Origin of the sequence: Pseudomonas sp. HS-18 (assembly GCF_020401845.1) — a bacterium.
GTDB lineage: Bacteria > Pseudomonadota > Gammaproteobacteria > Pseudomonadales > Pseudomonadaceae > Pseudomonas > Pseudomonas nitroreducens.
This window is the reverse complement of sequence record NZ_CP084413.1, coordinates 1130882-1188343: the sequence shown is the minus strand read 5'-3', so window position 1 is coordinate 1188343 and position 57462 is coordinate 1130882. Positions and strand designations below refer to the sequence as shown.

Here is a 57462-nt window from a genome sequence, read left to right as displayed (position 1 = left end):
TGTACAGGGCGATGCTCTCGGCATTCTCGCGCACCCGGACCAGGCCGAAACGCAGATCCGCCTCGAAGCGCTGTTGCTGGTTGTTCAGGGTGATCAGGCGGCGCGCGATCAGGTGCGTCAGCCAGCTGCCAACCGCCGCGTAGAGCAGCGCTGCCCAGAACATGTAGCCGGGAATGGTGATGCCGAGGATTTCGATGCTGCCGGAAACGCCCCAGAGGATGACCGAGAAGGACACCAGGCTGACGACGTTGCGGATCAGGCCAAGACCCAGGGTCAGGGTGGTATCGGTGAAGTTGTTGAGGTCTTCGGTCAGGCGCTGGTCGGGGTTGTCGGTATGGCCGCGCTGCTCGAGGCGGTAATAGTTCTTGTCGCCCAGCCAGGCGGCGAAGTGCTTCTCCGTCAGCCAGCGGCGCCAGCGGATGGTCAGCATCTGGGTCAGGTAGAGGCGGTAGACGGCGATCAGGATCGCGGCGGCGGCAATGCCGCAGAAGTACAGGACCAGCCGGATGAAGGAGTCGACATCCTTGTTCTGCAGGGCGTTGTAGAAGTCACGGTACCAGCTGTTGAGCCAGACCGAGACGGCCACACCCACCAGCGAGAGGGCGATGACCACGATCAGCAGCAACCAGGCCATGCCCTTCTCTTCGCTGCGCCAGTAAGGCGCGGTGAGGTGCCAGACTCGGTGGAAGAAGCGGCTGCGAACGGCATCGTTCGCGGCGCGGTACTCGGCGCTGTCGGTCATGGAATGGGCTCGCACGGCTGTACATACAAAAAAGGAGCGCTCATTGGCGCTCCTTTGTGTTATCGATCGCTTAACGCCTCACCGGGCGCTTCTGCAGCTTACGTTGCAATGTGCGCCGGTGCATACCCAGCGCTCGGGCGGTCGCGGAGATGTTGCCGTCATGTTCGGCAAGCACGCGCTGGATATGTTCCCACTGCAGGCGGTCGACCGACATGGGGTTTTCCGGCACCAGGGTCTCCAGGTCGGCGTGCTGCGACAGCAGTGCAGTGAGCACATCGTCGGCGTCGGCCGGTTTGCACAGGTAGTTGGTGGCGCCGCGCTTGATGGCTTCCACCGCGGTGGCGATGCTGGAATAGCCAGTGAGGATCACTACGCGCATCTCGGCGTCGAGCTCAAGCAGCTTAGGCAGCAGCACCAGGCCGGAGTCGCCGTCCATCTTCAGGTCCAGCACGGCGTAGTCGGGCAGATCGTCCTTGGCCATGGCCAGGCCTTCCTCGGCGGAGCCGGCGACCGACACCCGCAACCCGCGACGGGCCATGGCGCGGGCCATGACGCGGGTAAAGGTGGCATCGTCGTCCACCAGCAGCAGGTGGGGCTGCTCTTCGCCTTCGAACAGGATCTCTTCGCTCATGGTACTTCCTCGCGGGCGCGGCGATCAGGCCACGCCATAGCTTCTGGGCAGACGCAACTCGGTCAGAGTGCCGCCATCTTCATGGTTATACAACTTCACCGTTCCACCTGCGCGGGTCACGCTGGCCTGGCTCAGGAACAATCCCAGGCCGAACCCCTTGCCCTTGGTGGTGAAGAACGGCTTGCCGAGCTGTTCGGCAATCGCCAGCGGCACGCCCGGGCCCTGGTCGCGGATGCTCAGGCAGATTTCCCCGGCATCCCAGTCCAGGCGGATATCCAGGTCGTCCGGGCAGGCGTCCGTCGCATTATTGAGCAGGTTCAGCAGCGCCTGGCTCAGGTCGGTCGGCGGAGTCATCCGCGGTGCCTTGCCCTTGCCGAGCGTCTGGTAGCGATAGCTCGCCTCCGGGCGCATCAAATGCCAGCGCCGCAGCACCGCTTCGACCCACTCGTTGGCGCCCTGCTCTTCCACCGCCTGGCGACGATCCGCTTCGGCGGCGCGTACCAGGTGCTGCAGGGTGGTCTTGCAAAGCTTGACCTGCTCCTGCAGCAGGGCGAGATCTTCCTGCAACATCGGCTGGTCCGCATTGGTCTGGCGCAATTCCTTGAGCAGTACGCTCATGGTCGCCAGCGGCGTGCCCAGTTCATGGGCGGCGCCGGCGGCCTGGGTGGCCACGGCCAGCAGTTGCTGGTCACGCATGCCTTCCTCGCGACGCTGCGCCTGCAACTGCTCCTGGCGGCGCAGCGACTCGGACATGCGGGCGACGAAGAAGGTGATCAGTGCGGCGGCCAGGGCGAAGCTCAGCCACATGCCATAGATAAGGAGGTTGTCGCGTTGTCCCGCAGCCATCTCCAGCGGGTGGAACCACACCAGCAGCACCGTGTAGCTGGCCAGCGCCAAGCCTGCCAGGGCGATGGTGTAGAGCCATGGCAGGGTCGCGGCGGCGATGGTCAGCGGCACCAGGTAATAAGAGACGAAGGGGTTGCTCGAACCACCGGAGTAGTACAGCAGCACACTGTGGATGACCAGGTCGCAGGCGAGCTGGACGGCGTACTCCAGCTCCGTGACCGGCCACGGGCCGCGCAGGCGCAACGCCGTGCCCAGGCAGAGCACAAGGGAGACACCGAGGGTCACGCCCAGCGCAAGCCAGGGCAGTTGAATCAGTTGGGCCTTGTAGGCGAGCCCGACCGAACCGGCCTGGGCGGCAAGCACGAGAATACGGATGAGCGTCAGATGCAGAAGGTTCTGACGACTGGCGGAAAGCTGGAAAACCGGTGGGCGCATGGTGAATTCCGGAATTTGCGCGAGTATAGCCAAGAGCCCCCTCTCCTTTATGCGGCATAGCGCCACAGCATACTCCAGCGCGGCCCGCGTCGGCCGCCTCGCACCGAAACAATTGGTGACATCCGTCAATAACCCGGATCGGAACGAATCCTCGTCAAAGGGTCTGACAGTCCTCGCCACTGGCTCTACTAAGCTGTGGCCGGGACATTTTCTGGAGCAAGGAGTCATCCATGTCTGTACTGAAGAAACCCTTCACCGCCATCGCCGCCGCCATCGCCCTGTGCGCCACCAGCCTGGGAGCCCTGGCAGACGAACCTCGCTACAACCAGGTTTCGCTGCGCGCCGAGGTCAGCCAGGAAGTTGCCCACGACCTGATGCACGTGACCCTGTTCAGCGAAGGCCAGGCCAGCGATCCGGCCAAGCTGGCCAGCGAGACCACCACCGCGCTGAATGCAGCCGTGGAGCAGGCACGCAAGGTGAAAGGCGTGACCGTCAGCCTGGGCAGCCGCAACAGCTACCCGGTGTATGACGACAAGGGCCAGAAGATCACGGCCTGGCGCGAGCGCGCGGAAATCCGTCTGGAGAGCACCGACTTCGCCGCCCTCTCGCAACTCACCGCCGACCTGCTGGGCAAGTTGAAGATGGGCAGCATGGACTTCAGCATCGCCGACGCCACTCGCGCGAAGAACGAGGACGCGATGATGAAGGGCGCCGTGGATGCCTTCAAGGCCCGCGCCCAGGTACTCACCGACGCGCTCGGCGGCAAGGGCTACAAGCTGGTCAGCCTGAACCTGAACACCTCCGGCGCGCCACGGCCGATGCCGGTGATGCGCATGGCCGCCGCCAAGTTCGCCTCCATGGATTCGGCACCGGCGCAGGAAATCGAAGCCGGCACCAGCCAGGTCACCGTCAGCGCCGACGGCACGATCGAGGTGCAGATGCCGTAACACCTAAGGCCTTTTCCAGCGCGGCGCCTTGGGGGACCGGGGCGCCGCCGCTCGACCGCACGGTTCCCATTGTCGAAATTGCGACATTCCCTTGCACCCGCGTCACAACTTCTACACTCATCCCGGTTAGACGCTTGCACCCGGCATGTGCCGTGCATAGCTTCACGCAACGCAGCTCACGAGGCTGCCCCTCGATGACAACCAGAATAAACAGAGGTCCCAATGCGTAAGAACGCCGTCATCCGCGCCATGATTGCCGCTGGGCTGATCGCCAGCGCCCCGCTCGCCCACGCCGCCAACAACCTGGTCTACTGCTCCGAAGGCAGCCCCGCGGGCTTCGACCCCGGCCAGTACACCACCGGCACCGACTTCGATGCCTCGGCGGAAACCGTGTTCAACCGCCTCACCCAGTTCGAGCGCGGCGGCACCCAGGTCATCCCGGGCCTGGCGGAAAAGTGGGACGTATCCGATGACGGCAAGACCTACACTTTCCACCTGCGCTCCGGCGTGAAGTTCCACACCACCGACTACTTCAAGCCGACCCGCGAGTTCAACGCCGACGACGTGCTGTTCACCTTCAACCGCATGCTCGACAAGAACCATCCGTTCCGTAAGGCGTACCAGACCGAATTCCCCTACTTCACCGACATGGGCATGGACGCGAACATCGCCAAGGTGGAGAAGGTCGACGACAAGACCGTCAAGTTCACCCTCAACGAAGTTGACGCGGCGTTCATCCAGAACCTCGCCATGAGCTTCGCCTCGATCCAGTCCGCCGAATACGCCGACCAGTTGCTCAAGCAGGGCAAGGCCAGCGACATCAACCAGAAGCCCATCGGCACCGGCCCGTTCGTGTTCAATCGCTACCAGAAGGACGCGATGATCCGCTTCAAGGCCAACCCGGACTACTGGAACAAGGGTGAGGTGAAGATCGACAACCTGATCTTCGCCATCAACACCGACGCCTCGGTGCGTATGCAGAAGCTCAAGGCCAACGAGTGCCAGATCACCCTCTTCCCGCGCCCGGCCGACCTGGAGGCGCTAAAGAAGGACCCGAACCTGAACATGCCGTCTCAGCCGGGCTTCAACCTCGGCTACATCGCCTACAACGTCCTGCACAAGCCGTTCGACAAGCTCGAAGTGCGCGAGGCGCTGGACATGGCGGTGAACAAGAAGGCGATCATCGACGCCGTCTACCAGGGCGCTGGCCAGCTCGCCGTGAACGGCATGCCGCCGACCCAGTGGTCCTACGACGACAGCATCAAGGACGCCGGCTACAACCCGGAGAAGGCCAAGGAGCTGCTGAAGAAGGCCGGCGTCGCCGAAGGCACCGAGATCACCCTGTGGGCCATGCCGGTGCAGCGCCCGTACAACCCCAACGCCAAGCTGATGGCCGAGATGCTGCAGTCCGACTGGGCCAAGGTCGGCATCAAGGCGAAGATCGTCACCTACGAGTGGGGCGAGTACATCAAGCGCGCCAAGGGCGGCGAGCACGACGCCATGCTGATCGGCTGGAGCGGCGACAACGGTGACCCGGACAACTGGCTGGGCACCCTCTACGGCTGCGATGCCGTGGACGGCAACAACTTCTCCAAATGGTGCGACCCGGCCTACGACAAGCTGATCAAGGATGCCAAGCGCACCCCGGACCAGGCCAAGCGCACCGAGCTGTACAAGCAGGCCCAGCACATTCTCAAGGAGCAGGTGCCGATCACCCCGATCGCCCACTCCACCGTGTACCAGCCGATGCGCAAGACGGTGCAGGATTTCAAGATCAGCCCGTTCGCGCTGAACTCGTTCTACGGCGTCAGCGTCGGCAAGTAAGGCCAATGGCCGCCGGCAACCGCCGGCGGCCAAAGCCCCGACCGCCAGCCCCATGCCCAGCCATTTCCGCAAACGGCTCTCCGGGATGATCCTGGCGAGCCTGCTCGGCTGCACCTCGGCATTCGCCCAGCCCCTGGTGGTCTGCACCGAGGCCAGTCCCGAGGGCTTCGACATCACCCAGTACACCGCCGCGACCACCGCCGATGCTTCCGCCGAGACGGTCTTCGAGCGCCTGGTGCAGTTCGCCCCCGGCAGTACCCGCGTGGTACCTGCGTTGGCAGAGAGCTGGGAGATAAGCGACGACGGACTGCAGTACACCTTCGCCCTGCGCCAGGGCGTGAAATTCCACAGCACCGACTACTTCACGCCGACTCGCGGGTTCAACGCCGACGATGTGCTCTGGAGCTTCCAGCGCCAGCTCGACCCGAAGCACCCATGGAACAGGCTGGCCCCGCGCGGCTTTCCCTATGCCGAGGCAATGGGCCTGCCCGGCCTGATCGGCGCGGTGGAAAAGCTCGACGACTACCACGTGCGCTTTACCCTCAGGCATCCCGAGGCGCCCTTCCTCGCCGACCTCGCGATGGGTTTCGCCTCCATTTATTCCGCCGAGTACGGTGACCTGCTGCTGGCTGCCGAGAAGGCCGACCAGTTGAACAACCTGCCCATCGGCACCGGCCCCTTCATCTTCCAGCGCTACCAGAAGGACGCTCAGGTGCGCTTCACCGCCAACCCTGATTACTGGGGCGGCAAGCCGAAGATCGACCGCCTGCTGCTGGCGATCACTCCCGACCCGAACGTACGCATCCAGAAGGTCAAGGCCGGCGACTGCCAGATAGCCGTCTACCCCAAGCCCACCGACGTGCCCGCGCTGCGCCAGGACCCGAAACTCAAGGTCGAGGAACTGGACTCCCTGCTGGTCGCCTACGTCGGCATCAATACCCGGCACAAACCGCTGGACGATGTGCGCGTGCGCCAGGCGATCAATCTCGCCTTCGACCGCGATGCCTACCTGCGCGCACAGTTCGGCGAAGGCGCCGCAACGCTGGCTGTGGCGCCCTATCCGCCGACACTGTGGGGTTCCGATCCGCAGCTCAAGGTCTGGCCCCACGACCCGGCGCGCGCCAGGCAACTGCTGGAAGAAGCCGGTATCAAGCCCGGCCTGAAACTGTCGATCTGGACCCGCCCCGGCGGCGGCCCGACCAACCCCAACCCCGGCATCGGCGCGCAGATGCTGCAGGACGACCTGGGCAGGATCGGCATCCAGGCGGACATCCGCGTCTTCGAATGGGGAGAGCTGATCAAGCGTGCCAAGCAGGGCGAGCACGACCTGATCTTCATGGGCTGGGCCGGCGACAATGGCGACCCGGACAACTTCCTCACGCCGAACCTGTCCTGTGCGGCGGCGAAAAGCGGCGAGAACCAGGCCGGCTGGTGCAACGCGGAGTTCGACGAACTACTGCGCAAGGCCCGCGCCATTACCGACCAGGAAACCCGCGCGGACCTCTACCGCCAGGCGCTGGCGGTCTACCAGCGCGAGGCGCCGTGGATCGCCCTGGCCTACCCGAAGCAGTTCGCCGTGGTGCGGCCTGGCGTAACAGGCTTTACCCTGAGCCCGCTGGGTTCGAACAATTTTTCCCGTGTGCAGCTACAGGGCTCGCCGGGACCATAACGACAAGGACCAGACCTCAAAAGGGTCGATGTCGACAAGAACGGACCGCCCATGACGCGGCCCAACCGTGACCATCCCATGTGGAGAACTCCCCACAATGCTGTCCTTCATTGCCCGGCGCTTCGGGCTACTGATACCGACCTTCTTCGGCGTCACCCTGCTCACCTTTGCGCTGATCCGCCTGATTCCGGGCGACCCCGTGGAAGTGATGATGGGTGAACGCCGCGTCGACCCGCAGATGCACGCCGAGGCCATGCACCGCCTGGGCCTCGACAAGCCGCTTTACCAGCAGTATCTCGACTACATCGGGAACCTCGCCCAGGGCAATCTCGGCGAGTCGCTGAAAACCCGCGAGAGTGTCTGGCACGAGTTCCTCACCCTGTTCCCGGCGACCCTGGAGCTGTCCCTGGCGGCCCTGTTGTTCGCCGGCACCTTCGGCCTGCTCGCCGGGGTGGTCGCCGCGCTCAAGCGCGGCTCGCTGTTCGACCACGGGGTGATGACGATCTCCCTGGCCGGCTACTCGATGCCGATCTTCTGGTGGGGCCTGATCCTCATCATGCTGTTCTCCGTCAGCCTGGGCTGGACGCCGGTGTCCGGGCGCCTCGACCTGCTCTACGACATCGAGCCGAAAACCGGCTTCATGCTCATCGACACCCTGCTCTCGGATGAAGACGGTGCCTTTATCGATGCCGTGCGCCACCTGATCCTGCCGGCCATCGTGCTGGGCACCATCCCGCTGGCGGTGATCGCCCGGATGACCCGCTCCTCGATGCTCGAAGTGCTGCGCGAAGACTATGTGCGCACGGCTCGCGCCAAGGGTCTGTCGCCAGCGCGCGTGGTGTTCGTGCACGCCCTGCGCAACGCGATGATCCCGGTGCTCACCGTGTTCGGCCTGCAGGTCGGCACTCTGCTGGCCGGCGCCGTACTGACCGAGACCATCTTCTCCTGGCCGGGCATCGGCAAATGGCTGATCGAGGCGATTGGAGCGCGCGACTACCCGGTGGTACAGAACGGTATCCTGCTGGTGGCGACGCTGGTGATCCTGGTCAACTTCCTGGTGGACATCCTCTACGGACTCGCCAACCCCCGTATCCGCCATCAACGCTGAGGAGCCGACGCCATGAGTACCCTTGCCAAAGCTCCCGCCAGCGACCCGAGCCTGGTCTACCCCTCCCCGCTGAAAGAATTCTGGCACGCCTTTTCGCGCAACAAAGGCGCGGTCGGCGGCCTGCTGTTCATGCTGGTCATCGTGTTCTGCGCAGTGTTCGCGCCGTGGGTCGCCCCCCACGACCCGAGCGAGCAGTACCGCAACTTTTTCCTCACACCGCCGGTCTGGGCCGAAAGCGGCCAGTGGCAGTTCCTGCTGGGCACCGACGAAGTGGGCCGAGACCTGCTCTCGCGGCTGATCTACGGCGCACGTCTATCGCTGATGATCGCTCTGACCTCAGTACTGGTTTCGATGATCCCCGGCATCTTCCTCGGCCTGCTCGCCGGCTTCTCGCCGACCCGCCTTGGCCCGGTGATCATGCGCCTGATGGACATCATGCTGGCGCTGCCCTCGCTGCTGCTGGCGGTGGCCATCGTCGCCATCCTCGGCCCGGGCCTGATCAATACCGTGATCGCCATCGCCATCGTCTCGCTGCCGGCCTACGTGCGCCTGACCCGCGCCGCGGTCATGGGCGAACTGAACCGCGACTACGTCACCGCCTCGCGCCTGGCGGGTGCCGGCACCCTGCGCCTGATGTTCGTCACCGTGCTGCCCAACTGCATGGCGCCGCTGATCGTGCAGGCCACCCTGAGCTTCTCCTCGGCGATCCTCGACGCCGCCGCATTGGGCTTCCTCGGCCTGGGCGTGCAACCGCCGACGCCCGAGTGGGGCACCATGCTGGCCTCCGCGCGCGACTATATCGAGCGCGCCTGGTGGGTCGTCTCGCTGCCCGGCCTGACCATCCTGCTCAGCGTGCTGGCGATCAACCTGATGGGCGACGGCCTGCGCGATGCGCTGGACCCGAAGCTGAAGAATGCGGCGTGAGGAGCATGCAGATGGATACCCCCGTGCTCTTCGTAGGACTGAAGCGTCCCTCTCGTTCCCACAAGAAGAACAAAAGCCTGATGGAGACCGCCGTATGAGCCTCCTCGACCTGCGCAATCTTTCGGTGCGCTTCGGCGACCGCAATGCCATCCCGGTAGTGGATGGCCTCGACCTCTCGGTGGACAAGGGTGAAGTCCTGGCCATCGTCGGCGAATCCGGCTCCGGCAAGTCGGTGACCATGATGGCCCTGATGGGCCTGATCGACGCCCCCGGCATCATCACCGCCGACACCATGCAATTCGACGGCATCGACATGCTGCGTCTGAAAGGCCGCGAGCGTCGGCGCATCGTCGGCAAGGACATCGCCATGGTCTTCCAGGACCCGATGACAGCCCTCAACCCCAGCTTCACCGTCGGCTACCAGATCGAGGAAGTGCTCAAACTGCACCTCGGCCTGCGCGGCAAGGCCCTTCGCCAGCGCGCCCTGGAGCTGCTCGAACGGGTGGAAATCCCCGGCGCCGCCCAACGCCTGGACGCCTACCCGCACCAGTTGTCCGGCGGCATGAGCCAGCGCGTCGCGATCGCCATGGCGATTGCCGGCGAGCCCAAGCTGCTGATCGCCGACGAGCCGACCACCGCGCTGGACGTGACCATCCAGGCGCAGATCATGGAGCTGCTGCTGAACCTGCAGCGCGACCAGGGCATGGCGCTGATCCTGATCACCCACGACCTCGCCGTGGTCGCCGAGACCGCCCAGCGCGTCTGCGTGATGTACGCGGGCCAGGCGGTGGAGATCGGCCAGGTGCCGGCATTGTTCGACCTGCCGACCCATCCCTATACCGAAGCGCTGCTCAAGGCGATCCCGGAACACAGTGCCGGTGAAGAGCGCCTGGCTACCCTGCCCGGCATCGTTCCCGGTAAATACGATCGCCCTCAGGGCTGCCTGCTGTCGCCACGCTGTCCCTACGTGCAGGACAACTGCCGCAGCGTACGCCCGGCGCTGGAAGCCCATGAGCGCGGCGCCGTGCGCTGCTTCTACCCGCTCAACCTGAACACCGAGGTGGCCCGATGAACGCCGTTCTGACCGCCCGCGACCTGACCCGTCACTACGAAATCTCCCAGGGCCTGTTCAAGCCCCACGCCCTGGTCCGCGCGCTCAACGGCGTGTCCTTCGACCTGCAGGCCGGCAAGACCCTGGCCGTGGTCGGCGAATCCGGCTGCGGCAAGTCCACGCTCGCCCGCGCGCTGACCCTGATCGAAGAACCCACCTCCGGCTCGCTGCAGATCGCCGGCCAGGAAGTGAAAGGCGCCAACCACGAGCAGCGCAAACAGTTGCGCCGCGACGTGCAGATGATCTTCCAGAACCCCTACGCCTCGCTCAACCCACGACAGAAGATCGGTGACCAACTGGCCGAGCCGCTGGTGATCAACACCAATCTGTCGCGCGCCGAGCGCCGCGAGCGCGTGCAGGCGATGATGAAGCAGGTCGGCCTGCGCCCCGAGCACTACCAGCGCTACCCGCACATGTTCTCTGGCGGCCAGCGCCAGCGCATCGCGCTGGCCCGCGCCATGATGCTGCGGCCCAAGGTGCTGGTGGCGGACGAACCGACCTCCGCGCTGGATGTGTCGATCCAGGCCCAGGTGCTCAACCTGTTCATGGACCTGCAGCAGGAGTTCGGCACCGCCTACGTGTTCATCTCCCACAACCTCGCCGTGGTCCGCCACGTCGCTGACGATGTGCTGGTGATGTACCTCGGCCGCCCGGCGGAAATGGGCCCGGCGGACAAGCTCTACGAGCGCCCGCTGCATCCCTACACCCAGGCGCTGCTCTCGGCCACCCCGGCGATCCACCCCGACCCGAGCAAGCCGAAGATCAAGATCCAGGGCGAGCTCCCCAACCCTCTCAACCCGCCCAGCGGCTGCGCCTTCCACAAGCGCTGCCCCTACGCGACCGAGCGCTGCAGGACCGAGGTACCGGAGCTGCGGCTGCTGGATGAGCGACAAGTCGCCTGTCATCACGCCGAGCAGTTCCTGAACTGATGCGAAACGGGCCGGTCATAGGCCGGCCCTCTTTCGGATACAGCTGCGTCCTACAGCGCAGCGGGAACAGGCCTACGGCCTGATCCAGAACGTCCCGCTAGGGTGGCGTCCCGCCACCGTCCCGCACCGCAGTGGCCGTTATCCACAGGGCCACACTCCACATGCTGCTGTTCTTCCTCCTGCTGATCCTCGTCACCGCCATCGTCGCCAATGTGCAGTTGCACAAGTGGAAGCGGCAACAGCGGATGGACGTGCGCGCGGCAGTGAAATCACGGAAGAAATCGTCGACGACGAAGAAAAAGGCGCCGGGGGACGTCGATCTCGACGAGATCGACTGGAGTGGGCTCGACCAGGATGAACTGGACTTCAGCGCACCGCCCTCGCCAGCGCCAAAGCCGCCGCCCGCGTCGGTTCGTGCCACGGCTCCTGCCCAGCCGTCTGCCGAGGTCAAACCGACAGTCGAGCCCCGGGACGAGTTCTTTCCCCTGGAACGGGCATTGCCACCGGGACAGCTGACGGCTGCCCAACGCGACGAAGCCATGGCACAACTGCTCAAGGCCAGCCTGCATATCCCCACTCCGGAACCCGGCGAGAGGCATGTGGTGCTGGATATGGACGGCGGCAGCTACGTGCCGGTCGCCACGCACCCAGCCGCGGCGGCGATCGCCCTCGGGCATCTCGCCGAGAGCCTGCAACAGCGCAAGGGCGCGCAGCTGCTGCGCGAGTTGCGCGGCAAGGAACTCGGCCTGCTGGTGGTCGCGCGCAATCCGCAGAAGCCGTCCGTGGCACGGCTGTGGAAAATCCTCCCAGAAGACCTGTAGGAGCGAGCTTGCTCGCGAACAGGCCAAGCGGCGGAGTCAGTTCGCGAGCACGCCCGCTCCCACGAAGAGCCGTTTGCGCTGTTCTGCAACTTGCTCACCACCGCACCGAAACTGTCCCTACAGATCACGGATCAGCGCCAGGCGCACGCCGAAGCCCAGCAGAATGCCGCCGAAGCCCCACTGCTGCACCCGCTGCATCGCCCTGTGCCGCGCCAGCCAGCGGCCCATGCGCTCGCCGCTGACGGCGTAGAAGCTGTCAAAGCCCAGCCCGACCACCACCAGCACACCGCCCAGCAGCGCGAATTGCAGTGCCAGCGGCCCGTTCTGCGGATGAATGAACTGCGGCAATAGCACCGAACAGAACAACAGCGCCTTGGGGTTGAGCAGATTGGTCAGCAGGCCACGCCGAAACGCCCGCCGGTAGCTCACTGTGGATAACCCGGCGCTCCCCTCCGCCAGCGGCACGCCAACCGGCGCTCGGAGCAACTGCAAGCCAATCCACGCCAGATAAAGGCCACCGCCGATGCGCACCGCATCGAACGTCCACGGCGCCGTGCGGAACAGCAGTGCCAGCCCGGTCGCCGCCAGCGCCACATGGCAGGCACGCGCCAGGCCCAGGCCGAGCGCGGTCGCCAATGCCGCGCTGCAGCCCTCGCGGGCACCGGTGTGCAGCAGGAGAATCATGTCCGGCCCGGGCAGCAGGTAGACCATCGCCAGGGCCAGCAGGAAGACGCCGATATCCACAGGAGCCACTCCGAAGAAGACATTGTGGATAAGGATTCTATGCCTGAAGCTTGGAGCAGGTGCTTGCGTATTCCACCAGTACAAAGCTGCCAATTGGCATACTCTGCCACTCTGAAGCCACTTGATCAGCCAATCATGCCAAGCCCAAAACTGGACGCCTACGACCACCGCATCCTCGCCGCCCTGCAGCGCGACGGCCGCCTGACCAACGTGCAGCTTGCCGAGGAAATCGGGCTCTCCCCTTCGCCCTGCCTGAGGCGCGTGCGCATCCTCGAAGAGGCCGGGATGATCCGCGGTTACCACGCCGAACTGGGCCGCGACGAAGTCGGCCTGGGCTTGACGGTGTTTGTCGGCGTGAAGGTCGAGCGCCACAGCGATACCAGCGCTGCCGCCTTTCGCCAGGCGGTGATCGACTTGCCGGAGGTCATCTCGGTGCATCTGGTCAGCGGCGAGTCGGACTTCCTCCTGCAGGTGGTGCTGCCGGACCTGCGCGCCTACGAGCAATTCCTCACCGGCACCCTGCTCAAGCTGCCGGGCGTCAGCGACATCCGCAGCAACTTCGCCATCCAGACGGTGAAAGAGTCGGCGCCCCTGCCGTTACGGCACTTGCCTAAGTAGCGAAAAACCTCAGGAACGCGCGCAGGTCCGCCTGCGCCTGTTCCACGCTCGCCTCGACAACGCGCACCTCGCTGTGCGCCGGGCATTGCGCCAGGCGGCCGATGTCCAGCGGGTGCAGCACGCCCAGCAGCGGGTAGCCACCCATGGTCTGCCGGTCGGCCAGCAGGATGATTGGCTGGCCGTCCGGCGGCACCTGGATGGCGCCCTCCACTACTCCCAACGACCACTGCCGGCGGGGCGCGCCCAGGGCTTCGCCGCGCAGGCGCACGCCCATGCGGTCGGATTGCGGGCTGATCTGCCAGGGCTGAGTGAAGAAAGCCCGGCGCTGTTCGGTGGTGAAGGCATCCGGGCCAGGCAAAACGCGCAGGACCGGGCATTCGCGGTAGTCCGGCCGATAGGGCCAGGGCACGTCGGCGCCACGGGAGAAATGCTCGCCTGCAGCGGTGCATTCCAGCACATCCCCCACGGCCAGGGTCTCGCCATTGCCGGCAAGACCTCCGAGCCTTTCCCGCGTCTGGGTCGAAACGCTACCCAGTACCAGTGCCGCACGGAAACCACCGGCAGCAGAGAGATAGGCGCGCTGTCCGGCACGGGCGAAACCGAGCTTGAGGCGCTGCCCGGCCCGAACATGAAAACGCGACCAAGCGGGAAGCGGTTCGCCATCGAGTTGTGCAGGCAGCTCGGCGCCGGTCAGCGCCAGCCAGGTATCGTCCTGCGCCTCCAGCTCCACGCCGCCCAGTGCGATCTCCAACAATGCTGTGCCGTAGGGGTTGCCGAGCAGGCGATTGGCCCAGGCCGCGGCGTGTTTATCCACAGGCCCGCCGGGAGAGATGCCGAGCCGCTGCCAGCCCTGGCGACCACCATCCTGCAGCAGGCACAGCGGGCCGCAGGCGATGACCGTCAGGCTCATGCGTCACCGCCCGCAGCGCGAAAAGCAGCTTCGTCGATGGGTACGAAGCGCACCCGATCGCCCACGGCCAGCGGGCAGGGAGGCGTCGCGCAGGGATCGAACAGACGCTGCGCGGCGCGTCCCAGCAGGTGCCAGCCGCCGGGCGAGGCCTGTGGATAAACCGCTGTCTGGCGCTCGGCAATGGCGAGGCTGCCGGCGGGAACCCGTGTGCGCGGCGTGGCCCGGCGCGGCAGGACGAGGCGCTCGTCCAACTCGCCCAGGTAGGCGAAGCCGGGGGCAAAGCCGATGGCGCCGACGCGGTAGTCGCGACCAGCGTGCAGGTCGATCACCTGGGTCGGCGTGAGCCCGCAGTGAAGGGCAACCTCGGCGAGGTCTTCACCGGCGTACCACACGGCAATTTCATGCAGCCGCTCCACTTCACCGGTCGCGGCCTCGCCTGGCCACTGCGCCAGCGCGGCCTGCACCTGGCGCTGCAACTGCGGCAAGTCCACGCGCAGCAGGTCGTAGTGAAGGAGCAAGGTCGTCCATCCCGCCACGCAATCGGTCAGCGCCGGGCCCAGTTCGGTGCGCAGGCGTTCGGACAGCCGAGCGATGCGCAGCGGCAAGGTGTCGTCGGGCTGTTCGGCCAGGGTGATCAGCAGCGCCGTGGCGCCGAAGGGCTCGAGACGGATCATGCCTGGTCCAGCAGGCCACGCAGGCGCCGCAGCACCGCCAGGGATTGGGGGTTGTCACCGTGCACGCAGAGGCTGTCGGCGCGCAGCCGCAGCGGGTTGCCGTCGATATCCGGGAAAGGTTCGCCGCGGGCGATGGCCAGGGCCTGGTCGAGAATGCGTTGCGGCTCGTGATGTACGGCATTGGCCAGGCGCCGCGGCGCGAGCTGGCCGTCGGGCAGGTAGGCGCGGTCGGCGAAGGCTTCGAACATCAGCGGTACATCTGCCACGTCGGCCAGTTGCAGCTCGCGACTGTTGTCGGCCAGGGCCAGCACCATCAGCGGCAGGCGCTTGCGATAGGCGGCGCAGGCGTCGAGCACGGCGCAGAGCAGCGCGTCGTCGCGCACCAGGTCGTTGTACAGCGCACCGTGGGGCTTCACGTAGGCCACCTGGGTGCCGGCGGCGCGGCAGAAGGCATCCAGCGCGCCGATCTGGTAGAGCACCAGGGCGTGGACTTCCTCGGGCGAGCAGTTCATGTGCCGGCGACCGAAGCCGGCGAGGTCCGGGTAGGCCGGGTGGGCACCGATGCTGACGCCCTGCTCCACCGCCAGGCGCACGGTGCGCTGCATGGTCAGTGGGTCGCCCGCGTGGTAGCCACAAGCGAGGTTGGCCTGGTCGATCAGCGGCATGGCGTGGGTGTCGTCGCCCATGCGCCAGGCGCCGAAGCTTTCGCCCATGTCGCAGTTGAGCAGGATTCGCGTCGTGCTCTCGGTCATTGGTGTCGCCGTCCTTCCAAGTTTCCTACAGGGTAAAGCAGACCATGGCCTTTGGCCTTCGGAGAATACTCACTCACGTTCAGGAGGAGTACTATCCCCGGTCTGTAGTAGCGGATACCTCCCCGAATGATCAAAGCCGCCATCCTGGCCGCCTTCGGCCTGAGCATCGTTTATGTCCACCTGCGTGGACGGGTGCGCCACAAGTTCACGCGCCAGCTGAGCGACCACTCCAGCTTCCTGGCGCCGATCAACTGCCTGATGTACCTGTTCTCCAAGGTACCCAGCCGCCCATACCTGGCGACCGAGCAGTTCCCGGAAATGCGCCTGCTGACCGAGAACTGGGAAGCCATCCGCAGCGAAGCGCTGCACCTGCGCGATGCCGGCAGCATCAAGCGCTCCGACCAGCTCAACGACGTCGGCTTCAATTCCTTCTTCAAGACCGGCTGGAAGCGCTTCTACCTGAAATGGTACGACGACAGCCATCCGTCGGCCGATGCGCTGTGCCCGAAGACCACCGAACTGCTGCGGCAGATTCCGTCGGTGAAGGCCGCGATGTTCGCCGAGCTGCCGCCGGGCTCGCGCCTGGTGCGCCACCGCGACCCTTACGCCGGCTCGCTGCGCTATCACCTGGGCCTGCTGACGCCGAACGACCCGGGCTGCTTCATCGAGGTGGACGGCGAGCGCTACCACTGGCGTGACGGCGAGGCGGTGGTGTTCGACGAGACCTACATCCACTACGCCGAGAACACCACGGAGCATGACCGGGTGATCCTCTTCTGCGACATCGAGCGACCGCTGAAGTACGGCTGGGTAACGGCCTTCAACCGCTGGTTCAGCCGCAACGTGATGGCCGCGGCAGCCTCGCCCAACGATGCGGGCGACAAGACCGGCGGCATCAACCGCGCGTTCGCCTCGCTGTACAAGATCCGCCTGCAGGGCAAGGCCCTGAAGAAGCGCAACCGCAAGCTGTACTACCTGCAGAAGTGGGGATTCTTCGCGGCGGTACTGGCGCTGTTCCTGTGGATCTGAGCGACTAGATTTAAGCGCTCCGCTATCAAAAAAGGCCTCCGCATTCGCGGGGGCCTTTTCGTTTGCGTCATTTGAGGAGCCCTGCGCAGGGCGGATAACCTGGAACAGGTTATCCGCTGACGGCCCATCGGCGGATAGCGCTGGCGCGTTATCCGCCCTACGAAAAGCCAGTCACGCTGAGCGTGGGAGCGGACTCCGTCCGCGATTGGCTAGACCCAACGCCCCATCAATACACGTCGCGCCGATAGCGCCCACCCTCCAGCAACCTCTCAACCTCGGTATCACCGAGCATCTCGCGCAAGGCACGGTCGACGCCTTCGGCCATGCCTTGCAGGCTGCCGCAGACGTAGATCACCGCCCCCTCTTCCAGCCACTGGGCGAGTGTTTCGGCGCTGGCGCGCAGGCGATCCTGTACGTAGAACTTCTCGGCCTGGTCGCGGGAGAAAGCGACATCCAGGCGTTGCAGTTCGCCGCGCGCCAGCATGCCCTCGAGCTCGTCGCGGCAGTAGAAGTCGTGGGCGATATTGCGCTCGCCGAACAGCAGCCAGTTGCGCGAACGGCCTTCGGCAACGCTCGCTTGCAGCAGAGCACGCAGGCCAGCGATACCGGTGCCGTTACCGATGAGGATCAGCGGGCGATCGTCCTCGGTGAGATGGAAGCTGCGGTTGCGCCGCAGGCGCAGCAGCAGGCTGCCGCCTTCGGGCAGGTATTGGGTCAGCCAGCCGGAGCAGATACCCAACGAACCGTCCGCGTGCTGCTCCTGGCGCACGATCAGCTCCATCGCGCCTTCGCTGCGCAATGAGGCGATGGAGTACTGGCGCACCGAGAGCTTGATCAGCGCATCAACCACCGCCTGGCCGTGCTGGCCGACCAGATGCTCCAGGTTCGCCGGCAACAGGCAGCCGGCCAGGGCGTCCTTGAGCGGCATGGCCAGGCCGTCGACCTGCACCTTGGCCGCGCCGTCGAGGCCAAGGCGTTCGAGCCAGCGGCTGACGAGGAATTCCGGTTGGCGGGGAACGATTTCCACCAGGTCGCCGGCGGCCCAGTCGATCTGTGAGTCGCTCGGCGCCCCGAGGCGCAACAGCCAGGTGGATTCGCCCTGGCTGCCGGGGTTCAGGTGCTCACGGCCACTCAGCGTCCAGACTTCGAAGGCCGGCGCGGTGAAGGCCACTTGCGGTGCGGTGCCGGAGAGTTCAGCGAGGCGTACCTGCCAGTCATGCAGCGCGGTGGCATCGCCATTGTCCACTTCCACGCCGTCGAACAGCGGGCGCGCGCCCTGCCCTTGCAGCCAGCTCTGCATGCGCCGGGCGAAGCCGCAGAAGTGCTCATACTGGCGGTCGCCCAAGGCGAGTACGGCGAAGCGCAGGTCGTTGAGGCCGAGGGATTGGCCGAGCACCTGGCGTTCGAAACCACGGGCACTGTCCGGCGCCTCGCCTTCGCCGAAAGTGCTGACCACGAACAGCGCATTACGGGTCTGCTCCAGCTGCGCACGGTCCAGCTTGCCCAGAGACTCGACGCGTACCGGCAGGCCAGCAGCCTGCAACTGGCCGGCGCTCTGCCAGGCCAGTTGTTCGGCGAAGCCGCTCTGGCTGGCGTAGCCGATCAACCAGGAGTCGGCACCACCAGCCGTAGTGCCCAGCTCGCCGCGGGCGGCCAGCGCTGCGCGCTTCTTGCGGCGGCGATCAAGGTAGAGCAGCCAGCCGGTGATGAAGAACAGCGGCATGGCCAGGCTGGCGAGCATCATCAGGATGCGCCCGGTGAGGCCGAAGTAGCTGCCCACATGCAGGGCGTAGACGCTGGTGAGCAGTTGCTTGCCGGCGCTGCTGTCGTTGTAGCGGCGGTCCTTGAGCAGCTTGCCGCTGGCCGGGTCGATGGTCATCTCGTTGAAGGCGCGCTCGTGGGCAGCGTCATCGAGAAGGTAGAACACGGTGGCCGGCTGGCCCTTCACCGGCGGCAGGCGCAGGTTGTAGGCAGTCATGGCGGAGCCGCCGGTCTGCTGGATGGTGTTCCAGATGGCGGTGGCATCGACTACCGGCGGCGGGCCCTCGGGCGCCGGGCCGCGCTTGCCGCCGCCCCGCTGGCCGCCCTTGGCCTGGCCGGCGGGGGCGTCGTCGAGCAGCTTGAACAGGCCGTTGCGATACCACTCGTAGGACCAGTACAGGCCGGTCAGCGAGGCCAGGAGGTAGAACACCAGGCACCAGGTGCCGGCCACGGCGTGCAGGTCCCAGTTGAAGGCGCGGCCTTTCTTGCGCCAGTCGAAGATCAGCCAGGTGCGCCAGTTCAGCGCCTTGCGCGGCCAGCGCAGGTACAGGCCGGAGAGGCAGAAGAAGATCAGGATCAGGGTGCAGGCGGCCGTGATCCGCTGGCCGACTTCGCCGGCGGCAAGGAAGCGATGCAGCTGCATGATGAACAGGAAAGCGCCCTCGCCCACTGGCGCGGGCAGGGCTTCTGCGGTGTAGGGGTCGACATACAGGGATTCGCCACGGCGCTGGCCCGGTGGCGGGGTGAAGAAGATGCGCGCGGACTCCACGCCCTCGGTCTTGAGCCAGAAGAAGGCGACCTTCTTGCCTGGTTCGGCGCTTTCCACCCGGCGGATCAGTTCGTCCATCGGCAGCACGGCTTCGGCGCGCTTTTCCACCACCAGGCTGTCGGGGTTGATGGCCCGCAGGATCTCATCCTGGAACGACAGCATCGCCCCGGTGATACCCATCAGGGCCAGCACAAGCCCTGCGCTGATACCGAACAGCCAATGCAACTGGAAAAGGACTTTCTTCAACACCGGGGCTTCACCTTCGGACACCCATCACGCAGGGCGGGCATTTTAATGAGAATGGCTCGCAAACGCAGCCGTTTTAACAATCTTTACCCTGGCCTTATCTTCGCCGCAGGCGGCCCGCGCAAAGAAAAGCCCCGGCCGAGGAGCATCGGCCGGGGCGGGGCGCCAGGAGTACGCGGCCCTTAGAAGTGGACGTTGCCCCCCAGCAGTGCGGTGCGGCCCGGAGCCACGTGCGCCATGTGGGTGCTGAAGACCTGGTCGAAGTAGCGCTTGTCGGTCAGGTTCTGCACGTTGAGCTGCAGGTCGACGTTCTTGCTGATCACGTACTTGGCCATGGCGTCGTAGCGCCAGTAGGACGGGATCATGGTGCTGTTGGCGGTGTTGCCGTACTGCTCATCGACGTAGGTTGCGCCGCCGCCCACGGTGAAGTTCTGTAGCACATCGTAGGTCGACCACAGGGTGAAGTTGTTCTGCGCGGTCTGCGGCATGCGGTTGCCCTCGTCACTGGCCACGCTGGACTTGAGGATCTCGCTGTCCAGGTAGGTGTAGCCGCCGAAGACTTTCCACTTGGGTGTCAGTGCGCCGCTGAAGCCAAGCTCCACGCCCTGCACGCGCTGCTCGCCATCGAGCACCTGGACGGTGGAGTCGTCCGGCGAGGCGACGCGGGCATTGGTCTTGTCGGTGCGGAAGATCGCCGCATTGAGCGACAGCGCTTCGTCGAAGAAGGCCCACTTGGTGCCGATCTCGTAGTTGCGGTTGCGCTCAGGGTCGAGGTTGGCGTTGGCCAGACTGAGGTCGCCACCGCCTTCGCCGGCGGTTTCGCCGCTGGGGTTGCTGGAGGTGGACCAGGCCGCATAAATGCTGCCGTTGGGCGCCGGCTTGTAGACCACGCCGAGCTGGTAGTTCCAGAAGTGGGTGTTGCTCTGGCGGTCGAAATCGCCGGCGGGCGAGCCGCGGCCGCCCGTGGAGTAGCCGCTGGAGCGGGTTTCGTAGTCGTCGTAACGCAGGCCGAGGTTGAGATCCCACTGCTCACTGAGCTTCAGGGTGTCGAACACGTAGGCCGAGGCGGTCTTGGTGTCGGTATCGGTGAAGGCGGCGCTGTCGGTGATGCTGCCAGTCCAGTGGTCGCCGGGGGTGGGCTTGTTCAGGCTGGTGCAGTCGCCGCTGGCGAGCAAGCCGGGGGTGCAGGTATTGCCGCTGCCGCCGCCGGGGGTAATGACATAGGGGCGGTTGTGCACGTCCTCGTAGCTGAACTCCATGCCGGTGACCAGGGTGTGGCCGACAAAACCGGTGTCGAAGGTGGCCTTCAGGTCAGTCTGGTTGACCCAGCCCTTGGAGGTGGAGTTACGGTTCTTCGAGGAGCGATAGACCAGCCCGTTGGCGACGTTGCCGCGGCTGTCGTCGGGGTTGGTGACGATGTAGTCAAGGGTGGTACGCACCAGGCGGAAGCTGTTGGACAGGGTCAGGTTGTCGTTCAGGTCATGCTCGATGCGGAAGGTGCCGGTGTCGGTGGTGCTCTTGCGGTAGTCGCGGTCGTTCAGGCCGTAGAAGTTGCTCTTGTCCACCGATACCGGCTTGCTCGGGTTGCGCTCGCTGCGCCCGGCCAGGGTCAGCGGAATGCCATAGTCGGGCATGTCGTCGGTGGACAGGTGGTAGTACGACAGCGTGGCACGGGTCGGGGTATCGAAGCCGAAGGTGACGGTCGGCGCCACGCCCCAGCGGCTGACGTTGACCTCGTCGCGGCCGGCGACGTTGGCATCGTGCTTCATCAGGTTCAGGCGGAAGGCCGCGTTGTCGCCCAGCCTGTGGTTGACGTCCAGGGTGGTGCGGCGGGTCTGATCGGTGCCCAGCACGATACTGGCATCGTTGAAGTCGGCCTGCTTGGCGGTCTTGCTGATCAGGTTCAGGCTACCGCCGGTGGACCCCGCGCCGGTGTAGGCCGAGCCCGGGCCCTTGCTCACTTCGATCTGTTCGATGTTGAAGATCTCGCGGGTTTGCGAGGCCACATCGCGCATGCCATCCAGGAATGTATCGCTCTCGGCGTTGAAACCACGGATGAACGGACGGTCGCCCGCCGGGTTGCCGCCCTCGCCGGCACCGAAGGTGATGCCGGGAGTGGAGCGCAGGGCGTCCTGCAGGGTCAGCGCGCCAGTATCCTTGATCACCTGCTGGGGGATCACGGTGACGGTCTTGGGCGTCTCCAGCAGCGGCGCGGTGTACTTCTCGTTGGAAGACTTCTCGACGTTGTAGGTCGTCGGATCCTGCTGTTGCGCCCCGACAACGGTGTCGGCGTCCAGAGACAGCACGTCCTGGCCGGACTTCTTCGGCATAGCCTCGTCAGCGTGGGCCAGGTGAGTGCCGGACATGGCGGTAATCGCCACACCGACGGCGGAAACCAGCAGGCGCGGCTTGCTGCCGGCGAACTCGGTGGATTGACGCGACATCGAAACTCCCTCCCCAGGGGTTCATGAAGGCCGCGCAATCTATTGCAAATAAGAATTTGTATCAATTCACATTCATTACCATACGCAGATGATTTACAATTTTTACACTTTCTCCCTGTCGGAAGTAGGGGTATGGCGGTTGTACCGATCTGTTGCAAATCATTATCATTGGCAAATTATCGAACCTGATGGAACCGGCCCATGCTGCTGCACATTCCCGGCGTCTTCACCCGCGATGAGGTGACGCGCATCCGCGCCGCCCTGGAACAGGCCGAGTGGACGGACGGCAAGGTCACCGCGGGCTACCAGTCGTCCCGCGCCAAGCACAACCTGCAACTGCCGCAGGACCACCCGCTGGCCCGCGAGATCGGCGAGGCCATGCTGCAGCGCCTGTGGAGCAACCCGTTGTTCCAGTCCGCCGCGTTGCCGAGCAAGGTCTTCCCGCCGCTGTTCAACTGCTACACCGGCGGCGGTTCGTTCGACTTCCACATCGACAACGCCGTGCGCGACACCCAGGGTGGCCGCGAGCGCGTGCGCACCGACCTGTCCTCGACGCTGTTCTTCAGCGACCCCGACGACTACGACGGCGGCGAACTGGTGATCCAGGACACCTACGGCACCCAGCAGGTGAAGCTGCCGGCCGGCGACCTGGTGCTCTACCCCGCCACCAGCCTGCACAAGGTCAACCCGGTGACCCGTGGCGCGCGCATCGCCTCGTTCTTCTGGACCCAGAGCCTGGTGCGCGAGGACAGCCAGCGCGCCCTGCTGTTCCAGATGGACCAGTCGATCCAGGCACTGACCCGCGACGTGCCGGACCACCCTGCGCTGATCGAGCTGACCGGCACCTACCACAACCTGCTGCGGCGCTGGGTGGACGTCTGATCCGCCATGAGCCTCGTCCTGCGTCGCACTGAAGAAATCAATGTCGAAGACCTCACCGGCCAGCTCGCCGACGATCCGCGGCAGACCGCCCGGCTCATCCTGGCCGGTGCCCGTGAAGGGAACCTGGAGGCCCAGGCGTTGCTCGGGCAGATTCTCCTCGACGGCCACGGCATCGAACAGGACATCGGCCTGGCGCTGACCTGGTTCGGCATCGCCGCCGGGCGCGGTCATGCCATGGCCCGCAACATGCTCGGGCGCTGCCTGGAGCACGGTTGGGGGTGCGCCAAGGACGAAACGGCTGCGGCCGGCCATTACGCCATCGCGGCGCAGCAGAAGCTCGACTGGGCCATGTACAACCTCGCCAACCTGCTTTCCACCGGCCGCGGTGTGGCGCGCGACGATGCCCGCGCGCTATCGCTCTACGAGGGCGCGGCGGCATTGGGCCATGCCAAGTCGATGAACCTGGTGGGGCGCTTCCACGAGGAAGGTCTGGTGGTGCCCCGCGACCTTGGCGCGGCTCACCAGTGGTACCGTCGGTCGGCCGAGGCCGGTGACTTCCGTGGCCAGTTCAGCCACGCCTCGGTGCTCGCCGAGCGCGGCGACCTGCCAGCCGCGCGCATCTGGCTGGAACGGGCGCTGGAAGGCGGCAACCTCAACTTCCTGCGCGTAGCCCGCCGGCAGCTCGCCGACTCCATGCCGCCAAGCCTGCGGGAGTTGACCCTGGCCTACTTCCAGCGCGCCGCCGAGCTGGGCGACGAATCGGACCTGCATCAACTCGCCGAGCAGATGGGTGTCGCCTGACACCCCTTGACGTAATTTTCACGCCAACCTTGCTACCTTCGCCGGCTAACCTGGCTGCCGGAGTGTTCGGCAGCCGCCACGTAACGACGAGGCGCAAGTGTCGAACACCACATCCCCCGCAGCGCGCAAACGCGTGGACTGGGCCGCCCTGGGCTGGCTCCTGCTGTTCTTCTGGTACTTCTCCGGCGTTACCCAGGCGCTGATCCTGTTCAGCGGCACCACCGGCTTCGCCGGCTTCCGTGACGCCTTCTTCCTCAGCAGCCTGTGGCTCGCGCCGCCGTTGCTGCTGCCGCGCTTCACCAAAGGCATCGCCGCCGTCATCGGCCTGGTGCTCTGGGGCGCCTCGCTGGTGGGCCTGAGCTACTTCGGCATCTACAAGCAGGAGTTCTCGCAGAGCGTCATCTTCGTGATGTTCGAGTCGAACACCGCCGAGGCCGGCGAATACTTCAGCCAGTACTTCAGCCTCTGGCTATGCCTGGCATTGCTGGCCTACACCGTGGTCGCCGTGGTGCTGTGGAAGCGTATCCGCCCGATCAGCATGCCGGCCTATGCCCGCGTGCCGCTGGCCGTGCTGCTGGTGGTGCTGAACCTGTTCTACCCCTTCTACAAGCAGATGGTCACCCAGGAGCGCACCTTCGCCCAGGCGCTGGAAAAGGTGCAGTCGCGCATGGAGCCGGCCGTGCCGTGGCAACTGGTGGTGGGGTACGTCCAGTACCGCCAGCAGTTGGACAACATGCAGAAGCTGCTGCAGCAGAACGCCTCCCTGCCGCCCCTGCAGAACCTCAAGGACAGCAGCGGCGAAGCCCCGCGCACGCTGGTGCTGGTGCTGGGCGAATCCACCACCCGCCAGCACATGCACCTGTACGGCTACGGCCGCGATACCACGCCGAACCTCGACGCCCTCGCCGCCAGCGGCAAGGGCCTGACCGTGTTCCAGAACGTGGTTGCGCCGCGCCCCTACACCATCGAGGTGATGCAGCAGATCCTCACCTTCGGTGATGAGCAGAACCCGGACAAGTTCCTCACTGATCCGTCGCTGATCAACCTGATGAAACAGGCGGGCTACAAGACCTTCTGGATCACCAACCAGCAGACGATGACCAAGCGCAACACCATGCTCACCACCTTCTCCCAGCAGACGGACGAGCAGGCGTACCTGAACAACCAGCGCAACCAGAACGCCAGCCAGTACGACGGCGTGGTGCTGGACCCGTTCGAGAAGGCCCTGAAGGACCCGGCGCAGAAGAAGTTCATCGTCGTCCACCTGCTGGGCACGCACATGGACTACCGCTACCGTTACCCCGAAGAGTTCGCCTACTTCAAGGACCGCCAGGGCGCACCCTCGGCGCTGTCGGATGACCAGGTGGAGACCTACAACTTCTACGACAACGCAGTGCGCTACAACGACTTCGTGGTGTCGAGCCTGATCAAGCGCTACTCGGCGGCCAACGCCAACGGCTTCATGCTCTACCTCTCCGACCATGGCGAAGAGGTCTACAGCTCGGGCAACCACGACCGCCTGGGCCGCAACGAGATGGACCCGACCCGGCCGATGTACACCATTCCGTTCATGGTCTGGACCTCGCCAAGCTGGCAGGCCGACCACCCCCGCGACCTGCAGGCAGTGGCCAATCGCTCCTACAGCAGCTCGCACCTGATCCACACCCTGTCGGACCTCGCCGGCCTGAGCTACGATCGCTACGAACCCGCCAAAAGCCTGGTGAACCAGAAGTTCGCCGCGGCGCCGCGCTGGATCGGCGACCCGTACAGGAAGGACGGCCTGCACGAGTTCGACAAGCTGCCGATGGACAAGGCCGCACAGCAGCAGGAAATCGCCACCGACGCCAAGGCGCCGGCCACCGCGCAGGCTCCGGTGAAGACGCAGCCCAAGGAGGGTTGAATCTGCGGTGATGCCATGAAGAACGCCTCGCATTGCGGGGCGTTCTTCATTCCGTCCGACGAGAGTGCACAGGCTCGCTCCTACAGGGTGGTGTGTCGCTTCGGCTTCCTCCTTGGTGCGGGATTTCGCGGACAAAGTCCGCTCCTGCGCAACAGCTTCAGCGCCGCAGAATGAAAAAGCCCCGCAACGGCGGGGCTTTTCGTGGGGCATTCAGCGTTACAGGTAGAACGCCTTCAGCGGCGGGAAGCCGTTGAACTCCACCGCGCTGTAGCTGGTGGTGTAGGCCCCGGTGGACAGCCAGTACAGGCGGTCGCCCGCGGCCAGGTTCAACGGCAGGCCGTACTTGTAGTGCTCGTACATGATGTCCGCGCTGTCGCAGGTCGGGCCGGCGATCACCACTTCTTCCAGCTCGCCTTTCTTCTCCACGTGGATCGGGAACTTGATGGACTCGTCCATGGTTTCGATCAGGCCGGAGAACTTGCCCACGTCGGTGAACACCCAGCGCTCCACGGCGGTACGCGACTTGCGCGCGACCAACACGACTTCGCTGACCAGGATGCCGGCGTTGGCGATCAGCGAGCGGCCCGGCTCCAAGATGATTTCCGGCAGGTCGTCGCCGAAGTCTTCCTTGAGGAACCGGATGATCTCTTCGGCGTAGGTTTCCAGGCTGTTGGTCTTGGCGATGTAGTTGGCCGGGAAGCCGCCGCCCATGTTGATCAGCTTCAGCTCGATGCCGTCTTCTTCCTTCAGGCGCTCGAAGATGACCTTGACCTTGGCGATGGCCGCGTCCCACACGCCGATGTCGCGCTGCTGCGAACCCACATGGAAGGACACGCCGTAGGGCACCAGGCCCAGGTCGCGGGCCAGTACCAGCAGGTCCATGGCCATGTCGGACTGGCAGCCGAACTTGCGCGACAGCGGCCAGTCGGCGGAGGTGGAGCCTTCGGTGAGGATGCGTACGTAGACCTTGGAGCCCGGCGCAGCCTTGGCGATGTTGCGCAGGTCGGCCTCGGAGTCGGTGGCGAACAGGCGCACGCCCTTCTCGTAGAAGTAACGGATGTCGCGGGCTTTCTTGATGGTGTTGCCGTAGCTGATCTGCTCGGCGCGCACACCGGTCTTCATCACCTTGTCCAGCTCATAGATGGAGGCGATGTCGAAGTTCGAGCCCTTGTCGCGCAGCAACTCGGTGATCTCGGTGGCGGGGTTGGCCTTCACCGCGTAGTAGATCTTGGCGAACGGGAAGCAGTCGGTCAGCTGGTCGTAGGCATCGGCGATGGTCTGCTTGTCGATGACGACGAAGGGGGTTTCCTGCTTGTCGGCAAACGCCTTCATGCGCTGGAAGGTGTCGGGGGCGAAGTAATCCTCGACCTTGATGGACATGGTTGGGACTCCAAATGGCAGAACAGGTTATTCGTAGGGGTGAAGCTGAACGTCGAATCCGTTTCCCCACTTTGGTTCGCCTACTTCCCAAGGCATGTCGCCGAGCATTACCGATACCGGGGCAAGGCACCGGCTATCTCTCGTCGTCAGTACTTGAGCCGGATGGATCGTTTCCAGCATGGACGTTCGGGCGCGAACTTTAGGACCTGAAGTTCGTGAGTTCAACCCTGAATTGCCGCTTTTTTACATCCCTTTGTCGCACTACCGGTTGACTGTTTTGGATACTCAACAAAATGCACGGAATACCGCACAGAACGGGGCTTTCGACGGGTTTCAGCATCATCGGCCTACTGAGTTAACGACCGGTGACAGAGGGGGGAGTTCAGCTGTTCGGGATGGGTGGTGCGGGTGGGATTTGGTAGAGGTTGAACGGGGAGAATCGGGGCTGGGCGCTCCCTCTCCCTCTCCCCCGCCCTCTCCCTTCAGGGAGAGAGTTAGGGAGAGGGAAACCGTACGCACCACGGCTATTCGCGAGCAAGGTCGCTCCTACAGGTAATCTCCCTACGATGCCTGGGCGACTTCAGCCGGCGACACGATATTGGTCTTGCGCCCCCGCGAGCGTCCGGAGCTCAGGTAGTCCGCGATGGACTCCTGCGTCACCTCGCCGAGGAACTGCCCGTCCGCATCGAGCACCGGCAACCACGAGCTGTTGAACTCGTACATGCGCGACAAGAGGATGCGCAGGTGTTCGTCATGGCTGGCGGTCACGCGGAATTCGTTGAGGAAGTCGCTGCACACACCGTCCTTGCGGCGCATGTCCTTGCGGCGCACGTAGCCCAGGCCCTTGCCGTTGGCATCGACCACCACCAGGTAGCGGCGGTCGTCCTCCTCCATTTTCTCCAGCGCTTCAGCCACTGTGGTCTGCGGGTTGGCGGTGACGATACTGCTGTCGGCGGCATCCTCGGCGCGCACCAGCAGCAGGCGCTTGAGCGTGCTGTCCTGGCCGGTGAAGGCACTGACGAATTCGTCCGCCGGGTGCGCCAGCAGCGTGTCCGGGTGGTCGAACTGGAGCAGGCGGCCGCTCTTGAACACCGCCACCTTGTCGCCCAGTTTGATCGCTTCGTCGATGTCGTGGCTGACCATGATCACGGTCATGCCCAGCTTGCGCTGCAGCTCGAAGAACTCGTTCTGGATCGACTCGCGGTTGATCGGGTCCACCGCGCCGAAGGGCTCGTCCATCAGCAGCAGCGGCGCATCCGCCGCCAGCGCGCGGATCACCCCGATGCGCTGTTGCTGCCCGCCGGACAGCTCGCGCGGATAGCGCGACAGGTACTGCCTGGGTTCGAGCTTGACCATGGCCATCAGCTCGCGCGCCTTGTCCTTGCACTTCTGTTTGTCCCAGCCCAGCAGGCGCGGCACGACCATGATGTTTTCCTCGATGGTCATGTTGGGGAACAGGCCGATCTGCTGGATCACGTAGCCGATGCGCCGGCGCAGGGTCACCTCGTCCAGTTCGGCGGTGTCCTGGCCGTCGATCAGCACGCGCCCGGAGGTGGGCTGGATGATGCGGTTGATCATCTTCAGCGTGGTGGTCTTGCCGCAGCCGGAGGGGCCGAGGAACACGCAGATCTCGCCCTTGTCCACGGTCAGGCTGACCTTGTCGACGGCGCGGAATTCCTTGCCGTCCTTGAGGGTGAAGGTCTTGGTCAGTTGGTCGAGTTCGATCATGTTCAGTCTCCTGTCTGCGGGCGCAGGCCCTTCGGGGTGAGCGCACGCTGCAACCACTGCAGCAGCAGGTCGGCAGCGATGGCGAGCAGGCTCACCAGGACCGCGCCGACCACCAGCATGGGCATGTTGGATTGGCTGATGGAATTGAGGATGAGCACACCCAGGCCGCCGGCGCCGATCACCGCGGCGATGGTCATCACGCCGATGTTCATCACCACGGCGGTGCGCACGCCGGCGAGGATCACCGGCACGGCGATGGGAATGTCGACCATGCGCAGGCGCTGCCAGAAGGTCATGCCGATGCCCTTGCCGGCTTCGCGGATGCCGGGCTCGACGTTGGTCAGCGCCAGGTAGGTGTTGCGCAGGATCGGCAGCAGCGAATAGAGGAACACCGCGGTGATCGCCGGCAGCGGTCCGAGGCCCTGGCCGATCTTCGAGTAGAGCGGCAGCATCAGGCCGAACAGCGCGATGGAGGGGATGGTCAGCACCACGGTGGCGGCCCCCTGCAGCGGCCCGGCGAGCCACTTGAAGCGCGTCATCAGCACGCCCAGCGGCACGCCGACGACGATGGCCAGGCCCACGGCGATGGATACCAGCATCAGGTGCTGCAGCGTCAGTTGGCCGACCTGCACCCAGTCGAGGCGGGAAATCACGGTCATGAAGTCCATGTCAGTTCTCCTCCTTTGTGGGCTGGTCCTGTTCAGGTTGAGCCTTGTCGCCCAGCAGATCGTGCTCGCGCAGGAACTGCTGCGCGACGCGCTGCACCGGCTCCTGCTGGATATCGACCTCGGCGTTGAGCGCCTGCATGGTCTTGTCGTCGAGTAGCCTGGCGATGGGATCGAACAGCGTCTTCAGCTCGGGATGCTTCTGCAGCAGATCGGCACGCATCACCGGCGCGGCGTTGTAGAACGGGAAGAACTGCTTGTCATCCTGCAGCACGCGCAGCTTGAAGTCCTTCAGACGGCCATCGGTGGTGTAGACGAGGCCGACGAATACCTGGCGATTCTTCAGCGCCGTGTACACCAGGCCCGCATCCATCTGCCGCACGTCGTCGCGGGTGAAATGGAAGCCATACAGCTCGCTCATCGGCGCGAGGCCATCCGGGCGGCCGGCGAACTCCGGGTCCATGGCGAACAGGTGGGTCTGCTTGTCGCCCTGCTCCTTCATCACCCGGGCGAGATCACTGAGGGTGCGCACGCCGAGCTGTTCGGCCTGTTCCTCGGGCATCGCCAGCGCATAGGTGTTGTTGAACGGCGCGGGCGTGGGCCAGACCAGCCCCTTCTTGCCGTCCAGTTCGCGGACCTTGGCCAGCGATTGCTCGGCGTCCAGCTTGTCCTTGACCTTGTTGTAGACGATCAGCGACGAGCCGGTGTATTCCCAGACCAGGTCCAGCTGACCGCTCTGCTGCGCGCTGCGCGCCAGGGTGCTGCCCAGGCCGTTGGTGACCTTCACCTCGTAGCCCTTGCTTTGCAGGTACTGCGCGGTGATAGCGGTGAGCAGGCGCTGCTCGGTGAACGGCTTGCCGCCGATGCGGATCACATCGGCCGCCTGGGCGAGACCGGTTGTAGCGGCGAGCACAAGGCCCAGCGCGCCGAGCAGACGTCGTGTCATGCGGGTTCCTTTCAAACAACTCCCGTTCATTTCGCCATCCCCCGCTCCAGGAAGCCGCGGCTGAACAGCACCACCAGGCCATCGAGCACCAGCGCCAGCAGCGCAGTGCACACGGCGCCGAGCAGCAGCTTGGACTGGTCGTCCAGGGCGATGCCGGGGAAGATCAGGCTACCCAGGCTGTTGGCGCCGATCAGGAACGCCAGCGGGGCGGAGCCGACGTTGAGCGCCAGTGCAATACGCACACCGCCCATGATCAGCGGCACCGCATTGGGCAGTTCGACGCGCAGTAGCACCTGGCGCGGCGTCATGCCGATGCCGGTGGCCGCTTCCTTGAGCGACGCCGGCACGGCGCGCAGGCCCTCGTAGGTATTGCGCACGATGGGCAGCAGCGAGGCGAGGAACAGCGCGAGGATCGCCGGGCCGTTGCCGATCCCGACGATCGCCAGGGCGATGGCCAGCACGGCCAGTGGCGGGATGGTGTTGCCGACGTTGAAGATCTGCATCAGGCGCTCGGCCTGTCCTTGCAGGGCGGGCCGGCTGAGCAGCATGCCGGCGGGGATGCCGACCACAATGGCGGCGAACATGGACGCGAACACCAGGATCAGGTGCGCCTGCAGGTAGAACAGCAGGTCTTCGCGGTACTGCCACAGAGTGGCGGGGGTGATCCAGTGGATCAGCAAAGCCAGCACAACGACTGCGAAGCAGACGCCGAACAGGGCCTTGCCCGTGGTGGACTTCACCATGGTTGGGGGACTCCCTTCGGGTGCGCAGCGACTGGCATCGCCGCGCTCACGTGACGCTCGATCCCGTCCTGAGACTTACCTGGGACCTCGATTAAACGCGACGAGAATCAAGTACTTGCGAAAGCGCCTACGGATTGTCGTCGCGAAGGGGTGGACCCCCGTGCGTGCCGTTACGTTCAATAAAATTGCCATCCTTGTGCCACCGCGCGGCCGCGCATTCGGCTTCAGCCCCATGGTCCGGGGGCTGTGGCGGACAAACTTTTTTTCGAAAAAAGTTGCGATCGGGCTGAACCATCGGCCCCCGCCGCTTGCCCAACGGCGGATGCGCCCGGTGAAAACGTACGCGACTTCGCCCAGCGGTTATCATCGGGATCCTTTCGCGTGCCCCCGACCCATGGATAGGTCACTCGGGGCCGGCGTTCTTGCCTACCACGGAGATCCATCGCCATGCTTGATCTGGCCGCGGCGTTCATCGCGCTGACCACCCTGCTCACCTACGTCAACTACCGCTTCATCCGCCTGCCGCCAACCATCGGCGTCATGGCCACCGCGCTGATCTTTTCCTTCATCGCCCAGGGCATGTCGCTGCTGGGCTACCCGGTGCTGGAAGTCGAGATGCAGCAGATCATCAGCCGCATCGACTTCTCCGACGTGCTGATGACCTGGTTCCTGCCCGCCCTGCTGTTCGCCGGTGCGCTACACGTGAACCTCGCCGACCTGCGCAACTACAAGTGGCCCATCGGCCTGCTGGCCACCTTCGGCGTGCTGATCGCCACCACGGTGATCGGCTACCTGGCCTACTACACCTTCGCCCTCTTCGGCTGGCACGTGGACTTCATCTACTGCCTGCTGTTCGGCGCGCTGATCTCGCCCACCGACCCCATCGCGGTGCTGGGCATCCTCAAGTCCGCCGGCGCGCCCAAGCCGCTGGCCACCACCATCGTCGGCGAGTCGCTGTTCAACGACGGCACCGCCGTGGTGGTCTTCACCATCCTGCTGGGCATCCTCCTGGCCGGCGAAACGCCCACCGCCTCGACGATTGCCTGGTTGTTCGTGCAGGAAGCCATCGGCGGCATCCTGTTCGGCGCGGCGCTGGGCTACGGGGTGTTCCTGATGATGCGCGGCATCGACCAGTACCAGGTGGAAGTCATGCTGACCCTGGCCCTGGTGATCGGTGGCGCGGCGCTGGCGGCGCGGCTGCACGTGTCGGCGCCCATCGCCATGGTGGTGGCCGGCCTGATCATCGGCAACCAGGCGCGCCACTACGCCATGTCCGACGAAACGCGGCGCTACATCGACAAGTTCTGGGAGCTGATCGACGAGATCCTCAACGCCCTGCTGTTCGCCCTGATCGGCCTGGAGCTGCTCCTGCTGCCGTTCAACTGGCTGCATGTGGTGGCGGCGTTCACCCTGGGTGGCGCGGTGCTGGTCTCGCGCCTGCTCACCGTGGCCCCGGCCATCGTCGTGCTGCGCCAGACCGAGAACGGCCGCCGCCAGGTGCCCGCCGGGACCATCCGCATCCTCGTCTGGGGCGGCCTGCGCGGCGGCGTCTCGGTGGCCCTGGCGCTGTCCCTGCCGCTGGGCGAGCAGCGCGACCTGATCCTCAGCCTGACCTACGTGGTGGTGCTGGTGTCGATCCTGCTCCAGGGCCTGTCCATCGGCCCGCTGGTGCGGCGCATCTACAAGGGCGCCGAGCCGGTCGCCGACAGCGACCACTGACAGCCCCGAGCCTTGCGTCGCCGGGTCTGCCGGCGACGCCTCGATTCAGGCTATAATCCCGCGTTTTTCGGGCCGCTCGCTGCCCGTCTTCACCGAATCGACCAGGCATCCATCCATGAGCATCCAAGCCGCCGAAGTCGCGAAGCGCCGCACGTTCGCGATCATTTCCCACCCCGACGCCGGTAAGACCACCATTACCGAGAAGCTCCTGCTGATGGGCAAGGCGATTGCCGTCGCCGGTACCGTGAAGTCGCGCAAGTCCGACCGCCACGCCACCTCCGACTGGATGGAGATGGAGAAGCAGCGCGGCATCTCCATCACCACCTCGGTGATGCAGTTCCCCTACCGCGAGCACATGATCAACCTGCTCGACACCCCCGGCCACGAAGACTTCTCCGAAGACACCTACCGCACCCTCACCGCGGTGGACTCGGCGTTGATGGTCCTCGACGGCGGCAAGGGCGTCGAGCCACGCACCATCGCCCTGATGGAAGTCTGCCGGCTGCGCGACACGCCCATCGTCAGCTTCATCAACAAACTCGACCGCGACATCCGCGACCCCATCGAGCTGCTCGACGAGATCGAGGCGGTGCTGAAGATCAAGGCGGCGCCGATCACCTGGCCGATCGGTTGCTACCGCGACTTCAAGGGCGTGTACCACCTCGCCCAGGACAAGATCATCGTCTACGTGCCGGGCCACGGCCACGAGCGCATCGAGACCAAGGTCATCGACAAGCTGGATTCGGACGAGGCCCGCGCGCACCTGGGCGACCTCTACGACAACTTCCTCGAAGAGCTGGAACTGGTGCAAGGCGCCTGCCACGAGTTCGACAAGGACGCCTTCCTCAAGGGCGAGATGACCCCGGTGTTCTTCGGTACCGCGCTGGGCAACTTCGGTGTCGACCAGGTGCTGGACTGCATCGTCGACTGGGCCCCGCAACCGCTGGAGCGTGGCGCGCACGAGCGCACCGTGGCGCCGACCGAGGAGAAGTTCTCCGGCTTCGTGTTCAAGATCCAGGCGAACATGGACCCCAAGCACCGCGACCGTATCGCCTTCATGCGCATCTGCTCGGGCAAGTACGAGAAGGGCATGAAGATGCGCCACGTGCGCCTGGGCAAGGACGTGAAGATCGCCGACGCGCTGACCTTCTTCTCCAGCGAGCGTGAGCAGCTGGAAGAGGCCTTCGCCGGCGACATCATCGGCCTGCACAACCACGGCACCATCCAGATCGGCGACACCTTCACCGAAGGCGAGGCGCTGGGCTTCACCGGCATCCCGCACTTCGCCCCGGAACTGTTCCGCCGCGTGCGCCTGAAGGACCCGCTCAAATCCAAGCAGCTGCGCCAGGGCCTGCAGGAACTGGCCGAGGAAGGCGCCACCCAGGTGTTCTTCCCCGAGCGCAACAACGACATCATCCTCGGCGCCGTCGGTGTGCTGCAGTTCGACGTGGTCGCCAGCCGCCTGAAGGAGGAATACAAGGTCGAGTGCGCCTACGAGCAGATCAACGTCTGGTCCGCGCGCTGGATCGAGTGCCAGGACGAGAAGAAGCTCAAGGAGTTCAAGGACAAGGCCTTCGAGAACCTGTCCGTGGACGGCGGCGGCCACCTCACCTACCTGGCCCCGACCCGCGTCAACCTGAGCCTGATGGAAGAGCGCTGGCCGGACATCACCTTCCGCGCCACCCGCGAACACCACTGAGTTCGCCGCTGTTCGAAAACGCCCGCCTTGTGCGGGCGTTTTTTGTTCTTCCTTGTTTGCTTTTGAGTCGAGATGCGCGGGTAAGAGCCCCTCACCCTAGCCCTCTCCCGCAAGCGGGAGAGGGGACCGCTCGGTGCAGGATGAAACCACAGCGTCAGCCCGCACAATCTGCCCCCTCTCCCTCTGGGAGAGGGTTGGGGTGAGGGATGCCCCGTACAGAAGCCGATTACGGATCGAGCGCGCCGGAGCTCCAGGTACTCGAAGGCGCCGTACCGGTGAACTTGCCCGCGATGGCGCCCTGGGGAATCAGCCGATCACGGTAACGGGTGGCGAACAAGCCACTCTGCGGCGCGCGCAGGATGTGTTCGCTATCAGGGTCACCCGGACGCGAAACGATGCGCGCGAAGCGCTCACCCGCCTCGAGGTATTCGCCCAGTTCTCGCTCGAACACCAGCACGCCGGCTGCAGGCGCGAACACGGTTTCCATGAAGCCCATCGGCGTGGCGACGCCCTTCCATTCCGGTAACGAACCTGCATCGTCCACCACGCCGCGCGCGCCGAGGAAGCGATAGAGGCCGTCGGCATCCTGCTGCGCCAGCGCATCGCTGACGTCGCCCTGGCCACGCAGTTCAACAGTGGCGACCAGGCGCCCATCGAAGCGCTGTTCGGCCAGCCAGGGCGCAATCACCACTTCTTCGAACGCCCCGTCGCCATCGCCTTCCCAGATGATCGCCAGATCCGCGCACAGCGCCGCGGCGAGGTCCTGCGCGGCCGGCCAGAAGCATTCGTGGACGTAGACATACTGCAGCGCCTCGTCGTCGGTGTGCAGGTCGAGGACGATGTCCGCCGGCGCGACCAGTTCGGCCAGGCGCTTCTGCCACAGCGTGAGGTTGTCCAGGGTCCCGCTGGCCGCAGCCGAGGCGATGAAGCCACGGTTGAAATTGCGCGACGTGGCGTCGTGGTTGCGGCCGAGAATCCGCCCCTGGCGGAACTGCCCGATGCCGATGGGATTGGCCTGCGGCACCAGCGTCACGCTGCCATTGAGCGCGCCACGTTCGGCGGCCTCGCGCAGGCGCGGCAGCAGTTCGTGGAGCACCAGCATCCCGGCGATTTCATCGGCGTGCACGCCGGCCTGCAGGTGTACCCGCGGCCCCGGCTTGCCGCCGTCGATACGCCACGCCAGAACGCGCAGCTCCGCGCCGGAGTCACCCGGCACGCTGAAGGACACATCCTCGATCATCAAGCCCTCTCCTCTGTCCGAATCGCCCATGGAAATCTTTGTCGGCGCCTCCTAGTATCGACTCCAGTCGCCGGTTTCCGGCACGCCGCAAAAGGACCTCGCACCGTGGACATGCCCCGCCAGAAAGCCCAGCGCGCCACCTCCGAGGAACGTCGCGACCACCTGGTGCGCGCCTGCCTCAAGTGCCTGGTCGCCGATGGCCACGCAGGCATCTCGGTGCGCCGCATCGCCAAGGAAGCCGGCGTCGCCGTGGGCCTGGTGAACCACCATTTCGGCAGCATCGACGCGCTGGTTGCCCAGGCCTACGAGACCCTTGCCAGCGAGGTCACCCAGGCGCTCTACCAGCAGGTGGACGCCGTCGGCAGCGATCCCGCCGCACGCATGGAAGCCTTCCTCACCGGCTCCTTCTCACCGCAAGTGCTGGACCCCGACCTGCTCAGCCCCTGGGTGGTGTTCTGGAGCCTGATCCGCCACTCGCCGCCGGTGAACGAGGCGCACGAGCGCGGCTATCAGAGCTACCTTGCCATCCTCGAAACACTCATCAGCGAGCTCGCCCACGCCGAAAACTTCAGCGTGGCGCGCCCGCGCCTGGCCGCCATCGGCCTCTCCGCCATGCTCGACGGTCTGTGGCTGGAGTGGTGCCTGAACCCGAGCAACTTCAGCGCCGCCGACGGTCTCGAACTCAGCCGCTGCTGGGTGGAGGGCCTCCGTCGCGGCGCCTACGCCTGAGGTTTGGCAACGATCTGCTGCGCGTCGGCTGGATGTCGTTGGGCACCGCCCTCAGATGCTCATTCACTGGCGTAAACTCCGCTTTTCGAGCGCCGCCCGCCTAATCCAGCTCTAGCTCGCAAGATCGTAAGGCGAATTGTGCATTATCAAACTGCCGTCCTTGTCCTGCGCTTGCCCAACCATGATCGCTGCGCCGGCTTCTGTGTTTCGCGGCGAACCGGCGTGGTGCGCTCCAGCACGGCGAACAGCGCCTCGATGATGAATGTCAGGCAGACGTAGATCGCCGCCACCAGCAGCAACGGCTCATACACCTGGAAGGTCTGCGCGCGCACCACGTTGGCTGCGCCGAGCAGGTCGACCACGGCGATGGTGGACGCCAGCGCGGTGGACTTGAGCAGCATTACGCTCTCCCCCGCCAGGGTCGGCAGCAGCAGGCGGATCGCCCTCGGCAGCCACACACGGTAGAGCACCAGCCTGCGGTTCATGCCGAACGCCGAAGCGGCCTCCAGCTCGCCGCGCGGCACCGCCTTGAGGCCACCGCGAACCACCTCGCCGACGTAGGCGCCGACCGAGAGGATCAGCGCGATCACGATGTACCAGAAGCCATCGCGCAGGTAGGGCCAGAGGAAGCTGCCGCGGATCAGCGGGAACTGCGCGAACAGGCTGCCCAGGCCGTAGTAGAAGATGTAGATCTGCACCAGCAACGGCGTGCCGCGAATCACGCTGGTGTACGCCAGCGCCAGGCGCGAGACCAGGAAGTTGCGCGACATCCGCGCCAACGCCACGACCAGCGCCAGGGCGAAGCCGAGGATGGCGGAAATCAGCAGGATCACCAGGGTGGTGCCCAGGCCCTTGAGCAGCAGGGCCCCATAGACGAATAACCAGTGTTCGTTCATCGCCGCGCCTCGTTCAGACCGCCGGAATCCAGCGACGGAAACGTCGCTCCAGGTAGCCCGCGAACAGGTTGGAAAGCACGGTGAGCACGTAGTACAGCGCCGCCGCGGTGAGGTAGAAGGTCAGGTAGTGACGGGTCGAGCCGGCGGCCTGCTTGGCCGTGTAGAGCAGCTCGTTGGTGCCCACCACGCTGATCAGCGCACTGTCCTTGATCAGGTTGACCCACAGGTTGGCCATGCCGGCCAGCGCGTTGGGCGCCATCATCGGCAAGGTCACCCGGCGGAACAGGCCGAAGCCGTGCATGCCGTAGGCGCGCGCCGCTTCGATCTGGCCATAGGGAATCGACTGGATCGCGCCACGGAAGATCTCCGACGCGTAGGCGCCCTGCACCAGGCCAAGCACGACGATGGCCACCATCATGCCGTTGAGCTTCACCTGGCCGTAGCCGAGCCACTCGAAGAACTGGTTCAGACCCATGGAGCCGACGTAGAACAGCAACAGGATCAGCAGCAGCTCCGGCACCGCCCGGCACAGCGTGGTGTAGCCGCGCGCGAGCATCGCCAGCGGGCGCGGACCACCGATCTTGGCACTGGCCGCGGCCAGGCCGATCAGCAGGCCGACCAGGAAGGCCCCGACGGAAATCTGCAGGGTGACCAGCAACCCCTTGAGCAGGGCCGGGCCCCAGCCGGTAGGACCGAAGCCGATCAGGTCGAAGATGCTTTGCATGGCCGTCTCCAGGAAGGGAGGCTCAGGTTCGTGCCCGCGCGCCGGACAAGCGCGCGGGCGCTGAAGCGGATCGCGCCAGAGTTACTGCTTGGGCGCGACGCTCATGCCGAAGTATTTGTCCGACAGCGCCTTGTAGTCGTCGCTGGCGAGCAGTTTGCCGATGGCCTCGTCCATCTTCGCCTTCAGCTCGGTGTCGCCTTTGCGCATGCCGGCGCCAACGCCACGGCCGAACAGGGGGTCGTACTTCACTTCGCCCTTGTTGACGATGCCGGCAGCCTGGGCGTCCGGCGACTTGACGAAAGACGCCACGGCAATGCCATCGGCCATCATCAGGTCGATGCGCCCGGCCACCAGGTCGGCGTTCACCGAGTCCTGGGTGTCGTAGTAGCGCACGTCGGCGATCTTCTCGTAGTACTTCTTCAGGTAGTTGGAGCTGACCGTGGAGATCTGCACGCCGATGGCCTTGCCCTTCAGGCCCTCGGGGCTGATCTGCACATCCACCGCCTGGGGCGCGGCGACGGCGACCGGGGTGTCGTAATAGGGGCGGCTGAAGGCGATCTGCTTCTCGCGCTCGTCGGTGATCGACAGGGAGTTGAAGATCACGTCGATCTTCTTCGCCAGCAGCGCCGGGATGATGCCGTCCCAGGCCACTTCGTCGATCTCGCAGGTGGCCTTCATCTCGGCGCAGACCTTGTGGATCAGGTCCGGCTCGAAGCCGACCCAGCTACCGTCGGGCTGCTTCTGCGAGAACGGTGGATAGGGTTCGGCGGCCAGGGCGAAGCGGATCGTCTCGGCCTGGGCGCTCGCTACGCCGGCCATCAGCATCGCCGCGCCCACCATCAGATTGCACAGACCTTTCTTGTTCATCGTGATCCCCTGCATTGTTTTATTTAGTGTTGGGTCACGCTCATCGATGCGCCGACAACGCGGCATCGGTCAGCGATTCTGGTGCGCGTTGACGAACTGCCGGCAGCGTTCACTGCGCGGCCGCGAGAAGACTTCCTCGGCGGTGCCCTCTTCCTCGATCAGGCCCTTGTGCAGGAACGCCACATGGCTCGACACGTCGCGGGCGAAAGCCATCTCGTGGGTGACCAGGATCATGGTCCGCCCCTCCTCGGCCAGCGAGCGGATCACCCGCAGCACTTCGCCCACCAGCTCCGGGTCCAGCGCCGAGGTCGGTTCGTCGAACAGCATCACTTTCGGTCGCACGGCCAGCGCGCGGGCGATGGCCACGCGTTGCTGCTGGCCACCGGAAAGGAAGGCCGGGTATTCGTGGCGTTTCTCCGCCAGGCCGACACGTTCCAGCAACGCCTCGGCGCGCTCGCGGGCCTCGGCCCTGCTCTCGTGGAGGACGAAGGTCGGCGCCTCGATCAGGTTCTCCAGCACGGTGCGGTGCGGCCACAGGTTGAAGCTCTGGAACACCATGCCCAGCTGCGAGCGGATACGGGTGAGCTGCTTCTGGTCGGCCACCATCGGCTCGCCCTGGCGGCTCTGAGCCAGGCGGATGGTTTCACCGTTGACGGTGACCGAGCCCTGGTTGGGAATCTCCAGCATGTTGATGCAGCGCAGCAGGGTGCTCTTGCCCGAACCGCTGGCGCCGATCAGCGAGATCACCTCGCCCTCGCGGGCCGACAGCGACACGCCTTTGAGCACTTCGAAGTCGCCGAAGCGCTTGTGGATATCGCGGACTTCGATCACCGGTCTGGTCGCCGGCTGCGGCTGTTCTTGTAGGAGCGAGCTTGCTCGCGAACCGACCGCAGCGTCAGAAATATCAAGAGCGTTCGCGCCAACAGGTCCGGCAGTCGCGGGAAGGGATTCGACGAAGCGGATGATCCGCGCACAAGCCTCGGCCATGCTCTCGTCGCTCAGCCCGAACGACAGCCGCACGAAGCCTTGCGCCTGTGGGCCGAAGGCCGCTGCGTCGAGCACCGAGACGCCGGTCGCGTGGAACAGCTGCCAGGAAAAATCCAACGAGCTGAGCCCGGTATCACGCACATCGACCATGACGAACATGCCGGCTTCGGGCGACAGCACTTTCACCCGCGGACAATCGCTCAGCGCGGCGACCACCAGGTCGCGGCGGCGACGGTAGATCTCGCGCATCGCCGACACCACCTCGTCGTGGCGCTCCACCGCTGCGAGCGCGGCCTCCTGCACGAAGCCCGGCAGACCGTAGAACATGCTCAGCGCGAGGTTTTCCAGATGCCCGACCAGGGTCTCGTTGGCGACTATCCAGCCAGTGCGCCAGCCGGTCATGGCATGGGACTTCGACAGGCTGCCGATGCTCAGGGTGCGCTCGGCCATGCCCGGCAACGCGGCGAAGCTCTGGTGTTCGCGCTCGAAGGTCAGGCCCTCGTAGACCTCATCCACCACCACCCAGAGGTCGTGCGCCTGGGCCAGCTCGGCGATCGCCAGCAGTTCGTCGCGGCTGAGCACGACGCCGGTGGGGTTGCTCGGGTTGGCCAGGAAGATCGCCTTGGTGCGTGGGGTGATCGCCGCGGCGATATCGGCGGCCAGCGGGCGGAAGCCGTTTTCCGGCCGGGTCGGAACCCCGACCAGCACGGCGCCGGTGGCTTTCAGCGTGGCTTCGTAGGTGACGTAGACCGGGTCGAAGGTGATGACCTCGTCGCCTTTTTCCAACAGGCACATGGCGGCGGCGAACAGGCCGTTCTGCGCGCCGGCGACGACGATGATGTTCTCGGCGGCGACCTTTTGGCCGAATCGTCGCTCATGCAGTGCGGCGATCGCCTGGCGAAGTGCCGGGCGGCCAGCCACATCACTGTAGTGGGTGTCGCCGTCGCGCAAGGCGGAAACGGCGGCATCGGTGATGAAGTCCGGGGTTGCGAAATCGGGGTCGCCGACGCTGAGCACTATCACGTCGCGGCCGGCGCGTTGGGCGGCAATGGCGGCGTAGTGAATGTCCCAGGCGGCAACGCCGGGTCCGACCATCCTGTCCACAAGCGACGAATAACGCATGCAAGGGCCTCATCCGAATGACGGAATGTCCTGCAGAAGGGTCCGCAGGAGCGTTGGGCCACCATAGCCAAGGATGAACGAGTGTTCAACAGCGTTTTCCGACATCAGACATGTCGTTTTCAGACCGTTGACTCACCTCCCTCCCATCTTCGGGTGCTGCTTGTCGCATGTTCGACCGACGAACGGAATCACGACATCCACTTAACGGCTTCTTAACGATCATCCCCGTAGCGTTTACACATCTTGAAACAGAGCCGCTACGGCCTTGGAACACCACATGGAAATGCCCTTCCTCCCCTTCTCCCGTCCCAGCATCGGTGAAGAAGAGATCCAGGCAGTCAACGAAGTCCTGCGTTCGGGCTGGATCACCACCGGGCCGAAGAACCATGAACTGGAACAACGCTTCGCCGACTCCATCGGTTGCCGTCACGCGGTGGCCCTGTCGTCGGCTACCGGTGGCATGCACCTGGCGCTGCTGGCCCTGGGCATCGGCCCGGGCGACGAGGTGATCACCCCGTCGCAGACCTGGGTCTCCACCGTCAACATGATCAGCCTGCTGGGCGCCACGCCGGTGTTCGTCGATGTCGACCGTGACACCCTGATGACCGACGCCGCGCGCATCGAAGCCGCAATCACCCCGCGCACCCGCGCCATCATTCCGGTGCATTACGCCGGCGCGGCCTGCGACATGGACCCGATCAACGAGCTCGCCCTGCGCCACGGCATCCCGGTGATCGAGGACGCCGCCCACGCGGCCGGCACCTTCTATCGCGGCCGCCCGGTAGGCTCGCGCGGCACCGCGATCTTCTCCTTCCACGCGATCAAGAACCTCACCTGCGCCGAAGGCGCCATGTTCGTCACCGACGACGAGGCCCTGGCCAACCGCGTGCGCACCCTGAAGTTCCATGGCCTGGGCGTGGATGCCTACGACCGCCTGACCCACGGCCGCAAGCCACAGGCGCAAGTGGTGGAACCGGGCTTCAAGTACAACCTCACCGATATCAACGCCGCCATCGCCCTGGTGCAGTTGCCCAGGCTCGAAGCGATCAACGCCCGCCGCGCCGAACTGGCCGCCGGCTACGCCAGTCGCCTGGCGCACCTGCCGGTGCAACCGCTGGCGCTGCCGGACTACCCGCAGCACCACGCCTGGCACCTCTACGTCCTGCGCATCGACCAAGAGCGCTGCGGCATCGACCGCGACGCCTTCATGCAGGGCCTGCAGGAGCGCGGCATCGGCAGCGGCATCCACTTCATCGGCAGCCACTTGCACAGCTACTACCGCCAGCGCTACCCGGATGTGCACCTGCCCAACACCGAGTGGAACGCCTCGCGGATCGTCTCCATCCCGCTGTTCCCCGACATGACCCAGGCCGACCAGGACCGCGTGGTCGACGCCATCGAAACCCTGCTTCGGTAACGCCACCGTGAAAGCCTATCCGATCAACCGTGTGTCCATCGTCATCCCGGTGTACAACGAAGAGGCCAGCCTCCCCGAGCTGCTGCGCCGCACCACCGCCGCCTGCGAACAACTGGGCCGCGACTACGAGATCGTGCTGATCGACGACGGCAGCCGCGACAGCTCCGCCGACCTGCTGCAGGAAGCCGCCGAAGCGCCCGGCAGCCATGTGGTGGCGGTGATCCTCAACCGCAACTATGGCCAGCACGCGGCGATCATGGCCGGCTTCGAGCAATGCCAGGGCGACCTGGTGATCACCCTCGACGCCGACCTGCAGAACCCGCCGGAGGAAATCCCGCGCCTGGTCGAAGAAGCCGCCAAGGGCTACGACGTGGTCGGCAGCGTGCGCCAGCAACGCCAGGACTCGGCACTGCGTCGCTGGCCGTCGAAGCTGATCAACCTCGCCGTGCAGCGCTCCACCGGCGTGGCGATGAACGACTACGGCTGCATGCTGCGCGCTTATCGCGCCAGCATCGTCAAGGCGATGCTCGCCTGCCGCGAACGCAGCACCTTCATCCCGATCCTGGCCAACAGCTTCGCCCGCCATACCAGCGAGATCCTCGTTGCCCACGCCGAGCGCGAGCACGGCGAGTCGAAGTACGACTTCCTGCGCCTGATCAACCTGATGTTCGACCTGGTCACCTGCATGACCATCTCGCCGCTGCGCCTGCTGTCCTTCGTCGGCGGCGGCATGGCGGTGGCCGGCTTCGCCTTCGCCCTGATGCTGCTGGTGCTGCGCCTGCTGTTCGGCGCCGCCTGGGCCGGCCACGGCGTGTTCGTGCTGTTCGCCGTGCTGTTCATGTTCACCGGCGTGCAGCTGGTCGGCATGGGCCTGCTCGGCGAGTACCTGGGCCGCATGTACAACGACGTGCGCGCCCGCCCCCGCTTCTTCATCGAGCGCATCGTTCGCGTCGATGCACCGCGCGCCCAGATCACTACTTCTTCCCCTTCTTTCGAGTCCATCCAGCCATGACCCAGCAGACCATCGTCTTTGCCTACCACGACTTCGGCTGCGCCGGCATCGAAGCGCTGCTCGCCGCCGGTTACCAGATCGACGCCGTGTTCACCCATGCCGACGATCCCAAGGAAAACCGCTTCTACGGCTCGGTAGCGCAGCTCTGCGCGCGCCTGGGCATCCCGGTGCACGCGCCCGAAGACGTCAACCACCCGCTGTGGGTTGCGCGCATCCGCGAACTGCAGCCGCAGTACATCTTCTCCTTCTACTACCGCCACCTGCTCAGCGAAGAGCTGCTGGCCTGCGCCGCCAAGGGCGCCTACAACCTGCATGGTTCGCTGCTGCCGCGCTACCGTGGCCGCGCCCCGGCCAACTGGGTGCTGGTCAACGGCGAAAGCGAGACCGGCGTGACCCTGCACCGCATGGTCAAGCGCGCCGACGCCGGCGGCATCCTCGCCCAGCAGAGCGTCGCCATCGGCCCGGACGACACCGCACTGGTGCTGCACGGCAAGCTGCGCGAAGCCACCCGCGAGCTGCTCGCCACTGCCCTGCCCCGCCTGGCTCGGGGTGAACTGCAGGAAGTCGCCCAGGACGAATCCCGCGCCAGCTACTTCGGTCGCCGCACCCCGGCGGACGGCCAGCTCGACTGGAAGCGCCCTGCCAGCGAACTGCACAACCTGGTCCGCGCCGTGACCCAGCCGTACCCCGGCGCCTTCGCCCCGGTGGGCGATCGCAAGCTGATCGTCTGGAGCTCGCGCGTGGTCGCCGGCAACAACGGCCTGCCGGCCGGCTCGGTCCTGTCGGTCGACCCGCTGCGCATCGCCTGCGGTGCTGACTCGCTGGAAATCCTCTCCGGCCAGCAGGGCGACAGCGGCCTGTTCCTCGCCGGCCCGCAGCTGGCCCGCGAAATGGGCCTGGTGGACGGCTCGCGCCTGCACGGCGCCAGCGGCAAACCCAAGCGCAAGACCCGCGTACTGATCCTCGGCGTCAATGGCTTCATCGGCAACCACCTCTCCGAGCGCCTGCTGCGCGACGGCAACTACGAGGTCTACGGCCTGGACATCGGCTCCGACGCCATCGAGCGCCTGAAAGGCAACCCGGACTTCCACTTCGTCGAAGGCGACATCAGCATCCACACCGAGTGGATCGAGTACCACATCAAGAAGTGCGACGTGGTCCTGCCGCTGGTGGCCATCGCCACGCCCATCGAATACACCCGCAACCCGCTGCGCGTGTTCGAGCTGGACTTCGAGGAAAACCTCAAGCTGGTCCGCTACTGCGTGAAGTACAACAAGCGCGTGATCTTCCCGTCCACCTCCGAGGTGTACGGCATGTGCACCGACGCCAACTTCGACGAAGACAAGTCGAACCTGATCGTCGGCCCGATCAACAAGCAGCGCTGGATCTACTCGGTCTCCAAGCAGTTGCTCGACCGCGTTATCTGGGCCTACGGCCAGAAGGGCCTGAAGTTCACCCTGTTCCGTCCGTTCAACTGGATGGGCCCGCGCCTGGACCGCCTGGACTCGGCGCGCATCGGCAGTTCCCGCGCCATCACCCAGCTGATCCTGCACCTGGTGGAAGGCACGCCGATCCGCCTGGTCGACGGCGGCGAGCAGAAGCGCTGCTTCACCGACGTGGATGACGGCATCGAGGCGCTGGCGCGGATCATCGACAACGAAGGCAGCCGCTGCGACGGGCAGATCGTCAATATCGGCAACCCGGACAACGAAGCCAGCATCCGCCAACTGGGCGAAGAGCTGCTGCGTCAGTTCGAGGCGCACCCGCTGCGCGACCAGTTCCCGCCCTTCGCCGGCTTCCGCGAAGTGGAAAGCCGCAGCTTCTACGGCGACGGCTACCAGGACGTGTCGCACCGCAAGCCGAGCATCGAGAACGCCCGTCGCCTGCTGAACTGGCAGCCGAGCGTGGAGCTCTCCGCCACCATCGGCAAGACCCTGGACTTCTTCCTCCGCGAAGCCCTGGCCGAACGTGCCGGTGGGGTGCCCCACGCCTTCCCGCTGCAGAAAAGCATCGCCTGATGAGAGCGGGACTGCGCATCGACGTCGATACCTACCGCGGCACCCGTGACGGTGTGCCGCGGCTGCTGGACATGCTCGACGAGGCCGAGGTGAAGGCGACCTTCTTCTTCAGCGTCGGCCCAGACAACATGGGGCGCCACCTGTGGCGCCTGATCCGCCCGCAGTTCCTGTGGAAAATGCTGCGCTCCAACGCCGCCGGCCTGTATGGCTGGGACATCCTGCTGGCCGGCACCGCCTGGCCGGGCAAGCCGATCGGCCGCGACCTGGGCCACCTGATGCGGCGCGCCCAGGACGCCGGCCATGAAGTCGGCCTGCATGCGTGGGACCACCACGGCTGGCAGGCCAACGCCGGCCGCTGGAGCACCGAGCAGCTCGAACAACAGATCCGCCGTGGCGTCGACACTCTTGCCGACATCCTCGGCAACCCGGTGGAGTGCTCGGCGGTGGCCGGCTGGCGCGCCGACGAACGCACCGTGGAAGCCAAGGAGCGCTTCGGCTTTCGCTACAACAGCGATTGCCGCGGCCGCTCGCTGTTCCGCCCGCGCCTGGCCGACGGTCGCGCCGGCACCCCGCAGATCCCGGTGGACATGCCCACCTTCGACGAGGTCGTCGGTCCACAGGTGGCGCCGTCCGCCTTCAATGACTACATCCTTTCCCGTTTCGACATGGACGCCTTGAACGTGTACACCATTCACGCCGAGGTCGAGGGCATTCTCATGGCCCACGACTTCCGCCGCTTGCTGGCCCAGGCACGGGCCGGCGGCATCCGCTTCGTCCCGCTGGGCCGGCTGCTGCCGGACGACCCGACCACCCTGCCCGTCGCCAGCCTGGTGCGCGGCGAACTGGCTGGCCGCGAAGGCTGGCTGGGGGTGCAGCACGCATGAAACGCCTGGCCTACCCGACGCTGCTCGCCGCCTTCGTCCTGTGCATCCTGCTGCCGATGGCTTTCCACGGCCTGTGGATCCCGGACGAGTCGCGCAACGCGCAGATCAGCCAGGCCATGCTGCAGAGCGGCGACTGGGTGTCCCCGCACCTGCTGGGCCTGCGCTACTTCGAGAAGCCTACCGGCGGCTACTGGCTGATCGCAGCCAGCCAGGCCGTGTTCGGGCAGAACCTGTTCGGCGTGCGCTTTGCCTCCGCACTGGTCACCGCGCTGAGCACCCTGCTGGTGATCCTGGTCGCCCGCCGCCTGTGGAACGACCCGCGCCGCACCTGGGCCGCCGGTCTGCTTTACCTGAGCTGCGGGTTGATCGCGGGGCAGGCCGGCTACGCCAACCTCGACCCACAGTTCACCTTCTGCGTGAACCTCAGCCTCGGTGCCCTGTGGTTCGCTTTCGATGCCAGCACCCCGCGCGGGCGCCTGGCTGCCTGGAGCCTGCTGGGTGCCGCCTGCGCCTTCGGCTTCATGACCAAGGGCTTCCTCGCCTTCCTGTTGCCGGTGATCGTCGGCCTGCCCTACGCCGTGCTGCAGAAGCGCCTGGGCGAACTGCTGCGCTACGGCCCGCTGGCGGTGCTGGTGGCCGCGCTGGTCTGCGCGCCCTGGGTACTGCTGATCCACGCCCGCGAGCCGGACTTCTGGGACTTCTTCTTCTGGCACGAACACATCCGCCGCTTCGCCGGTGACGACGCCCAGCACGGCCGTCCATTCTGGTTCTTCGTCCCGCTGCTGTTCGCCAGCGCACTGCCCTGGGCGGTGCTGGTCTTCCCTGCGCTGCGTAACGCAATCCAGGGCTGGCGCGACTCGAAGCTGCTATTCCTGCTGCTGTGGTTCGTCATGCCCTTCCTGTTCTTCAGCCTGGCCAAGGGCAAGCTGCCGACCTACATCATGCCCTGCTTCGCCCCGCTAGCCCTGCTGATGGCCGATGCCCTCGGCCGCGCGCTGCAGCAGCACCGGCAAGTCGCCCTGAAGTTCAACGGCGCGCTCAATCTTCTGCTGGGTAGCAGTGCGCTGGCCGGGCTGCTGTTCATGCAGGCACGGCACCCGCAGTACCACGACGAACTGCCCAGCGTGCTGATGGTTGCCCTGGTGTGCACCGCCTGGCTGCTCGCCGGCCTGCTGCAACTGCTGCGCCCCGCTCGCTTCTGGGCGGCGCCGGCCTTCGCGGCCTGGCTGCTGGTGGCCCTGGTGCCCAACGCGATGCCGAACAAGATGGTCAACAGCAAGATGCCCGACCAGTTCATCGCCGAGCACCTGGACCAGCTCAAGGACGCCCGCAGCCTGCTGAGCAACGACCTGGGCGCCGCCACCGCGCTCGCCTGGCGCACCCGGCGCAGCGACATCACGCTGTTCAACACCGAAGGCGAGCTGAAGTTCGGCCTCGGCTACCCCGAAGGCCAGGGCCGCAGCATCCCGCCCGAGGGCATCCACGCGTGGATCGACCGGACCCGCGCCGAGGGCTCCATCGGCGTGATCATGCGGGTCAACAGCGCCAGCGACGAAGCGGAACTGGCCATGCTGCCCAGCGACGCCATCAGCTACCGGCAGAACCACCTGGTGGTCCTGCTGATTCCGCAGGCCGCACCATGACTGCCCTGCTGCTGGCGGGCGTCTGCCTGCTTACCTGCCTGGGCCAGCTGGCGCAGAAGTTCGCCGTGGAAAGCTGGCGCGATGCGCCCTCGAGCCTGACGGCGAAGCTCTTCTCGCCCTGGCTGATCCTGGCCGTCGCCTGCCTGGGCGCCGGCCTGCTGCTCTGGCTGCTGGTCCTGCAACGCCTGGAAGTCGGCGTCGCCTACCCGATGTTGAGCCTGAACTTCGTGCTGGTGACGCTACTGGCGAGCCGCCTGTTCGGCGAACGCATCGACGGCCGCCACTGGTTCGGCGTGGCCCTGATCGTCGGCGGCGTCGCCCTGCTGGGGATGCACTCGTGAAGCGCGGCATCGCTTTCGCCCTGGGCAGCGTGCTGCTGGTGAGCAGTGCACAGCTGGGCATGCGCTGGAGCATGTCGCGGCTGCCCTCGCACTGGCCGTTCGACCCGGCGCAACTCGACATCGCCGCACTTCTGGTGCTGGCCGGGGCGGTGCTCGCCTACGCGCTGTCGATGCTCTGCTGGCTGCTTGCCCTGAAACACCTGCCGCTGAGCCGCGCCTACTCGCTGCTGAGCCTGAGCTACGCCCTCGTCTATCTCGGCGCCGCCGTGCTGCCGGGCCTCGGCGAGCCGCTGAGCCTGCCGCGCACCCTGGGCGTAGCCCTGGTGATCGCCGGCGTGATCGCGATCAACGCGCCACGCCGACCTGACAGAACAACCGTCATCAAACCCAGCGACGCTCGCTCCGAGCACGCGCAGTTCGACTGACCTCAATCCCGCTTCAAGTCCCTTTTCGGGAGAGCAGACCATGAAAATCAGCGTATTCGGAATCGGTTATGTAGGCCTGGTGCAGGCCGCGGTCATGGCCGAAGTGGGCCACGACGTCCTGTGCATGGACATCGACGAGGACAAGATCGCCAAGCTCAAGCGCGGCCAGATCAGCATCTTCGAACCGGGCCTGGCCGAGCTGGTGAGGGACAACCTGGAAGCCGGACGCCTGCGCTTCACCAGCGACGTCGCCGAGACAGCCGCCCATGGCCGCGTGCAGTTCATCGCCGTCGGCACCCCGCCGCTGCCCGATGGCTCGGCCGACCTGCGTGCCGTGCTGGCCGTGGCCGAAGGCATCGCCCGTCACCGCACCCAGCCGGTGATCATCGTCGAGAAATCCACCGTGCCGGTGGGCACCGGTGACCGCGTGAAGGCCAAGGTGCTCGCGGTGCTCGCCGAGGAAGGCCGCAGCCTGGACTTCGAGATCGTCTCCAACCCCGAGTTCCTCAAGGAAGGCTCGGCGCTGGCCGACTGCCGCAAACCCGACCGCATCGTCATCGGCTGCGAAAGCCCCGAGGTGCTGGACGTGATGCGCGAGATCTACGAGCCGTTCAATCGCAACCACGACCGCATCCTGACCATGAACCTGCGCAGCGCGGAGCTGACCAAGTACGCCGCCAACTGCATGCTCGCCACCAAGATCAGCTTCATCAACCAGATCGCCGAGCTGGCCGAGCACCTGGGCGCCGACATCGAAGCCGTGCGCCAGGGCATGGGCGCCGACCCGCGCATCGGCTACCACTTCATCTATCCCGGCTGCGGCTATGGCGGCTCGTGCTTCCCCAAGGACGTCCAGGCGCTGATCCAGAGTGCCGAGGAAGCCCACTGCTCCAGCGACCTGCTGCGCGCCGTGGAAGCGGTCAACCAGCGGCAGAAGAGCAAGCTGTTCGAACGCATCCACAGCTACTACGGCGGCAAGCTCAAGGGGCGCACCTTCGCGCTCTGGGGCCTGTCGTTCAAGCCCAACACCGACGACATGCGCGACGCCCCCAGCCGCACCCTGATGGAAGCCCTGTGGGCTGCCGGCGCCAAGGTCCGCGCCTTCGACCCCGAGGCCATGCCCGAGGCGCAGCGCCTGTACGGCCACGATGAACGCCTGACCCTGATGGGCACCCCGGAAGCCACCCTCGGCGGCGCCGATGCCCTGGTGATCTGCACCGAGTGGCGGCAGTTCAAGGCGCCGGACTTCGAGCTGGTGGCCAGCCGCCTGAAGTCCCCGCTGATCTTCGACGGCCGCAACCTGTTCGACCCCGAGCGCGTGGCGCGCTACGGCTTCGAATACTTCCCCATGGGCCGCGGCGACTCGCACCGCCTGCCGGTGCCGGCGCAGGTCGTCGAACAACGCACGCGGCGCACGGCCTGAAGAGCATTCGCGAGCAGGCTCGTTCCTACACGAGGGACACGGCTCTTCGTAGGAGCGAGCTTGCTCGCGAACCCACCCACGCCGACCAGGCCAGGATGCTCAACCCCGCCCCGGCGCTTGCTCGCCCATCACCATCATCGGCGCTGCCTCACTGCGCTTGAGCAGCGCATAGAGCACCCCGGTCACCACGCTGCCGATGGCAATCGCCAGCAGGTAAAGCAGCGCGTGGTTCATCGCGTTGGGGATCAGCAGCACGAACAGCCCGCCATGGGGCGCCAGCAGCTTGCAGCCGAACAGCATCGACAGCGCGCCGGTCAGCGCACCTCCGGCGATACTTGCCGGGATCACCCGCAGCGGGTCCTTGGCCGCGAAGGGAATCGCGCCCTCGGAGATGAAGCACAACCCCAGTACCAGCGCGGCCTTGCCGGCCTCGCGCTCGCTCTGGGCAAACTTGCGCCGCGCCAGCAGCGTGGCGATGCCCATGCCGATCGGCGGGACCATGCCACCGGCCATCACCGCCGCCATCGGCGCGTAGCTCTGCGAGGCGAGCAGGCCGACCGAGAAGGCGTACGCGGCCTTGTTGATCGGCCCGCCCAGGTCCACGCACATCATCCCGCCCAGCAACAGGCCGAGCAGGATGGCGTTGGTGGTACCCATGCCGGCGAGGAAATCGGTCAGCGCGCTCATCATCGCCGCCACCGGCGAACCCACCACGTAGATCATCACCAGCCCGGTGAACAGGCTGGCCAGCAGCGGGATGATCAGGATCGGCTTGAGCGCCGCGACACTGGCCGGTAGCGGAACCCACTGGGCAATCGCGCGCGCCGAATAGCCGGCGAGCAAACCGGCGACGATGCCGCCAAGGAAGCCCGCCCCCAGCGTGCTCGCCAACAGCCCGCCGATCATCCCCGGCGCCAGCCCGGGGCGGTCGGCGATGGACCAGGCGATGTAACCGGCGAGCATCGGCACCATCAGCTTGAACGCCGCATCGCCGCCGATCTGCATCAGCGCCGCCGCCAGGGTGCCCTGTTGCTTGAACGCCTCGATGCCGAAGACGAAGGACAAGGCGATCAGCAGCCCGCCGGCCACCACCATCGGCAGCATGAAGGACACGCCGGTGAGCAAGTGCTTGTAGACGCCGCGCGCTTCGTTCTTCGTCGGTGCCGCACTGTTGCCGGCGGACGCGGCGGACTCCGTCGTCGCCTCCTGCAGCGCGCGCTCGATGGTCGCCTGGGGCTGCTTCAACGCCACACCCGTGCCGCAACGGAAAATGCGCTTGCCGGCGAAACGTTCGGGATTGACCTCGATGTCCGCCGCCAGCAGGACCACGTCCGCAGCAGCGATTTCTTCCGCACTCAGCGGATTGCGCGCGCCCACCGAGCCCTGGGTTTCCACCCGCAGCTCGACGCCCATCTGCTGCGCCGCCTGCTGCAGCGCCTCGGCGGCCATGAAGGTGTGCGCCACGCCGGTCGGGCAGGCAGTCACCGCTACGACCTTCGCCACGCGTCCCGTTGCGGCAGGCACTGGCGAGGCCTCGCCCGGCTGCCAGACGGGAGCCTCTGCCGCCGCGCGCTGGAGGAAACCGGCCGGGTCGGCCAAGGCCTCGGCCGGGCGCGCCTGCACCAGGCGCTTGCCGGCGAAGCGCGAGAGATCCAGCGGCTGCGCGCTGACCACCAGCACCCAGTCGGCCGCGGCAATCTGTCCTTCGCTCAACTGGCGTTCCGGATGCTGCGGGTCGCGTTGCTCGACACACACCGACCAGCCCAGGCGCCCGGCCGCCGCCCGCAGCAGGCGGGCGCTGAGCACGCTGGAAATCTGGCCGTTGGGGCAGGCCGTGATCAGGGCAAGGTTCATCGTCATACCTCTTGTTGTTCTATCGCTCAGGGCTGGCACGGGGCCAACGCCTGAACCTGCACCGCGTCCTCGATGCGCTTGAGCCGCTGCGCGTCGCCGATGCCGAACTGGATCTGGGTGACCGCCAGTGCCGCCACCGCCGTGGCCTGGCGCAGCACACGCTCGGGCGGCCAACCGGCGAGCAAGCCATGGACCATGCCGGCCAGCAGGGAATCGCCGGCGCCCACCGTGCTGGCGACTTCCACCCTGGGCGGCACCGCTTGCCAGACACCCTGCGGACCGAACCAGCGCACGCCCTCGGCGCCCTGGGAAAGCACCACCTGCTCGATACCGCGCGCACGCAATGATTCGACCTGCGCGCCCAACTCATCAGCACTGCCAGCGGGTTTTCCGCAGGCATCGGCCAGCTCCTGGTCGTTGGGTTTGATCAGCCAGGGTGCGGCGTCCACCCCGGCGCGCAGCGCGGCACCGCTGCAATCGAAGGCGACTTTCAGGCCATGGCCCTGCAGGCGCAGCAACAGCTCGCGCAACCACTGCGGATCGACGCCGCGCGGCAGGCTGCCGGCGACCACGGCCATGTCGAAATCGGCGGCGATCAGGTCGAGGCGGTCGAGCAGCGCATCCTGCTGGGCGCCACTGACTGTCGGGCCCGGACCGTTGATATCGGTGATCCGCCCGGTGCCTTCGGCGATCTTGATATTCCGCCGCGTTTCGCCCGGCACGCGGACAAAGGCATCGACGAAACCACGACGACGGAACAACGCCTCGAAGGGCAACGCATTGTCCGCACCGAGGAAGCCGGCAACGGTCAGCGAATGTCCCAGGTCGGCCAGCACCTGGGCAACGTTGAGGCCCTTGCCGGCGGCCTGGCTGAGTGCCGACTCGCTGCGGTTCACCTCGCCGGGCGCAAGCGTCGGCAGGCGCACGGTTAGGTCCAGCGCAGGGTTCAGGGTCAGCGTGAGAATACGGGCCATCAGTGCACCTCCGGCAGCGCCAGGGCGACGCTCTGGCGCACGTCCGCTGCCGAGCACAGGGCCAATGCGGCGCGAGCCAGCTCGCGGGATGTCGGCAGGTCCAGCTCGCGCACCCGCGCCTTGACCAGCGGGATGCTGCGCGCCGAAACGCTCAGTTCGTCCACTCCCAGCCCGACCAGCAAGGGCACCGCCAGCGGGTCGGCGGCCAGCTCGCCGCACACGCCCACCCACTTGCCGTGGGCATGGGCGGCGCGCACGGTCATGTCGATCAGTTGCAGCACCGCCGGGTGCAGGCCATCGGCCTGGGCGGACAGACTCGGATGGCCACGGTCGATGGCCAGGGCGTACTGGGTCAGGTCGTTGGTACCGACGCTGAAGAAATCCACCTCGCGCGCCAGTACCTGTGCCAGCAGCGCGGCGGAAGGCACCTCGACCATGATGCCCAGTTGCAGGTCATGCTGACCGCCCAGTTCCGCGCAGATTTCGTGGGTCAGGTCGCGCGCCTGCCGCCACTCCTCCACCTGGCCGACCATGGGGAACATGATGCGCAGCGGGCGGCCGGCAGCCGCACTCAGCAACGCTCGCAGCTGGGTGCGGAAAATCTGCGGGCGTTGCAGCGTCAGGCGCACGCCACGAATGCCCAGGTAGGGGTTGGTTTCCTCGGCGATCGGCCAGTACGGCAGCGGCTTGTCGCCGCCCACATCGAGGGTGCGCGCCACCAGCGGACGGCCTTCGAGAGCATCGAGCACACGGCGGTACTCGATCTCCTGGGTTGCCTGGTCGGGCGCCTGGGGGTTGTCCATGAAGACGAACTCGGTACGCAGCAGACCCACGCCCTCCGCGCCCAGCTCCACGGCTTTCGCCGCGCCGGCGGTGTCGCCAAGGTTGGCGCAGACTTCCACGGCATGGCCATCGCGAGTCACCGCCGGCTCATGGCGGCGCGCCTCGGCCTGCGTGGCGCGACGCTGGCGCAGGTCGCGCTGGGTTTCGGCGGCGTGCAACGCTTGCACATCGGGGGCAACCGTCATCTGGCCTTTCTCGCCATCCAGCAGCAACGCCGTGCCGGACTCCAGCGCCAGCACGCTTTCCCCGGCGCCCACCAGCGCGGGAATACCCAGCGCGCGGGCGATGATCGCGCTGTGCGAAGTGGCGCCACCGCGCGCCGTGACGATACCCGCCACGCGTTCCGGATCGAGCCGTGCCACGTCCGAGGGGCCGACTTCGTCCATCACCAGGATGTAGGGCTCGCTCGGCTCCAGCGCACTCTCGACGCCGCACAGGCGCGCCAGCACGCGCCGGCCGACGTCGCGCAGGTCCGCCGCGCGCTCAGCCAGCAGCGCATCGCGCAGGGCCTCCTGCTCACCGGCCACACGCTCGATCACCTGGCTCCAGGCCGCTTCGGCGCTGGCGCCTTCGGCCAGGCGCGCCTGCACCTCATCGAGCAACTCGGGGTCGTCCAGCAGTGCCTGGTGAGTGACGAAGATGTCGCGAATTTCCTTGACCTGGCTGCGCCCCACCAGCGCTCCGATTTCCCCGCTGATGGCCATCCGCGCCTCATCGAGGCGCTGGCGCTCGACGTCCGCCGACTCGCCGCGCACGGCGAACTCGAAGGCACGAGCGACCTGCACGTACGCAGGGCCGTGGGCAATGCCCGGCGATGCGGCAATGGCCTGCAACTGCGCGCCCGCTTCGGGAGCCCGCACGGCCTGCAATTCCTGCTCGTCCTGTTGCACGCTGTCGACGACCAGCTCCTGGGTTTCCGGCAGCGGCTCGACTTCCTCGCCCAGGCCCTGCTCCACGGCCGCGCGAACGGCAGCCAGTGCGGCCTCGGCGATTTCCGGCTCGGCGAAGAACTCCAGCACCTGCCCACGCCGCGCGCCAAGGGTGAGCAGTTTGCTCAGGCTGCGGATGGAAACCGGGGCGCTGTCGCCCTCGGCGATGCGCACGCGAATTTCGCCGCTGTAGTCCCGCGCCAGCAGCATCAGCACCTGCGCCGGGCGCGCATGCAGGCCATGCGGGTTGGCCAGCGGCACACGGATGCTCGGCCAATCCACCGGCAATTCACCGCCCAGGGCTTCCAGCACCGCACGTACGGAGGTGGCGCTGGCCAGCTCGCCGGCACGGCCATCCACCAGCAGGTCGCATAGGCGCGCGAACACCGCCTCGTGCGCGTCGTCCTGGCGAGCCAGGCAGAACAGGCCACGCACCGGCTGGCCGGCGTGGCTCAGCTCGCGCGCGGGGGTAACGAAGACGAGGCCCGGACGAGTGACGCATTGCTCGCTGTCCTGCCACCAGAGCCCCGCGCCCAAGGGCAAGGCCTCCTGGTCATGCAGCGCGGCAGCGAAGCCGGGAACCACGCAGCCGGCCTTCTTCAAACGCCGCGCACCGACCAGCGCCAGTTCGTCGAAGTCTTCGGCAGCGACGCCAAGCCCTACCAGATGCTCGTCGAACAGCAACGGCTGAGGCGCGCCACCTTGCAGCAGCTGCAGCAGGTCCTCGGGTTTTTCCGCTGCGCGCAAGGCCGGGCCTACTTCGCCGTCGCCCAGCGCACGGGTAAGCAGTTGCAGCAGGCGCAGGTGCTCATCGGACTTGGCCGCAATGGCGATGGCCAGGTGCACGGTCTGCCCGTCGCCCCAGGCCACCCCCTCGGGGAAGTGCATCAGGCGTACGCCGGTGCGCTGCACCAGGTGGCGCGTTTCCGGCGTGCCGTGGGGAATGGCGATGCCCTGCCCGAGATAGGTGGAGCCTTGCGCTTCACGGGCCTGAAGACCCGCCAGGTAGCCTTCGGCAACCAGGCCATCGTCTTCGAGGGCAGAGCCAAGCATGGCCAGGGCGGCCTGCTTGTCGGCAGCGCGCTGGCCCATGCGGACCTGCTGCGCGTTGAATTCGAGCATCGCGTTCTCCTCACCGGCGTTCGCGCGTGCCGGCGCTGGGGCGGTTATCCGCTTGTACGGTGATCAGCTTAGAGGCTGCGGCGCAGGAACAGGGTTCAGGCAATACTGCGCGCGCAATGCTGAATCGTTTCACCTATTGAGACTGGAACGTTACTCGATAATGCGTGATCCTTGAAGCCCCCAATTGTCGGCAGCATCCCGCGTTGAAACTCAGTGATATCGCCCGCCTGGCCGGTGTTTCGGTCACCACCGCCAGCTATGTGATCAATGGCAAGGCCGTGCAGCGGCGCATCAGCGCCGCCACGGTGGAGCGCGTGCGCGCGGTGATCGAGGAGCATGGCTACCACCCGGACCAGCAGGCGGCCAGCCTGCGGCGCGGGCAGACCCGCACCCTGGGCTTCGTCCTGCCGGACCTGGAGAACCCCAGCTACGCCAAGCTCGCCAAGCTGCTGGAGCAAGGTGCCCGGGCGCGCGGCTACCAGTTGCTGATCGCCTGTTCCGACGACGAACCGGACACCGAGCGCCAGGTGCTCAACCTGTTCCGCGCGCGCCGCTGCGACGCGCTGATCGTCGCCAGTTGCCTGCCCGTCGGCGACGAAAGCCACGCCCGCCTGCAGGCTGACGGCGTGCCGATCATCGCGGTGGATCGCCAGCTCGACCCGCAGCGCTTCTGCTCGGTGGTCAGCGACGACCGCGACGCCAGCCAGCGCCTCACCGCCAGCTTGCTAAAACCCGCGCCGCTCAGCATCGCCCTGCTTGGCGCGCGGCCGGAGCTGATCATTTCCCAGGAACGCGCCGCCGGTTTCCGCAGCGCCCTGCGCGACTACCAGGGCCAGGTGCTGGTCGAGCACGGCGAGACCTTCAGTCGCCCCTGCGGCCGGCGCCTGATGGAGGAGTTGCTGGCCGGCCAGGGGCAGTTGCCCGACGCGCTGATCACCACCTCCTACGTGCTGCTCGAAGGCGTGTTCGACGTGCTCCAGGCGCTGCCCAGCGGCTGGCCGGCGAACCTGCGCATTGCCACCTTCGGCGATACCCAGTTGCTGGACTTCGTTCCGCTGAAGGTCAACGCGATTTCCCAGCAGCACGCGCTGATCGCCGAGCGCGCGCTGGACCTCGCGCTGGCCGCCATCGAACAGAACAGCTACACGCCCGGCGTGCACCCGATCCCGCGCAACCTCAAGCTGCGCACGGAGTGAACCGATGCGCCTGATCGACACCCACAACCACCTCGACTGCCCGGACTTCGAGCAGGACCGCGCCGCCGTGCTGCAACGCAGCCGCGAGCGGGGCGTGGAACGACAGGTGCTGCTGGGAGTGTTCCGCGAGAACTGGGAGGACGTCTGGGCGCTGGTGGACAGCGAGCCGGACCTCTACGCCGCCCTGGGCCTGCACCCGATCTATCTGGCGCGGCACAAGCCGGAACACCTCGCTGCGCTGCGCGAGTGGCTACAGCGTCTCGCCGGCCACCCGAAGCTCTGCGCGGTGGGCGAGATCGGCCTGGACTATTACCTGGAAGAACTCGACCGCGAGGGCCAGCAGGCCATCTTCGAGGAGCAGTTGCGCATTGCCATCGACTTCGAGCTGCCGGTGCTGCTGCACGTGCGTCGCGCCCATG

General features: G+C 66.1%; 49 protein-coding genes (2 of these 49 only partly in view). 27 read left to right on the top strand and 22 right to left on the bottom strand.

Annotated elements, in window-relative coordinates; genetic code table 11:
• The 3 genes from LDJ84_RS05580 to LDJ84_RS05570 all read right to left on the bottom strand — a co-directional run.
• On the bottom strand, positions 1-742 hold the 5' end (the start) of the coding sequence (locus LDJ84_RS05580; protein ID WP_024765916.1) for an ABC transporter ATP-binding protein/permease. 992 nt of this gene lie to the left of the window's left edge; the window shows 742 of its 1734 coding nt (coding positions 1-742); it begins with the start codon at positions 740-742; its stop codon lies beyond the left edge, outside the window.
• A gap of 70 nt (positions 743-812) precedes the next feature.
• Positions 813-1373: a response regulator transcription factor gene (locus LDJ84_RS05575; protein WP_037013643.1), complete on the bottom strand. Its 561-nt coding sequence runs from the start codon at positions 1371-1373 to the stop codon at positions 813-815.
• A 24-nt stretch (positions 1374-1397) separates the two neighbouring features.
• Positions 1398-2654 (bottom strand): ATP-binding protein, encoded by a 1257-nt coding sequence (locus LDJ84_RS05570; RefSeq protein WP_024765915.1) that lies wholly within the window; start codon positions 2652-2654, stop codon positions 1398-1400.
• Positions 2655-2884: 230 nt separating this feature from the next.
• Here LDJ84_RS05570 and LDJ84_RS05565 point away from each other — a divergent pair, with 230 nt between their 5' ends.
• From LDJ84_RS05565 to LDJ84_RS05530, 8 genes are all read left to right on the top strand, one after another.
• Entirely contained in the window at positions 2885-3601 is a 717-nt protein-coding gene (locus LDJ84_RS05565; protein WP_024765914.1) for an SIMPL domain-containing protein, read from the top strand.
• A 222-nt stretch (positions 3602-3823) separates the two neighbouring features.
• Positions 3824-5425 carry an ABC transporter substrate-binding protein gene (locus LDJ84_RS05560; RefSeq protein WP_024765913.1) on the top strand — a complete coding sequence of 534 codons (1602 nt, stop codon included), beginning with the start codon at positions 3824-3826 and terminating at the stop codon, positions 5423-5425.
• 52 nt (positions 5426-5477) lie between these two features.
• Positions 5478-7094, top strand: coding sequence for an ABC transporter substrate-binding protein (locus LDJ84_RS05555; RefSeq protein WP_024765912.1), 1617 nt, complete (start codon positions 5478-5480; stop codon positions 7092-7094).
• Positions 7095-7191: 97 nt separating this feature from the next.
• Entirely contained in the window at positions 7192-8202 is a 1011-nt protein-coding gene (locus LDJ84_RS05550) for an ABC transporter permease subunit (protein ID WP_024765911.1), read from the top strand.
• A 12-nt stretch (positions 8203-8214) separates the two neighbouring features.
• Positions 8215-9126, top strand: coding sequence for an ABC transporter permease subunit (locus LDJ84_RS05545; RefSeq protein WP_024765910.1), 912 nt, complete (start codon positions 8215-8217; stop codon positions 9124-9126).
• Positions 9127-9220: 94 nt separating this feature from the next.
• Complete coding sequence (locus tag LDJ84_RS05540; protein ID WP_024765909.1) at positions 9221-10198, top strand: ABC transporter ATP-binding protein; 978 nt, start codon at positions 9221-9223, stop codon at positions 10196-10198.
• On the top strand, positions 10195-11166 hold the full coding sequence (locus LDJ84_RS05535) for a peptide ABC transporter ATP-binding protein (protein ID WP_226046059.1): 972 nt from the start codon (positions 10195-10197) through the stop codon (positions 11164-11166). The genes LDJ84_RS05540 and LDJ84_RS05535 overlap by 4 nt, the downstream gene beginning before the upstream one ends.
• Positions 11167-11327: 161 nt before the next feature.
• Positions 11328-11987, top strand: coding sequence for a hypothetical protein (locus LDJ84_RS05530; RefSeq protein ID WP_226046058.1), 660 nt, complete (start codon positions 11328-11330; stop codon positions 11985-11987).
• A gap of 117 nt (positions 11988-12104) precedes the next feature.
• Here LDJ84_RS05530 and LDJ84_RS05525 read toward each other — a convergent pair whose 3' ends face one another.
• Positions 12105-12731: a LysE family translocator gene (locus LDJ84_RS05525; RefSeq protein WP_226046057.1), complete on the bottom strand. Its 627-nt coding sequence runs from the start codon at positions 12729-12731 to the stop codon at positions 12105-12107.
• 135 nt (positions 12732-12866) lie between these two features.
• Here LDJ84_RS05525 and LDJ84_RS05520 point away from each other — a divergent pair, with 135 nt between their 5' ends.
• A complete protein-coding gene (locus tag LDJ84_RS05520) occupies positions 12867-13349 on the top strand; it encodes an Lrp/AsnC family transcriptional regulator (protein WP_017517556.1) in 483 nt (160 codons plus the stop codon).
• Here the strand turns inward: LDJ84_RS05520 and LDJ84_RS05515 are convergent.
• From LDJ84_RS05515 to LDJ84_RS05505, 3 genes are read right to left on the bottom strand one after another with little or no spacing between them, the layout of a single operon-like run.
• The gene (locus LDJ84_RS05515; protein ID WP_226046056.1) at positions 13342-14259 is read right to left on the bottom strand and encodes a biotin-dependent carboxyltransferase family protein; all 918 of its coding nucleotides are present in this window, start codon (positions 14257-14259) and stop codon (positions 13342-13344) included. The two genes, LDJ84_RS05520 and LDJ84_RS05515, sit on opposite strands and share 8 nt — an antisense overlap.
• Positions 14256-14933: a 5-oxoprolinase subunit PxpB gene (pxpB, locus tag LDJ84_RS05510; RefSeq protein ID WP_226046055.1), complete on the bottom strand. Its 678-nt coding sequence runs from the start codon at positions 14931-14933 to the stop codon at positions 14256-14258. The genes LDJ84_RS05515 and pxpB overlap by 4 nt, the downstream gene beginning before the upstream one ends.
• Positions 14930-15685 (bottom strand): 5-oxoprolinase subunit PxpA, encoded by a 756-nt coding sequence (locus LDJ84_RS05505; protein WP_226046054.1) that lies wholly within the window; start codon positions 15683-15685, stop codon positions 14930-14932. Before LDJ84_RS05505 ends, pxpB begins: the two co-directional genes overlap by 4 nt.
• 129 nt (positions 15686-15814) lie before the next feature.
• Here LDJ84_RS05505 and lpxO point away from each other — a divergent pair, with 129 nt between their 5' ends.
• Complete coding sequence (gene lpxO / locus LDJ84_RS05500) at positions 15815-16714, top strand: lipid A hydroxylase LpxO (RefSeq protein ID WP_089285829.1); 900 nt, start codon at positions 15815-15817, stop codon at positions 16712-16714.
• Between the two features lie 226 nt (positions 16715-16940).
• Here the strand turns inward: lpxO and LDJ84_RS05495 are convergent, their stop codons facing one another.
• Together LDJ84_RS05495 and LDJ84_RS05490 are read right to left on the bottom strand one after the other, a co-directional pair.
• The gene (locus tag LDJ84_RS05495) at positions 16941-19490 is read right to left on the bottom strand and encodes a sulfite reductase flavoprotein subunit alpha (RefSeq protein ID WP_226046559.1); all 2550 of its coding nucleotides are present in this window, start codon (positions 19488-19490) and stop codon (positions 16941-16943) included.
• A 182-nt stretch (positions 19491-19672) separates the two neighbouring features.
• Positions 19673-21934, bottom strand: coding sequence for a TonB-dependent receptor (locus tag LDJ84_RS05490; protein ID WP_226046053.1), 2262 nt, complete (start codon positions 21932-21934; stop codon positions 19673-19675).
• 201 nt (positions 21935-22135) lie between these two features.
• Between LDJ84_RS05490 and LDJ84_RS05485 the strand changes: the two genes are divergently transcribed.
• From LDJ84_RS05485 to LDJ84_RS05470, 4 genes are all read left to right on the top strand, one after another.
• The gene (locus tag LDJ84_RS05485) at positions 22136-22816 is read left to right on the top strand and encodes a Fe2+-dependent dioxygenase (RefSeq protein WP_193452709.1); all 681 of its coding nucleotides are present in this window, start codon (positions 22136-22138) and stop codon (positions 22814-22816) included.
• Between the two features lie 6 nt (positions 22817-22822).
• Positions 22823-23617 carry a tetratricopeptide repeat protein gene (locus LDJ84_RS05480; RefSeq protein ID WP_226046052.1) on the top strand — a complete coding sequence of 265 codons (795 nt, stop codon included), beginning with the start codon at positions 22823-22825 and terminating at the stop codon, positions 23615-23617.
• 97 nt (positions 23618-23714) lie between these two features.
• Positions 23715-25517 (top strand): phosphoethanolamine transferase CptA, encoded by a 1803-nt coding sequence (locus LDJ84_RS05475; RefSeq protein ID WP_065083945.1) that lies wholly within the window; start codon positions 23715-23717, stop codon positions 25515-25517.
• Positions 25518-25532: 15 nt separating this feature from the next.
• Positions 25533-25691 carry a hypothetical protein gene (locus tag LDJ84_RS05470; protein WP_160297869.1) on the top strand — a complete coding sequence of 53 codons (159 nt, stop codon included), beginning with the start codon at positions 25533-25535 and terminating at the stop codon, positions 25689-25691.
• Between the two features lie 42 nt (positions 25692-25733).
• Here LDJ84_RS05470 and LDJ84_RS05465 read toward each other — a convergent pair whose 3' ends face one another.
• From LDJ84_RS05465 to LDJ84_RS05445, 5 genes are all read right to left on the bottom strand, one after another.
• The gene (locus tag LDJ84_RS05465; RefSeq protein WP_065083946.1) at positions 25734-26897 is read right to left on the bottom strand and encodes a type III PLP-dependent enzyme; all 1164 of its coding nucleotides are present in this window, start codon (positions 26895-26897) and stop codon (positions 25734-25736) included.
• 561 nt (positions 26898-27458) lie between these two features.
• Positions 27459-28625, bottom strand: coding sequence for a betaine/proline/choline family ABC transporter ATP-binding protein (locus tag LDJ84_RS05460; protein WP_024765897.1), 1167 nt, complete (start codon positions 28623-28625; stop codon positions 27459-27461).
• A 2-nt stretch (positions 28626-28627) separates the two neighbouring features.
• Positions 28628-29293, bottom strand: a complete 666-nt coding sequence (locus LDJ84_RS05455) for an ABC transporter permease (protein ID WP_024765896.1) — start codon at positions 29291-29293, stop codon at positions 28628-28630.
• A gap of 1 nt (position 29294) precedes the next feature.
• Positions 29295-30236, bottom strand: coding sequence for a glycine betaine ABC transporter substrate-binding protein (locus LDJ84_RS05450; protein WP_226046051.1), 942 nt, complete (start codon positions 30234-30236; stop codon positions 29295-29297).
• Positions 30237-30262: 26 nt separating this feature from the next.
• Positions 30263-30979, bottom strand: a complete 717-nt coding sequence (locus LDJ84_RS05445) for an ABC transporter permease (protein ID WP_226046050.1) — start codon at positions 30977-30979, stop codon at positions 30263-30265.
• Positions 30980-31426: 447 nt separating this feature from the next.
• Here LDJ84_RS05445 and LDJ84_RS05440 point away from each other — a divergent pair, with 447 nt between their 5' ends.
• Positions 31427-32698, top strand: a complete 1272-nt coding sequence (locus LDJ84_RS05440) for a cation:proton antiporter (RefSeq protein ID WP_038803231.1) — start codon at positions 31427-31429, stop codon at positions 32696-32698.
• Positions 32699-32813: 115 nt separating this feature from the next.
• Positions 32814-34397: a peptide chain release factor 3 gene (locus LDJ84_RS05435; RefSeq protein ID WP_024765609.1), complete on the top strand. Its 1584-nt coding sequence runs from the start codon at positions 32814-32816 to the stop codon at positions 34395-34397.
• A gap of 226 nt (positions 34398-34623) precedes the next feature.
• Here the strand turns inward: LDJ84_RS05435 and LDJ84_RS05430 are convergent, their stop codons facing one another.
• Complete coding sequence (locus tag LDJ84_RS05430) at positions 34624-35637, bottom strand: succinylglutamate desuccinylase/aspartoacylase family protein (RefSeq protein WP_226046049.1); 1014 nt, start codon at positions 35635-35637, stop codon at positions 34624-34626.
• Positions 35638-35742: 105 nt separating this feature from the next.
• Here LDJ84_RS05430 and LDJ84_RS05425 point away from each other — a divergent pair, with 105 nt between their 5' ends.
• The gene (locus LDJ84_RS05425; protein WP_024765611.1) at positions 35743-36366 is read left to right on the top strand and encodes a TetR/AcrR family transcriptional regulator; all 624 of its coding nucleotides are present in this window, start codon (positions 35743-35745) and stop codon (positions 36364-36366) included.
• 146 nt (positions 36367-36512) lie between these two features.
• Here the strand turns inward: LDJ84_RS05425 and LDJ84_RS05420 are convergent, their stop codons facing one another.
• The 4 genes from LDJ84_RS05420 to LDJ84_RS30770 all read right to left on the bottom strand — a co-directional run bounded on the left by LDJ84_RS05420 (position 36513) and on the right by LDJ84_RS30770 (position 40962).
• Positions 36513-37262, bottom strand: coding sequence for an ABC transporter permease (locus LDJ84_RS05420; RefSeq protein ID WP_169888314.1), 750 nt, complete (start codon positions 37260-37262; stop codon positions 36513-36515).
• A gap of 13 nt (positions 37263-37275) precedes the next feature.
• On the bottom strand, positions 37276-37986 hold the full coding sequence (locus LDJ84_RS05415) for an ABC transporter permease (protein WP_015475765.1): 711 nt from the start codon (positions 37984-37986) through the stop codon (positions 37276-37278).
• 81 nt (positions 37987-38067) lie between these two features.
• Entirely contained in the window at positions 38068-38853 is a 786-nt protein-coding gene (locus LDJ84_RS05410) for a transporter substrate-binding domain-containing protein (RefSeq protein WP_226046048.1), read from the bottom strand.
• Positions 38854-38922: 69 nt separating this feature from the next.
• Entirely contained in the window at positions 38923-40962 is a 2040-nt protein-coding gene (locus tag LDJ84_RS30770) for an aminotransferase class I/II-fold pyridoxal phosphate-dependent enzyme (RefSeq protein WP_318784714.1), read from the bottom strand.
• Positions 40963-41239: 277 nt separating this feature from the next.
• Here LDJ84_RS30770 and arnB point away from each other — a divergent pair, with 277 nt between their 5' ends.
• The 8 genes from arnB to LDJ84_RS05360 are packed head-to-tail and all read left to right on the top strand — an operon-like array spanning position 41240 to position 50125.
• Complete coding sequence (gene arnB / locus LDJ84_RS05395; protein WP_065084835.1) at positions 41240-42379, top strand: UDP-4-amino-4-deoxy-L-arabinose aminotransferase; 1140 nt, start codon at positions 41240-41242, stop codon at positions 42377-42379.
• A gap of 7 nt (positions 42380-42386) precedes the next feature.
• The gene (gene arnC / locus LDJ84_RS05390; protein WP_226046047.1) at positions 42387-43391 is read left to right on the top strand and encodes an undecaprenyl-phosphate 4-deoxy-4-formamido-L-arabinose transferase; all 1005 of its coding nucleotides are present in this window, start codon (positions 42387-42389) and stop codon (positions 43389-43391) included.
• Complete coding sequence (gene arnA / locus LDJ84_RS05385; RefSeq protein ID WP_024765617.1) at positions 43388-45409, top strand: bifunctional UDP-4-amino-4-deoxy-L-arabinose formyltransferase/UDP-glucuronic acid oxidase ArnA; 2022 nt, start codon at positions 43388-43390, stop codon at positions 45407-45409. Before arnC ends, arnA begins: the two co-directional genes overlap by 4 nt.
• Positions 45406-46293 (top strand): 4-deoxy-4-formamido-L-arabinose-phosphoundecaprenol deformylase, encoded by an 888-nt coding sequence (arnD, locus tag LDJ84_RS05380; protein WP_162484001.1) that lies wholly within the window; start codon positions 45406-45408, stop codon positions 46291-46293. Before arnA ends, arnD begins: the two co-directional genes overlap by 4 nt.
• Entirely contained in the window at positions 46290-47936 is a 1647-nt protein-coding gene (arnT, locus tag LDJ84_RS05375) for a lipid IV(A) 4-amino-4-deoxy-L-arabinosyltransferase (protein WP_226046046.1), read from the top strand. Before arnD ends, arnT begins: the two co-directional genes overlap by 4 nt.
• Positions 47933-48277, top strand: coding sequence for a 4-amino-4-deoxy-L-arabinose-phosphoundecaprenol flippase subunit ArnE (arnE, locus tag LDJ84_RS05370; protein WP_024765620.1), 345 nt, complete (start codon positions 47933-47935; stop codon positions 48275-48277). The genes arnT and arnE overlap by 4 nt, the downstream gene beginning before the upstream one ends.
• A 59-nt stretch (positions 48278-48336) precedes the next feature.
• The gene (arnF, locus tag LDJ84_RS05365; protein WP_243779806.1) at positions 48337-48702 is read left to right on the top strand and encodes a 4-amino-4-deoxy-L-arabinose-phosphoundecaprenol flippase subunit ArnF; all 366 of its coding nucleotides are present in this window, start codon (positions 48337-48339) and stop codon (positions 48700-48702) included.
• Between the two features lie 40 nt (positions 48703-48742).
• On the top strand, positions 48743-50125 hold the full coding sequence (locus tag LDJ84_RS05360; RefSeq protein ID WP_193452706.1) for a UDP-glucose dehydrogenase family protein: 1383 nt from the start codon (positions 48743-48745) through the stop codon (positions 50123-50125).
• A 99-nt stretch (positions 50126-50224) separates the two neighbouring features.
• On the opposite strand, the gene LDJ84_RS05355 is transcribed toward LDJ84_RS05360, so the two are convergent.
• Genes LDJ84_RS05355 through ptsP form a run of 3 tightly spaced genes read right to left on the bottom strand, consistent with a single transcriptional unit; the run spans position 50225 to position 55847 of the window.
• Entirely contained in the window at positions 50225-51979 is a 1755-nt protein-coding gene (locus LDJ84_RS05355) for a PTS fructose-like transporter subunit IIB (protein WP_084358225.1), read from the bottom strand.
• 26 nt (positions 51980-52005) lie between these two features.
• Complete coding sequence (gene pfkB, locus LDJ84_RS05350; protein WP_084358223.1) at positions 52006-52953, bottom strand: 1-phosphofructokinase; 948 nt, start codon at positions 52951-52953, stop codon at positions 52006-52008.
• The gene (gene ptsP, locus LDJ84_RS05345) at positions 52953-55847 is read right to left on the bottom strand and encodes a phosphoenolpyruvate--protein phosphotransferase (RefSeq protein ID WP_226046044.1); all 2895 of its coding nucleotides are present in this window, start codon (positions 55845-55847) and stop codon (positions 52953-52955) included. Before ptsP ends, pfkB begins: the two co-directional genes overlap by 1 nt.
• Before the next feature lie 203 nt (positions 55848-56050).
• Between ptsP and cra the strand changes: the two genes are divergently transcribed.
• On the top strand, positions 56051-57043 hold the full coding sequence (gene cra / locus LDJ84_RS05340) for a catabolite repressor/activator (protein ID WP_024765626.1): 993 nt from the start codon (positions 56051-56053) through the stop codon (positions 57041-57043).
• A gap of 4 nt (positions 57044-57047) precedes the next feature.
• Positions 57048-57462, top strand: the 5' portion of a protein-coding gene (locus LDJ84_RS05335) for a TatD family hydrolase (protein ID WP_226046043.1). Its footprint extends 365 nt past the window's final position; 415 of the gene's 780 nt are visible here — the first part of the coding sequence; its start codon is at positions 57048-57050; its stop codon lies beyond the right edge, outside the window.

Bases quoted from the DNA above. Each gene is read 5' to 3' on its own strand.
- LDJ84_RS05460 (WP_024765897.1), bottom strand. From the start codon at position 28,625: ATGATCGAACTCGACCAACTGACCAAGACCTTCACCCTCAAGGACGGC.
- LDJ84_RS05555 (WP_024765912.1), top strand. From the start codon at position 5,478: ATGCCCAGCCATTTCCGCAAACGGCTCTCCGGGATGATCCTGGCGAGC.
- LDJ84_RS05420 (WP_169888314.1), bottom strand. From the start codon at position 37,262: ATGAACGAACACTGGTTATTCGTCTATGGGGCCCTGCTGCTCAAGGGC.
- LDJ84_RS05415 (WP_015475765.1), bottom strand. From the start codon at position 37,986: ATGCAAAGCATCTTCGACCTGATCGGCTTCGGTCCTACCGGCTGGGGC.
- LDJ84_RS05520 (WP_017517556.1), top strand. From the start codon at position 12,867: ATGCCAAGCCCAAAACTGGACGCCTACGACCACCGCATCCTCGCCGCC.
- LDJ84_RS05490 (WP_226046053.1), bottom strand. From the start codon at position 21,934: ATGTCGCGTCAATCCACCGAGTTCGCCGGCAGCAAGCCGCGCCTGCTG.
- arnA (WP_024765617.1), top strand. From the start codon at position 43,388: ATGACCCAGCAGACCATCGTCTTTGCCTACCACGACTTCGGCTGCGCC.
- LDJ84_RS05450 (WP_226046051.1), bottom strand. From the start codon at position 30,236: ATGACACGACGTCTGCTCGGCGCGCTGGGCCTTGTGCTCGCCGCTACA.
- LDJ84_RS05430 (WP_226046049.1), bottom strand. From the start codon at position 35,637: ATGATCGAGGATGTGTCCTTCAGCGTGCCGGGTGACTCCGGCGCGGAG.
- LDJ84_RS05505 (WP_226046054.1), bottom strand. From the start codon at position 15,685: ATGACCGAGAGCACGACGCGAATCCTGCTCAACTGCGACATGGGCGAA.
- LDJ84_RS05355 (WP_084358225.1), bottom strand. From the start codon at position 51,979: ATGAACCTTGCCCTGATCACGGCCTGCCCCAACGGCCAGATTTCCAGC.
- LDJ84_RS05435 (WP_024765609.1), top strand. From the start codon at position 32,814: ATGAGCATCCAAGCCGCCGAAGTCGCGAAGCGCCGCACGTTCGCGATC.
- LDJ84_RS05570 (WP_024765915.1), bottom strand. From the start codon at position 2,654: ATGCGCCCACCGGTTTTCCAGCTTTCCGCCAGTCGTCAGAACCTTCTG.
- LDJ84_RS05410 (WP_226046048.1), bottom strand. From the start codon at position 38,853: ATGAACAAGAAAGGTCTGTGCAATCTGATGGTGGGCGCGGCGATGCTG.
- LDJ84_RS05560 (WP_024765913.1), top strand. From the start codon at position 3,824: ATGCGTAAGAACGCCGTCATCCGCGCCATGATTGCCGCTGGGCTGATC.
- arnB (WP_065084835.1), top strand. From the start codon at position 41,240: ATGGAAATGCCCTTCCTCCCCTTCTCCCGTCCCAGCATCGGTGAAGAA.
- LDJ84_RS05440 (WP_038803231.1), top strand. From the start codon at position 31,427: ATGCTTGATCTGGCCGCGGCGTTCATCGCGCTGACCACCCTGCTCACC.
- arnT (WP_226046046.1), top strand. From the start codon at position 46,290: ATGAAACGCCTGGCCTACCCGACGCTGCTCGCCGCCTTCGTCCTGTGC.
- pfkB (WP_084358223.1), bottom strand. From the start codon at position 52,953: ATGGCCCGTATTCTCACGCTGACCCTGAACCCTGCGCTGGACCTAACC.
- arnF (WP_243779806.1), top strand. From the start codon at position 48,337: ATGCGCTGGAGCATGTCGCGGCTGCCCTCGCACTGGCCGTTCGACCCG.
- LDJ84_RS05480 (WP_226046052.1), top strand. From the start codon at position 22,823: ATGAGCCTCGTCCTGCGTCGCACTGAAGAAATCAATGTCGAAGACCTC.
- LDJ84_RS30770 (WP_318784714.1), bottom strand. From the start codon at position 40,962: ATGCGTTATTCGTCGCTTGTGGACAGGATGGTCGGACCCGGCGTTGCC.
- LDJ84_RS05540 (WP_024765909.1), top strand. From the start codon at position 9,221: ATGAGCCTCCTCGACCTGCGCAATCTTTCGGTGCGCTTCGGCGACCGC.
- LDJ84_RS05455 (WP_024765896.1), bottom strand. From the start codon at position 29,293: ATGGACTTCATGACCGTGATTTCCCGCCTCGACTGGGTGCAGGTCGGC.
- LDJ84_RS05515 (WP_226046056.1), bottom strand. From the start codon at position 14,259: ATGAGCCTGACGGTCATCGCCTGCGGCCCGCTGTGCCTGCTGCAGGAT.
- LDJ84_RS05575 (WP_037013643.1), bottom strand. From the start codon at position 1,373: ATGAGCGAAGAGATCCTGTTCGAAGGCGAAGAGCAGCCCCACCTGCTG.
- LDJ84_RS05545 (WP_024765910.1), top strand. From the start codon at position 8,215: ATGAGTACCCTTGCCAAAGCTCCCGCCAGCGACCCGAGCCTGGTCTAC.
- LDJ84_RS05470 (WP_160297869.1), top strand. From the start codon at position 25,533: ATGAAGAACGCCTCGCATTGCGGGGCGTTCTTCATTCCGTCCGACGAG.
- LDJ84_RS05485 (WP_193452709.1), top strand. From the start codon at position 22,136: ATGCTGCTGCACATTCCCGGCGTCTTCACCCGCGATGAGGTGACGCGC.
- LDJ84_RS05530 (WP_226046058.1), top strand. From the start codon at position 11,328: ATGCTGCTGTTCTTCCTCCTGCTGATCCTCGTCACCGCCATCGTCGCC.
- LDJ84_RS05360 (WP_193452706.1), top strand. From the start codon at position 48,743: ATGAAAATCAGCGTATTCGGAATCGGTTATGTAGGCCTGGTGCAGGCC.
- arnE (WP_024765620.1), top strand. From the start codon at position 47,933: ATGACTGCCCTGCTGCTGGCGGGCGTCTGCCTGCTTACCTGCCTGGGC.
- LDJ84_RS05535 (WP_226046059.1), top strand. From the start codon at position 10,195: ATGAACGCCGTTCTGACCGCCCGCGACCTGACCCGTCACTACGAAATC.
- pxpB (WP_226046055.1), bottom strand. From the start codon at position 14,933: ATGATCCGTCTCGAGCCCTTCGGCGCCACGGCGCTGCTGATCACCCTG.
- LDJ84_RS05445 (WP_226046050.1), bottom strand. From the start codon at position 30,979: ATGGTGAAGTCCACCACGGGCAAGGCCCTGTTCGGCGTCTGCTTCGCA.
- ptsP (WP_226046044.1), bottom strand. From the start codon at position 55,847: ATGCTCGAATTCAACGCGCAGCAGGTCCGCATGGGCCAGCGCGCTGCC.
- LDJ84_RS05550 (WP_024765911.1), top strand. From the start codon at position 7,192: ATGCTGTCCTTCATTGCCCGGCGCTTCGGGCTACTGATACCGACCTTC.
- LDJ84_RS05465 (WP_065083946.1), bottom strand. From the start codon at position 26,897: ATGTCCATCAAGGTCGAGGATTACTTCGCCCCCGACACCTTCCAGCGC.
- LDJ84_RS05565 (WP_024765914.1), top strand. From the start codon at position 2,885: ATGTCTGTACTGAAGAAACCCTTCACCGCCATCGCCGCCGCCATCGCC.